This is a genomic window from Legionella antarctica, from assembly GCF_011764505.1.
Lineage (GTDB): Bacteria > Pseudomonadota > Gammaproteobacteria > Legionellales > Legionellaceae > Legionella > Legionella antarctica.
Map to the genome: position 1 here is coordinate 1,450,757 of NZ_AP022839.1, position 57,252 is coordinate 1,508,008.

Consider the following 57,252-nt stretch of genomic DNA (forward strand, 5'->3'; position numbering starts at 1 on the left):
GCAAAACCGCTATTGCTGAAGGATTGGCAAGGCGCATTGTTGATGGTGAAATTCCTGAAGCAATAAAAGGATGTGTTGTTTACTCACTTGATCTTGGTGCACTTTTGGCTGGAACCAAATATCGTGGGGATTTTGAAAAACGCCTCAAAGCGGTACTAAAACAACTGGGACAGCAAGAAGGTGCAGTTTTATTCATTGATGAAATCCATACTATAATCGGTGCAGGAGCTGCCTCTGGTGGTGTCATGGATGCCTCCAATTTGATTAAACCATTATTGGCAAATGGCGAATTGAAATGTATAGGTTCTACTACGTATCAAGAGTATCGTGGTATCTTTGAAAAAGACAGAGCTTTAGCAAGACGTTTTCAAAAGATAGATATTTCTGAACCAACTATTGATGAAACTTTTGAAATATTGAAGGGCTTAAAAGGCCGTTTGGAAGAGCATCATAGCGTCAAATTCTCAATTGCTTCTTTAAAAGCAGCTGCAGAATTATCTGCTAAATATATAAACGATAGATTTTTACCTGATAAAGCTATAGATGTAGTTGATGAAGCAGGAGCCTATCAGAATTTACTCACAGCCAACAAGCGCCGTAAAATAATTAGCGTGACCGAAATTGAAAGTGTTGTTGCGAAAATAGCACGTATTCCAATTAAGAAGGTTTCAGCTCGTGATAAAGATACATTAAAAAATCTGGAAAGAGATTTGAAATTATTGGTTTATGGACAAGATCAGGCAATTACTGCCTTGTCCTCCGCAATCAAATTAGGTCGCTCAGGCCTTAGAGAACCTCAAAAACCGGTGGGATGCTTTTTATTTGCAGGTCCTACAGGAGTTGGTAAAACTGAAGTTACCAGACAGTTAGCTAATGTACTCGGCATTGAGCTTTTACGTTTTGATATGTCCGAATATATGGAAAAACATACTGTTTCCCGTCTAATTGGTGCTCCTCCTGGCTATGTGGGTTATGATCAAGGGGGATTATTAACAGAAGCTGTGACTAAGAATCCTCACGCTGTTTTATTACTTGACGAAATAGAGAAAGCCCATCCAGATGTATTTAACCTCCTGTTGCAAATTATGGATCATGGGACCTTAACCGATACAAATGGTCGCCAGGCTGATTTTAGACACATAATCATGGTAATGACCAGTAATGCGGGAGCCAATGAGATTATTCGTAATTCTATAGGTTTCTCATTACAAGATAATTCTAACGATGGCCTCGATGTAATCAAAAAACAATTTAGTCCTGAATTTAGAAACAGGCTAGATGCCATTATTAATTTTGCTCCGTTAGATGCACAAACCATCGGTTTGGTGGTTGATAAGTTTATAATGGAGTTGGATGAGCAATTAAGTCATAAAGGCGTATCATTTACTGTCGATAAGTCAGCACGCGAATGGTTAATCGAGCATGGTTACGATAAGGCAATGGGCGCTCGTCCTATGGCAAGACTGATTCAGGAAAATGTTAAAAAACCACTTGCAGATGAGCTTTTGTTTGGAAAATTAATCCATGGTGGGCATGTTATATTAAAAGTTAAGGACGGTAAATTACATTTTGATAGTCATGATCATCGAGAGGGTGTATTTTAATTAACCATAACTTGTAGTCTATTCAAAAGATTGTGCCCCTGATAAAGCAAACGTTATTATGGGCACTTTTTTTCAATAAATCAGAAGTGTTCCATATTATGAATAATAATGAGTCAATCCTGTCGCTAAAGAATGCTTAAAGTTCCCTGGTTTTAATTACCCATAGGATTCATCGAAGATATAGATTCAAATGGGAATTGGCTAATTTCAAAATTAAGTTTTCCTTGAGATTTTTCCATTATATTATCAAAATCACCTTTTGCCATTTTTTTATTAATAATATAAATTTCTTGCAGAGATTGCTGTCCGACAGTAAGAACTTTAGATACTGCTGCTAGATTATTGCCTTGTCCTGCCTGGTCCAATACTGCCAGTTCTTCGTATATTTTTTTGGCCAGGTCTGACTTCTGGGGTGATACAAAAGGAGGAAGTGAAATGGGCATGACAGCACTTAGAATTCTATTAACCGTATCCCAAAATAGATTGCGCTTATAATAGGCATTAAATTCTTTGCCAATATCAGAAGCAATGCTTGTCTGGGAATAACCTGGAGCACTTAAGGTGTTAAGAGTTGTAATTAATTGCTGGAAAGTAGGGAGGTTTGATTTTACGTGGTCCGATTCGTCAGGTAAATTATGGATCAGGACAGAGTCATTCGCCTGGAAATTTACTAAATTTACTGCTGCGCTACTTATAACTGATCTGATTGCTTTTTGTTTTTGAAAATAATCAAAAGAATCATTATTTTTTATTTGCTGAAGTTCTTCTCGAACTTCAATCAAATAGTTTCTCTGTTCTTCATGCAGTTCTGGATTGTTATCAAAATGCTCTTCGAGAAGTTTATCAACTGTGTTAATAAACTCTTTTGGACCAACACTTAATTTTCTTAATTGCTGCGCCATATAACTCGTAGCACTTTCGCTATGACTCAAATGCTTGGATACAGAGTATATTGCCCCACGCAAGGTGATAATGGACTGTTCCTTGGAGTCCATATTTTCAGCTATTTTTAAAGCGTTTTGTAAATACTTGATTGCTACTCTGGTATTTATTGTATATTCTTTGCTATGGTGCAAATTAAAATTAATTATAGAAACTATTGAATGTTTTAAAAAAGTCAGTTCATCTTTTACTGTAACATCTCTAAGTGGCGTCTGAAAGGATGAGGCAACTCTCCGAGATGCTGGCAAGGGTTCCCCTTTTTTTATTGAGCAAAGTTCACAAAACTTTTTATAGAAAAAATCAGAAGAAACTTCTTCCAGAAGATCAAGCTGATCGTAAACCTTTTCTTGAGATGTTTTTAACGTATCATTATTTAAGAATCTATCGTAGAGAACAGGAAAAAGTTGTTGAAACAATTCCCCATGTTCCTGGTTAACAAATAGCTGATAATCCTGACTGTAATGTGCATGATTGTTTAAGACATCTCGTGTATTTAGTTGAGTTCCCTTAGAATAGAACCACCAGTTCTCTTGCATTCCACTGTATTCATGGAATCGCTGATATGGACCTAAGGCATGCGCCTCTTTATCCTCATAATGAGTCCAGCTATGCATGACTTTATAAGCGGGTAGTGGGGCTCCATCATTTAGACCTCCTGTTTCTTGTGCAAAATTATACAGATCATCATGTAACAAACGAGGGACATGATTGGTCTTTTCATCAAGAGTTAATAACATGGCTTTGCCATGCCAACCTGGATAAACTTTAATAGATACTTTGGTCGTGTGAGGACTGGCTAATACATAACGATTTCTATCCTGTGGATCAAAACCAGGTGTATATTCATGTAACATAAGAACTGATTCAAATCTTTGGACGTTCCTGGGAATAGTATAAGAGCTTGGATGATCCCGACGCCCTGGTCCAGGAACGTGATCAATAAGAAATAAATTTACTTTAACTTCTGGATACATGGTGTCTATTAAGTTAGCAAGTCTTACACAAGCATCTGCACCGCGACTAAAACCATGTAAATTAACAGTATCAGGCATTACACCGCCATTATTTTTTATCAATTTTTCCAGGTAGAGAATAGATTCAAATAATAAATCATCCATTCCGTCACCGGCTAAACATCCCGTGAGACGTTTCATCAGGTCATTTATATTTTGAGATGTTTTTGAACTTATCTTTATCTTTTTATTTTGGTCAGCATCATAAACATATTGACCTGGAGTGGGGTGTTTGTCGGATAAATGTTCTGGATTTGAGCCAACTCCATCAAATAGGCGGGCTGAGATGCCATTTTTTTTAGTGGCTCTATAAAAATTAGTTAGAGCATCCTGATAAGAGCTTCGATGACAATTTGTACCCAAGAAGAAAAAACTGACTATTTTATTTTTCATAAATAATCTCGCCAATCAATCAATTTATACATAAAGGTTACCAAAAGAGCATAAATGAACATTATGTCGATGTGGACTTAAAATGGACCATAGTGTTTGTATTTTAATTATAGAAGGAAAGTGAGTAAAAAAGGGAAATATGAAAAAGGTAATGGACCTCTTGCATATCCCCTAAAGCTCAAAATTAAAAATTCCAGGGGTTATGCAAGAGCTCTAATATAATGCCTTGCATTAACGAAGGAGAGTTACGAGTCAATAATAATCATACTGTCTTATTTTAGTACTATAATTAAATTATAATCACAATGCTTGGATAATCATGTCCTACGCAGCTATTACGAAACACCTAAAACAAGGACCTCGCCTAAAAAATGATGCAACAAAGGACTTGGAAGAAATTGTAAGGATCTTTCTAGATGCTGGCGAAGATGTTGTCTGTCGCTATAACAGTTATGGTGAACTTGAAGTTAAAACGGGTTTTAAAATTTTTAATTTAACACAAATCTTAATGCATCAACCTGATTTTGAGCATTTCGCATTCAGTAATAAAGAAATGAAGCATTATGAAACTTTCATTGTGAGTGCTAAAAATATCCCCTCTTTGAAAGGGCAATTTAAGATTCCAACTGAGCAAGAGTACATTGACACTGATCCAAAACAGAAATTTTCCCAACTTCAATATGCCGAAAAACTTGCAATTACTCTCTATAATATAGGCGCGGTTTTCTGGACACAAAAAAAGGTTTTTTAAGAGCTATTCTTCTTAATACAAAGAGGAGAATAAAATGTCTAAAAAGCGAGCTTATTATACGGCGGCCAAGAAGGCAAAAATAACGCTAGCTGCGATTGAGGGGAAACTCACACAAGCGCAAATTACCAGTGAATACGGTGTTCACGCAACGCAGGTAAAAACTTGGAAGCAATCGGCCATCAAAGCCATTAACGATTTATTCTCTGGGGCTAATGAAAAAGAAGCCAAGTCCCAAGAGCAGCTTGTTGAGGCATTATATCAAGAAATTGGTCGACTTCAAGCGCAGCTATCTTGGCTAAAAAAAAAGCATGAACTTTAGTCTGGATGAAAAGCGCGTCATGATTGATCCTCTTGCCGAGCTCACCATTCGTGAACAATGCTTGCTATTAGACTTGCCTGTTTCAAGTTATTATTATAGTGCCAAGCCCATTTCTGTCGAAGATGAAGCGCTTATGGCGCTACTTGATGAGCACTATCTGCAGTATCCATGTGAAGGTAAAATTAAGCGGGCAAGATGGCTGTCAAAAGAAGTAGGCTATCCTGTTGGTAAACGTCGAGTAAAAAAGTTGATGGAAATGATGGGGTTATCGACTGTTTACCCAAAGCCAAATACAAGCGTTCCCAATAAGGAGCATGAGGTGTTCCCTTATTTATTAAAAGAGGTGGATATCACCAAACCAAATCAGGTTTGGGCCGCAGATATCACCTACATCCGCATGAAAGGAAAGCATGTGTATTTAGTAGCTATTATGGACTGGTATAGTCGTTATGTGATTGGATGGGCTATTTCACCTACTATGGAGGCTGAATTTTGTATTGAGGCGCTTAGAAACGCTTTGCTGCATTCGCGTTGTGAGATCTTTAACACGGATCAGGGTTCTCAATTTACCTCAAAAGATTGGATAAATACGCTAAAATCTCACCACATTTCTATCAGCATGGATGGGCGAGGACGTTATTTAGATAATATATTTATCGAGCGATTGTGGCGTAGTGTTAAGCAAGAAAAAATCTACCGGTATGATTTTGATACAATTGAAGAGGTTGAGCTGTAATATAGGCGCGGTTTTCTGGACACAAAAAAAGGTTTTTTAAGAGCTATTCTTCTTAATACAAAGAGGAGAATAAAATGTCTAAAAAGCGAGCTTATTATACGGCGGCCAAGAAGGCAAAAATAACGCTAGCTGCGATTGAGGGGAAACTCACACAAGCGCAAATTACCAGTGAATACGGTGTTCACGCAACGCAGGTAAAAACTTGGAAGCAATCGGCCATCAAAGCCATTAACGATTTATTCTCTGGGGCTAATGAAAAAGAAGCCAAGTCCCAAGAGCAGCTTGTTGAGGCATTATATCAAGAAATTGGTCGACTTCAAGCGCAGCTATCTTGGCTAAAAAAAAAGCATGAACTTTAGTCTGGATGAAAAGCGCGTCATGATTGATCCTCTTGCCGAGCTCACCATTCGTGAACAATGCTTGCTATTAGACTTGCCTGTTTCAAGTTATTATTATAGTGCCAAGCCCATTTCTGTCGAAGATGAAGCGCTTATGGCGCTACTTGATGAGCACTATCTGCAGTATCCATGTGAAGGTAAAATTAAGCGGGCAAGATGGCTGTCAAAAGAAGTAGGCTATCCTGTTGGTAAACGTCGAGTAAAAAAGTTGATGGAAATGATGGGGTTATCGACTGTTTACCCAAAGCCAAATACAAGCGTTCCCAATAAGGAGCATGAGGTGTTCCCTTATTTATTAAAAGAGGTGGATATCACCAAACCAAATCAGGTTTGGGCCGCAGATATCACCTACATCCGCATGAAAGGAAAGCATGTGTATTTAGTAGCTATTATGGACTGGTATAGTCGTTATGTGATTGGATGGGCTATTTCACCTACTATGGAGGCTGAATTTTGTATTGAGGCGCTTAGAAACGCTTTGCTGCATTCGCGTTGTGAGATCTTTAACACGGATCAGGGTTCTCAATTTACCTCAAAAGATTGGATAAATACGCTAAAATCTCACCACATTTCTATCAGCATGGATGGGCGAGGACGTTATTTAGATAATATATTTATCGAGCGATTGTGGCGTAGTGTTAAGCAAGAAAAAATCTACCGGTATGATTTTGATACAATTGAAGAGGTTGAGCTGGCCTTAACGGAGTATTTTGAGTATTATAATAACCGAAGGCTTCACCAGTCCTTTAATTATTTAACGCCCGCAGAGGTGTATTATGGCCGGAAAAGACCATAAACCCTAAATGAGAGCGTCATGACTTACCCACAAGGCCCACAGGCCTATACGAGAAAGTGAAGCTCTCCTGACCTGTGGACTTGTGGATAAGTCATTCTGATAGAGTTGTGGTAAAATGACCTAAGACAATTCGTAGTAGCAATCACTATTCATACGGTATTGAGTAGGTTTAAATAGGTTAATTTGAGTGAATTTTTAACTATAAATGATGGATGAATAGCTCTTATTTTTCCTTAATTTTGTTCCAGACATGCGGACCCATATCATTCCATTAGTCACTGAGTATTTCAAGGATTTTGCTCAACCTGTATTAAAAGAGTTTTGTGGGGATCTAGGTACCAAAAATATCAAAGATCTTCAGCTCTGTATGCTTTTTAGTGTTTCAGGTAGGGAATCTGAGGTAAGTTTTAGCAATAACCCTGAAAAATATCGTGAGTATCGGCAAAATTGTGCACAGCAATTCGAACAATATGCCAAAGAAATAAAAATGAATTCCAATGACATCAAAAAATATTCTACCTTAATACTTAACATGGGAAATCCTGATTTCTTGAAAGAAAATAAGTCCCCAGAAATGGTTAATATGTTTCATATTATGAACTTCGCTCATAAATTAGATCTTATGCGTTGCTATCAATTCAATGCATACAACAAAGCTATTCAAAGAGCTCACGATCACCTAGTAGAGAAATCAGAAGAGCAGCAGCAAGGTTTAAACCATTTATTTAAAGTTGTTAGTACTCGAATTGCAGCGACTGGTGATAGACAGTTTTGTACTTTTGATGAAAGTCGTAAAATGATAGTACCGGTAAATCAAGGCTATGACAAAATTTTTCTCACAGCAAGCAGGGATCCAAGAGAATGTCTAAGTTTGTGTACGCGATCTGGTTTGGACAGAGCTGGGGTTGAAATCCCGAAAGATTTGGGGAGTAAGCAAGAAGTTGTCGACAAGAAAAAAGAAGAGTTTAAGCCAATACCCAAAATCAGCCCCGAGGAAATGGACTATTATCTCAAGGAAATTACAGAGTTTTTAGGCAAAGCCAAATCAGAGCAATTAGGTATTTCTAAGTTCGATAAGCTCCCAAGCGATTTATTAATTGTAAAAATTACTCGAAATGAAAATGAGTTCACAGTTTTAGCTGAGAGCGTCTATATGGATTTTGAAACAAATATCACTTTATCCATTGGCGAGATGAATCAAATCATTAGTAAAATGAACCCTGTGAAACTACCTTTTCCTTGTGATCAGAATACTGTGCTCAATTATATGAATGCTTATAAAGATACACTTGAAATTAAAGGACTCGCTGAGCTTGATTCATCCTATTCAATTAGTAAGCTTGAACGAACCAACAATTTGAATGAGTTTAGGGTAATTGCGGAAAGCAATTATGAAACGAGTAACCCTATTGAAATAGTGATTACTGGAGAAGAATTGCATGAGTTAGAACAGAAGGCAAATGAACCTAGGAACTTCGCGTCTTTAGTTTAGGTGCCCCTTTTTTCCAAAAGGGGATATAATCTTTTGGCTTTTCACCCGTAATGATATAGTGGCAGGAACCGCATAAACACTCACCCTTATATTGACTCATTGCATAATCTCTCTACAGTACAACATTATAAATTCCAGCAATCAAATTGAATCTCAAACCAAATCGTTTCCTTATATTTCGATAACAAGAGCTCTTACTGATACCGCAGCTACGTGAAATATGAAAGTATGTTCTATATTCGCGCAAGTACTCCAGGGTCATAAGCAGTCTATCTTCAATTGCCAATTTATTTGGTTTACCGCCTTGAGCTTTAAGAATAGACTCTGACTCTCTCAATATCCCTATCATCACATCAAAGGTTGTGCGTCTAATCCCTGTAAGTCCACGAAAATCATCGGAAGACTCTTCTTTGATTTGCTCAAAATTCATCGACATCCTTGCTAAAAATCAACCAATTTAATCAATTCCTGAGGTTGTACAAGAGCTCTAATATTTCTATGATCCAGTTGAAAATTGAACCTTGGATAAGCAGGACTTTTCTTAATTAAACTGGTTGTGTTCTCAATATTTTATTATGATTACCCGATATCACGGTATTGATACCAGTTTTAGGATTCAAAACAACATGTTTCGAATAAATCTCAGGCATGCCTGAATTATACAAAACACAGTTCTTTGTGGGGGGATCTGAATTGAGGCAGGCAAGGAGAATTACAGGAGAAGCTTTATTTCAAAAGACCCTTGTTGCCTGTTATTCATTGAAAAAGGAGTGTTGAAATTGAATAAGTTACAATTCTATCCAATTCTGGATATAATATTTGTTTTTCAAATGTTTTAAAGGGATTATGTTAACTGTAATTATCATTTCTAAAAATGAAGAAGCAAATATCAGACGATGTTTGCAATCGGTGCGTTTTGCTGATGAGATTATAGTTCTTGACTCGGGCAGCACTGATAATACGGTAGCTATTGCCAGGCAATTTACTGATAATGTTTTTATCACAGACTGGCCAGGTTATGGTGTTCAAAAGCAAAGGGCTCTGACAAAAGCCACTGGGGATTGGGTGCTTAATCTTGATGCTGATGAATTCGTAAGCAATGAGTTGCAGGAAGAGATTAAAGAGGCGATTGCTTCAAACTCTGCTGACGCATATCGTATAGCGATCCAGATGATTTTTTACAATCAACCATTAAAATACTCTGCAAGTCCAAAGCGGCATGTTCGTTTATTCAAGCGAAAAAATGCATTTTATAGCAAAGATATTATTCATGAGAAAATTTTGATACCCCCATCAGCGGTCGTTAGAAAATTAAAAAATGGCATTTTACATCACTCATATAGAGATGTAAGCCATGTGCTGTTTAAACTTAACAAATATTCTTCTTACAGCGCAAAAGTTCGGATTGAATCGAAAAAAAGTATAGGCTGGATAAGAATTTTTATCGGCACAGCCTGGATGTTTGGCAGGTGTTTTATATTACAACGGGGTTTTTTAGACGGAAGGCTTGGTTTATTATTCGCACTTTTTAGTGCCCAGGGTACCTTTTATCGAGGCATCAAACAGTTATATCGAGACGCTAATATCGATCGATTGCCCAAGTTATCTAAAGAGGATGAGAATATATTGTGAGAGTTCCATTAATTAAGGGTAAGGGTATTTTGTTAGCTCCAATATTCTTTTTGCTATTTATATTTTTTTTGCCAATTAGCCCCAGTATAAAGTCAATTTTTTTAGTATGCAGCATCGTAAGTATTCTATTTACCCCTCTATACAGTAAGCACCTTTTTTTTGCATTTAACACCTTGTGGGGGCGTGCGGCACTTGGCTTATTTATTTTTATCTTAATCGCTTGTTTTTGGAGTCAAGCACCCTACTCCATGCAATTGGTGGTAGTAGGTAAATACTTTAAGGTAATTTACCTACCCATTCTGGCGGTTGGATTTATTCATCCCGGGGTTCGCAACTTGAGCGTGAATGTTTACTTGGGGTCAATACTGCTTACCTGTATTATTTCTATTATAAAATCACGATTTTTTATAGCAGGAGATGCTGGTGCGGTATTTTATAACCATATTATCACGGGATTTATGGTGGCTTTTGGCTCTTATTTAGCGGGTTTATTTGCTTTTCAAAATAAGGGATGGCTCCGGATTTTTTATTTATCGCTGGTTGTGTTAACTAGCTACCAGGTTTTATTTATAAATACTGGAAGAACGGGATATATAGTCTATTTTATTTTAATGGTTTTATTGTTACTGCAAAAGATTTCATTTAAAAAATCAGTACCGGGTATTATGTTACTGTGTGGTATGATGCTGGCAGTTTATTATACTAGTCCCGTTTTGCAATTTAGAGTTAATGATTTGCTAGGTGATATTAAAATCATACATCAGAATAATAAAGAAAATACTTCTCTGGGATTTAGAGTTCAGTTTCATAAGTATGCGAAATCATTATTTACAACTCATCCTTTTATTGGCATAGGTACTGGGGGGTTTAAATACAGAATCTCTAAAGACAACCCTGTTCCTGGCTGGGGAACGAAGTTAACTGATCCCCATAGCCAATATTGGCTCACTCTTTCTGAACAGGGAGTAATAGGCTTATTGTTTTTATTATTTTTTTTAGGCTCTCTGTTTATTACATCATTCCAGCTGACCGAGACCAGACCCATACTTCTAGGTGTTCTGGCTGCTTTTTCTTCATCAGCTTTCGCAGATACAATTTTATGTTATTCAACTGCAGGTTTTATGCTTGTATTTATGAGTGCTTTATCATTGGGTGAGTTGATTGAGAAAAGAGTATTATTTGTTAAAGGAAAAGAGTTTTCATCATCAACTGCGTATTTTATCAGTGCAACTGATGTGGGATAAAGTAGGCCATAGATGGTAAAAGTGATGAATAGGGCCATTCCCCTTACCCAAATGTTCGTCTTTTGCCGCGCGTATTGCATGGAATAGATAATTTTTTGCCATAGCACAAGCGTTTATCATATCCATGTTTTGGGCCAGACAGGATGCTATTGCTGCAGAAAGGGTACAGCCTGTACCATGGGTGTTTTTTGAATCAATTCTGGGGCTTTTAAACCAGTGGGAAGTTCCGTCCAGACCCAATAACAAATCATTAGACTCGTTAGTTTTCAGATGCCCCCCTTTTAATAAAACATATTGAGGACCAAAATCAAGTAGTTTTTGAGCTACAAGGTTCATCTCATCCTCTGAAGCAGCATCTATGCCCGTAAAGGTATGAGCCTCAGGAATATTCGGTGTTATGACTGTAGCGAGTGGCATAAGCAATGAAATCAATGTTTCAACGGCTTCGGGAATGAGTAGGGGGTCGCCACTTTTAGCAAGAGTTACTGGATCAAGCACTAGAGGAATATTGACTGCTTTTTGCTTCAGGAAAGAGGAAATTAACTCAATAATTTCACTATTAAAGAGCATGCCAATTTTAATGCTGTCAGGCACCACATCATCAAAGATTGCATGAAGCTGGTCTTCGATAGCTTGCAGGGGAATACTGTAGCATTTCCTGACCCCACATGTATTTTGAACGGGCAGGGCAGTCAATACAGTCATTCCATAACACCCGAACGCTGAAAATGTTTTTAAATCAGCCTGGATTCCAGCCCCACCAGAACCATCGAAACCAGCAATAGACAGTGCTTTATATATCATTTATCAAGAACTCATCTGAGTGAATATTTCAGAAAAATAATTCCAGTCAGGAGAGAACAGATTATTTATAAATTCCTGCCTGAAAAAACCTGGGGCTTCAGATTTTTGGTGGGCTAATTGACCGCATAAACCAAAATAGGCAGTGGCATAAGTTGTAGCCTGAAAGAGGTTAGTGTTACAAGAAACAAAAGCGCTAATTACTGCAGTCATTGTGCATCCCATCCCTGTTATTAAGGGCATTAGGTTTGATCCAAAAGGGAGGGTGTGGCTCTGACTTCCATCAGTAATAAAATCTTTTGGACCACTGATAACTATAGTTTTAGCCAAATCCTTCGCTAGAACCATTCCACTAGCTATGGCATTTTCTACGCTATCCATGCTTTCCACCCCTTTTGTAGAACTATTAGTACCTGATAATGAAATGATTTCACTGGCATTGCCTCTGATTATATGCGTAAAAGGGAGTAGTTGATGCACAGCTGACGTTCTTAGCTTACTTGCTCCTGATCCAACAGGGTCAATAATTACCGGTTTCTGCAGCGAATTTGCAATTTTTGCGGCAAAGACTGCTCGTTCCATGAATTGTTTATTTAAAGTACCAATATTGATGTAAAGGGCATGACTGATATTCGTTAGCTCCTCAAGTTCATCAATGGATTCAGACATAATTGGAGCCGCCCCCAAGGCAAGCAGGCAGTTTGCCATAAAATCCATAGTGACATAGTTCGTCAAACATAATACTAAAGGTCTTTTTTCCCTCAGGATAAGTAACGAGGATTTAATCTGTTCTATCATGTTAAAAAGTCCTGTTATCAATAATTTTACGAAGCGTTAAAACCATTTCTTCAGGGTTTTCTGCTAGATGCAAGGCACCTATCACTGCTACCCCCTGAGCGCCTGCCTGCATAAGTTGGGGTAAATTACTCTGGGTTATTCCACCTATCCCTATCAGGGGATGTTTTGTTTGGTTACAAAGATGACATACTCCTTCAATACCCCAGATGGTTTTCAGATTTTTTTTATTTTGGGTTGGGAATACCGCACTCGCAGCCACATAGTCTAAGGCTAAATTATTAGCTTGCTTTAGTTCGTTTTCTGATTCTATAGATAAGCCAATGTATTTCTCGTTTCCGAGCCTGGTTCTGGCTATTTGGGGCGAATCATCTGATTGACCAAGGTGGACGCCATCAGCATGAACGTGTAGAGCGAGCTCAATATCATCGTTGATTACCAGGGGTACATTGTAAGGTTTTAAGAGTTGCTTAAGTTTCTGAGCAAATTGCAATTTGAATGACGGTTCAGCATTTTTTTCTCTTAACTGAACGCAGGTAACGCCAGAAGAAACACAGCACTTAATAAAGTCCAAGTATTCATTTAAGCTTGAGTTTTCTCTGTGTGTCACTAAAATTAATTTATAAAAATCATTACACATAATACCTCTGAGTACGCCTTTTACCAGGTTGCAATTCTTTCATGAGGATTTTTTAGTGAGCATTCTTCTGATAGCCAACCATCATTACATACTACCAGGCCAGAGGTATCATAAGCAGGTAATACACCTCCATGCCACAAACAGCATCCTTTTAAGAGTTGCAAATCCATTATGGCGTGACGTGTGCAGTAGCATGCAGAATAGAAACCATTATTACAGACAAGGCGCCCTGCAGAAGAGTCACAGTAATTTACTCCTCCCATTTGATTGCAGCAACCATCAGCAAAAACGGGTGAGACAAGCAAACTTATTGTACCTGTTAGAATAAGAGTTTTAAATGATAGCATCTTGATTTCTCTAAATGTTTATTAATTTTAGAATAGCATAGAGTTTGAAAAATTATTAGGGATTATATCATCAATTGTTGCATCGCTCCCGACGTATAAAGTTTATAGACATAGCTGGTGGCAAGACCTGCCAATAAACCAAAAAGATGTCCTTGCCAGGAAACTCCCTTTTCTCTGGGAAAAATCCCAAGAAATATACCTGCAAAATAATAGAGGCTGAGGAGACCAAGTATAATGGTTGTTAGTGTGCCGTTTTGATAAATATTACTGACCAGGAGGCCCCAATAACCTGTAATCAATGCGCTGGCACCAATATGCAATCCTGGTTTGGCAAAACACCAAATTGCGAATCCACTCAGCACGGTAATAATTAAAGTGACAACAAGATAGTATTTAAGGCCATCGATCAATATAAAGTTACTTAAAACAAGTAATGGAATTGAATTAAAAAAGATATGATTGAAATTGGCATGAAGCAGGGGGGCGCAGAAAACACCAGGTAAACCGCGAACACATCTGGGGATAATGCCCAGCAGTAGAATTTTGTTGTTTATAAAATAGCTAATAAAAAAAATGAACCAGGGAATAAAGAGAATCATTCCTAAAATATATAAATTATTTTGGGTTTGAGTAACAATTAAGTTAAGGCTCGTCATTAACTCATTAATCACAGTTTTACCGCCGATTGATTAATTGCTTTACCCGGATTTTTGCTTGGTGGGGGAGGTACAATGGCAATGCTGCGAATTGGTACGAATAGTAAAGGCTCCACTAAAGTTTGGTTGACTATCATTGTCCAATGTAAATGTGGTCCTGTTACCCTTCCGGTCATACCCACTAGCCCAAGTTGTTGTCCTTGAAGTATGGAGTCTCCAGGTTTAACCTCAATTTCGCTTAGGTGGGCATATAAGGAGAAGACACCCATCCCATGATCAATAATCACGGTGTTGCCAGTAAAGAAATAGTCTCCTGTTTCTACTACTTTTCCTCGATTGACAGCGAGAATTGGCTCGCCGTGTTTCGCCGCAATATCAAGTCCGGAGTGAGGGGCTCTCGGCTCGTTATTGTATACTCTTTTTAACCCAAATAAGCTACTTATTGGCCCACGTACAGGTGCAGTAAAGGGTTTTTGGAACGGATTGGTATCGGAGTAACCTGAAAATAACTCCGTTAATTTTTTTGTTTCTTTTTCGATACGCAGCTTATCTTCAGGTGGAGGTACTACTTTACTGACATCTTTAATGTTTAAAAATTGGGTTGTATAAAATTTCTCGCTAATATGAAAAGGTATGGTTGTTTTAACGGGTTTTGTTACCGTCAGATATTTAACTGGCTCTTTATTATCTAAAGGTACAGCTACCATGAGTAACCACTGATTTGGTTTTGTACCGGGTAATACGGGAATGCGCTTTCCTTCAAAATAGGCTTTTGGCTGCTGATTTATGTCGATTGGAATTATAGTTAATCCACCATTTACTGCGTGGTTTTCTGGTAGAGCTATAGCAAATGCACTACTTGATAAATAGAAAAAAAGAAAAATAGTTATATTAATTAGTTTATTCATGATGAATTAGTCCTTAATCCGGGTTATTTCACATGCTAGATTACCTTTTGCCAGCTGCACCTCTATAGTATCGCCAATTTGTACCTGTTGGGTAGTAAAGAGTACCTTGTGTTTTATTGTTGCTATTGCGTATCCTCTGTCCAGGGTAGCCAAAGGACTGACTGCATGCAACATGGATAAATTAGTGTTCAACTGGTATTTGAGATGGTTGATTTTAATTTGAATTTGTTGCGCTAAGTGTGCTGATATCTGCATGAGACGAATTTGAGTCTGCTCAATAAGGGTTCCAGGATTTTTAGCATGCAATTGAGTAGAAACAAGATGCAGTTGATTTTTTTTTCGGTTAATCATGTGTGCTAAATGAGTCATTAATCGCCGTTCCAGGTAATCAAGAGTTTGCCAATAAACCGCTACATTTTTTTTCGGTGATGATATTTTATCCATTAGATGATTTAGTTTTAATTGATGACCTTGGATGCTTCTGTTTACTGCCACCTTTAATCTTGATAAGGCGTTATCAAGAATATTGAATAACTCAATGCAGTCAGGGGTGACCGCCGCCGCGGCTGCTGTTGGTGTTTCTGCTCGATAATCTGCTACGAAATCTGCAATAGTAAAGTCGGTTTCATGTCCTACACCTGAAACTATAGGGATTAGGCTGGCCGCAATTTGTCGCGCCAACTGCTCATCATTAAATGCCCATAAATCCTCGAGGCTACCTCCGCCTCGAGCTAAAATCAGCACATCACATCGTAAGTCAGTATTAGCTGCTTGCAGGGCTTTGATTAATTGAAAGGATGCAGTTGAACCTTGAACATCACTAGGATAAATAAGGATTGTTGCCAAAGGGAATCGACGAACTAAAGTCGCTAATATATCACGAATAGCAGCACCATTAGTTGAGGTAATTACTCCTATTGTTTTCGGGATTGCAGGTAGCGGTTTTTTTCTGGATTGCAGAAATAAACCTTCTGCTGCAAGTTTATTTTTAAGTTCCTCAAACTGTTGATATAGTTTTCCCAGGCCTGATTCAGTTACTTGTTCTACAATTAATTGGTAATCTCCGCGGGCTTCATAAAGACTTAATTTACCACTAGCTACTAACTGCAGACCATCGGCCAGTTTCGTTGCAAGAGAACCAACATGACGGCTTTTAAAGAACACACAACGTATTTGTGCGTTACTGTCTTTTAGAGTAAAGTAAAAATGGCCTGAGAAAGGTTTACTTAGATTAGAAACTTCTCCTTCCACATGCACTGTACCAAGTTCATTTTCCAGGTGGTTTTTAACCTGCCTATTGAGTTGACTTACAGACATTACTGAAATTTGCGTGTGCATAAGTTGGAAAAATCCTGCAAATCAATGATTAGAATACAATAGTATCAGATTAAAAAAAAATTCAAAATCTATTGAAGGAGGGTATTTTATGATTTAAGTTGATGGGTTATCATCATTTTTGATAGATTCAATTACTAATAAGGACATCAATGAGACATGGGTTAGTATAATATAGGCGCGGTTTTCTGGACACAAAAAAAGGTTTTTTAAGAGCTATTCTTCTTAATACAAAGAGGAGAATAAAATGTCTAAAAAGCGAGCTTATTATACGGCGGCCAAGAAGGCAAAAATAACGCTAGCTGCGATTGAGGGGAAACTCACACAAGCGCAAATTACCAGTGAATACGGTGTTCACGCAACGCAGGTAAAAACTTGGAAGCAATCGGCCATCAAAGCCATTAACGATTTATTCTCTGGGGCTAATGAAAAAGAAGCCAAGTCCCAAGAGCAGCTTGTTGAGGCATTATATCAAGAAATTGGTCGACTTCAAGCGCAGCTATCTTGGCTAAAAAAAAAGCATGAACTTTAGTCTGGATGAAAAGCGCGTCATGATTGATCCTCTTGCCGAGCTCACCATTCGTGAACAATGCTTGCTATTAGACTTGCCTGTTTCAAGTTATTATTATAGTGCCAAGCCCATTTCTGTCGAAGATGAAGCGCTTATGGCGCTACTTGATGAGCACTATCTGCAGTATCCATGTGAAGGTAAAATTAAGCGGGCAAGATGGCTGTCAAAAGAAGTAGGCTATCCTGTTGGTAAACGTCGAGTAAAAAAGTTGATGGAAATGATGGGGTTATCGACTGTTTACCCAAAGCCAAATACAAGCGTTCCCAATAAGGAGCATGAGGTGTTCCCTTATTTATTAAAAGAGGTGGATATCACCAAACCAAATCAGGTTTGGGCCGCAGATATCACCTACATCCGCATGAAAGGAAAGCATGTGTATTTAGTAGCTATTATGGACTGGTATAGTCGTTATGTGATTGGATGGGCTATTTCACCTACTATGGAGGCTGAATTTTGTATTGAGGCGCTTAGAAACGCTTTGCTGCATTCGCGTTGTGAGATCTTTAACACGGATCAGGGTTCTCAATTTACCTCAAAAGATTGGATAAATACGCTAAAATCTCACCACATTTCTATCAGCATGGATGGGCGAGGACGTTATTTAGATAATATATTTATCGAGCGATTGTGGCGTAGTGTTAAGCAAGAAAAAATCTACCGGTATGATTTTGATACAATTGAAGAGGTTGAGCTGGCCTTAACGGAGTATTTTGAGTATTATAATAACCGAAGGCTTCACCAGTCCTTTAATTATTTAACGCCCGCAGAGGTGTATTATGGCCGGAAAAGACCATAAACCCTAAATGAGAGCGTCATGACTTACCCACAAGGCCCACAGGCCTATACGAGAAAGTGAAGCTCTCCTGACCTGTGGACTTGTGGATAAGTCATTCTGATAGAGTTGTGGTAAAATGACCTAAGACAATTCGTAGTAGCAATCACTATTCATACGGTATTGAGTAGGTTTAAATAGGTTAATTTGAGTGAATTTTTAACTATAAATGATGGATGAATAGCTCTTATTTTTCCTTAATTTTGTTCCAGACATGCGGACCCATATCAGTATTACTACTCTTGTTAACTTCCACTTGTACGGCGGCCGATACTTTATATGAAGCTGTTCAACATGGAATGATAGCTAATCCAGATGTTCTGTTAAATACGGCAAAGGGTTTGGCAGCAAAACACGGGATAGATAAAGCCAAGGGCGGCTATTATCCCACCGTTGATGTCAATGCAGGATTTGGTCGTGAAAATAGTCGTAACCCTACAACGGCAGCTATTGATGATACTCAAGTGGCCATCCTCAATCGCACTGAGTCGATGATTGAGTTAAAACAAAATTTGTTTTCCGGTGGTGGAATAGTTAATGAAGTAAAGCGAAATGAATATATAACTCAATCGCAACGATGGACCACCCAAGGAGTCGCAGAAGATTTAGCTTTGGAAATTACTAAGGATTATTTGGCAGTAATCATGCATGAACGCTTGTATGGTTATGCCGTGGCCAATCTTCAAGCACATCGGTCAGTTTTTAAAATGATAAGAGAAAGAGCAGACGCGGGAATTGCTCGTGAGGCGGAGGTGGATCAAGCAAATGCTCGACTTGCTTTAGCTGAGTCTAATAAAATTAGCGCTGAAGCTGATTTGCAAGAGTCACGGATTAATTATGCTAAAGTAGTTGGTAAATGGCCCCAGCACTTAACCTTGCCTCGTATTCCAACAAACAAATATTTACCCGGTAATTTACCAATGACCTTGGAAATAGGTATGGATAATCATCCCACAGTCAAAGCAAGCTATGCCGATGTAAAACAGGCAAAAGCTCAATATGAAGTAGCAAGAGCTGCTTATTATCCTAAAGTTGATGTGGTTTTGACTTCTGCCAAAAATAGAAATCTTCAAGGGCTGGTTGGGCCTAATGATAACCAATTAGCTATGCTGAGGATGAATTATAACGCGTTTCGCGGCGGTGCGGATCAGGCATTTGTAAGACAAACCGCCTATCAGGTACAACAAGCTTATGAAACAAAAAATCGTACCTTACTGCAATTAAAAGAGGCCATTCGTTTATCATGGAATGTGTATATTTCAGCGGGTCTTAGATTAACCCCCTTAAGAAAACACGTCAGTGCTTCTAAAAAAACACGCCTGGCCTATCAAGATGAGTTTCAAATAGGAAAAAGAACACTTCTTGATTTACTGGATTCGCAAAATGAATTGTATCAATCACAAATTCAGTTGGTTCGTGGAGAAAATGATGAGATGCTTTCTCGATTCAGAATTTTAAATGGAATGGGCAATTTATTATATTTCTTAAAATTGAAATTACCGGTAAATGTCGTCAACAATGATGTGTTCACTTCTGCCCAGACTAATATTCTACTGGATAAAAATATGGATCGCATCCCTTATCCGAATACTACTGATGATCCAATGGTATTGGCACGTCCGGTGCCTAATATGGAAACGACTCCTTTAACTGAGTCTATAATAAATAGAAATACTACGTATCCTTTACAGGTAACCCCCAAGGTTTGGTATGTGTCAGCAGGGACATTCCAGGAAAGAAAAAATGCTGTCGCTCTTGCTAATCATCTACTAGGGCTTGGTTTTCCGGCGTTTATTAGTCCTTGCAAGAGGCTGCTAACCGTCTTTGTTGGACCCTATGAGTATCGTGGGCATGCTGGTAATGGAATGGAACGATTGAAGGAACTCGCTCATGTTCAAGGGGTACTGGTTACATTCAAAAAACCTCCCAAAAAAGGTTAATATAAATTTAACTCTCGGCATTTATATAACAATTTGTCTGGTTTTTTTGTATTTCACCGTTTTTTCCATAAAAGCCTCACCTTCTATCAGCATAGAAAAAATCCAACAAATGGAGCAAAAATCACAAGGCCAAGCTCAAAAAAGATATCGAGCCTGGGCTAAATTAATTGAGGAACTTAGAAATAAACCGGTTAATGTGCAATTAGAAAAAGTTAATTCTTTTTTTAACCAATTTAGATATCAAACCAGTGAAGAATCACGAGGAGTTGCCGATTATTGGAAAACACCCCAAGAATTTATGCATGACGGCGGTGGAGATTGTAAGGACTATGTCATTATTAAATACTTTACTTTGATAAATCTTGGGGTACCGCGAGAAAAATTAAGACTCACTTATGCTATCTATGCTTTAAAGCAGGCTCATATGGTCTTGTCTTATTACCCCACTTCTGAGGCAGAACCTTTAATTTTAGACAATTTGAAAACTGAAATTCTCCAAGCATCGAGAAGACCTGATCTAAGACCGATATACAGCTTTAATGGCGAAGGTCTTTGGCTGCAAAAACAACGTAACCAGAGTACTCCCATAGGACAACCCAGTAGTTTAGGTAAGTGGGATGACTTAATGAAACGAATGCAACTACAAGGTGATAAACGATGACTCTAATAAAGAAAATGGCATTAGGTGTTTTAATCATGTTATTTTTGGTTTTTATTGGCACTTACTTGATAACTATGAATAATGCCCGGAACTTTTTTATTCAGCAGATTGAGAGTAATGCACAGGATACTGCGACATCTCTGGGTTTATCCTTATCTCAATCTTTTTTAAGTCATGACATACCAACAATGAACTCAATGGTGCAGGCTGTTTTTGATCGAGGTTACTTTTCTTCAATTGAGGTTAAGGACGTTAAAGGCAAGATTATTATTTCTAAAAAGCAACCGGACCAAGTAAGTAGTATTCCAGGCTGGTTTGTGAATTTGATCCGATGGCCTACGACTGATAAATCTTCTTTGGTTATGAATGGATGGATGCAAGCTGGGTTGGTATCGGTAACAACAGATTCAGGTTACGCATATTCTGCATTGTGGTCCAATGCTGTTGAAATGGTAAAGTGGTATTTTATTTTTGCTGTAGTTGCTTTAATTCTTATCTATGGTTTTATTCAGTTTTTATTAAGACCCTTAAACAGAGTAACTGCCCAGGCGCTGGCTATATCAGAACATGAGTTTCCCATTGAATCTAACATACCTAAGACTCCTGAACTAAAACAGGTGACATTGGCAATGAACCAAATGGTGACTAAAATTAAATCACTGTTTCAAACCCAACTTCAACAAACCGAAGCACTTAGAGTACAAGTTTATCAAGATGCACTCACAGGAATGAGTAATCGTCGTCATTTTTTACAGCAGCTATCGTCTATTTTAGAGAATGAAGATGAGTTTGTTCCCGGCTATGTTTTAATGATTGTTATTGATGGATTGGATGAATTAAATAAGCAGCAGGGGTATCAGCAAGGTGATAATCTGGTTTTAACTGTCTCACGTATTTGCAAGGAGTTCTGGCAACAGACCTCAGTAAGTACTATAGCAAGAATTAATGGCAGCACATTCGCCCTAATCAATAATGAGTTGGATTCTCTTATTTTCGAGAAAGCATGCAAAGACTTTGAATTGGTACTACGACAAGCGATTAGTAATATTGCTCTTTGTGATATTCACATAGGCGCAACCAATTATTTTGTTCATCAATCTGTATCAAATTTATTAACCATGGTTGATTTGTCGATTAAAAAAGCCCGGGAGAAAGGGGTTTTTTACTGTCAAATAGAGCAAGATACTTTTAAGTACCCTCGTTTATTTGATGGCGATGATATAAAAAAAGCATTAGCCCAGAAAACCATGAATTTATATGTTCAGGAGGTAACAAATGGTAAACGAAATATGCATAAAGAAGTGTTTGTGCGTATTCCTGACCCAAGTGGAGGAGAGCTAGGTGCTGGATATTTTATGCAACTGGCGGAAAAATTATCCCTGGCCTGTTTCATTGATCTATACGTACTTCACGAATTAACTTCCAGGAAAGTGGCCACGCAAGAATGTTTTGCCTTAAATATTTCCGAGAATACTTTGCAAAAAAAGGAGTACAGGGAAGAATATTTGAAACAGCTTAAAAATTTGCCTCAAGCGGTATTAAATAATTTGGCACTAGAGATCAACGAAGCAATCCTACTCTCTAATTTTTCCGAAGCGAAGCTGTTTGCCAGACAAGCCAATCAATTAGGAGTCACCATCGGGGTGGATAGAGTTGGAATTCATTTTTCCCCACTTCATTATTTAAGTGACTTACATATTGATTATATAAAATTGCATGGCAGTTTGGTGCAGGATATAGATGAGAATGAAAGCAAACAATTTTTTATTCATTATTTTAATGAGATGGCCAAGACTCTGGATATTCAAGTAGTGGCTACCCAAGTGGAACAACAAGCACAATGGGAAGCATTACAATTAGCTCATATACCTTGGGGGCAAGGGCGTTATTTAGGCATTGTGGAGCTATTAAGTTAGAACGTTAGTAATAAAAAATTCATTCTTACGGATAGCAGTGTATTGGAATAAAAAATAAGAATCAGTTATGATTATTGCCTTAAAATTTTTTAAAAAAATGAAATGAATTATCTTGAAAAACAACAAATATTTTTCTTCATATGCTGTATTACTTTGGGGTTGACAGGTTGTGTTGATCTATCTGGTGCTAAGTTAACTCCAGAAAAAAAAGTTGCCTATCATTCCAATAAGTCATTGAAGTCTTCCTCTCAAAAAAAGAAAACAAATAGATCTAAATCTCAAGGGGAAGTACATACCATGCTTGGTGGTTTAGGAATGTTTAGTGTGGGCATGAATACGGTCCGCGATGATATTGCAAAACAATACAAGAGCGTTTCAGCCTCCAGCAACATGTGGTATAACGCTGGTGACGTAACTAAAGCTATAACTCATTATTATTATACGCATAAAATTCATAGACCTATTATATTGATGGGGCACTCATTGGGTGCTAATGAACAAATAAAAGTGGCTCGTAACCTTAATGCGGCAGGAGTACCTGTTGAGCTACTGGTGACTGTAGATGCTGTGTCGCAAACTATTGTGCCACCAAATGTGAAGCATGTCCTCAATGTATATAAACCAGGTTATATTCCAATGTTTAGCGGGCTCAGACTGAAGGCTGTAGACCCCAATGCAACTCGGATTAAAAATATTAATGTTGATAATTTAAAGGAACTCAATGTCAATCACTTTACTATCGATAAAGACAAAGTCGTACAGGCAATGATACTAGACGAAGTTAAAAGGGTGATAATTGATGGCAATAGAAAGAGCGCTTAAACAGCTAAATCCTAAGATCTGTGTTATTGGCGCTGGCCCAAGTGGTCTTGCTGCGATTAAAAATCTGCAAGAACAAGGTTTAACCAGCATTACTGTTTTTGAAAAAAATAACGAAATAGGTGGTAATTGGGTTTTTGATGAACGCAATAACCATTCAAGTGTCTATGAAACAACCCACATCATTAGTTCGAAACGCTGGTCGGAGTTTGAAGATTTTCCCATGCCTCCGGATTATTCTGATTATCCATCACATTCCCAACTGTTAAATTATTTCAGAAACTACACACAACATTTTCAATTAGACAAATACATACGATTTAACAGTACTGTTTTAAAAGTTACCAGAAGTGATGAGCAACAATGGCATGTAGTATACAAGGATGAGCAAGGTACTCACAATGAGTGTTTTGACTACCTGTTAGTGGCAAATGGCCACCATTGGGATCCTGCTTTACCAAAATATCCTGGTGAGTTTAGCGGAGAAATACTTCATTCTCATCAGTATAAAAAAGCTTCAGTTTTTAAAAATAAACGGGTTCTTGTGGTTGGGGGAGGGAATTCTGCATGTGATGTTGCAGTGGAAATCTCAAGGATTGCGCCAAAAACGTGCATTAGTATGCGCCGAGGATATCATATTTTTCCGAAATTTATTTTTGGTAAACCTACCGACGAGGCCGTGGCAAAAATTCAATGGATGCCGTCTTGGTTAAGACAAAAATTCATTGCTTTAGTGATCCGCGGTTTACAAGGCCGATATCCCAAATATAATTTAATGAAGCCCGATTGTGGCCCTTTAGAAATACATCCGACAATTAATACTGAATTATTGTATTTTATTCGACATGGCAAGATTACCCCGCTTCCCGGTATAGAACGCTTTGACGGTAACAAAATACATTTCACTGATGGTACTCAGGAAGAGTTTGATACTGTCATTTTTGCAACAGGTTATCAAATTAGTTTTCCATTTTTTGATAAAGACATTCTGGATTTCAGCAATTCGACTAAAATTCCACTGTATCGCAAAATGATGCATGCAGATTTTGATACTCTTTATTTTATTGGATTATGCCAGCCTCAAGGATGTATTTGGCCATTAGCTGACTATCAATCTAAAATAGTGGCACGAATCATCACTGGTTCTCTTAAAAGACCAGAGCAACTGCATAAAAAAATTGAGCAGGAAATCAACAAACCCCATTATCGCTTTAAATCCAATATGCGTCATGCATTAGAAGTGGACTATCACATGTTCCGACGTGAATTATTGGATATGCTGGGCTAATATAGGCTGCCTCTGCTTTGACATGCCGGTAGCTTATTGGTCAGGGGAGGGGTATTCCCTTAAACTAGACTATTGATTTTTTGCGTTTTAATAACGAACTTATTAATTTCTCAACATTATTATGATGAGGGGTTTCTTGAAGGAGAATTGCTTTGGTGCGTTCTTCACAATAACCCTTAACTTCCTTATCAGGCATGATATAAAACCGTTTTTGTTCTACTTCCTGAACTATATGTTGAGCTACTTCCATGGCGGGTCTTGAGTGAGACATCAGCGAGCTTAATGACTCATGAAAAGCCGAGCTGTATTCAGCCGATTGTCCGGATAATAATGAAGTATCAGTAAATGATGGAAACGCTACTGAAAGGTCAACAGGTTTGTCCAGGCGCTGAAGATCAAAATAAAGCGATTCCGATAATGCAAGAACGGCATGTTTTGACATGGCGTAGGAAGCCATTTGTGAGCCGGAGCATAATGCATATAAACTTGCAATATTGATGATGTGAGAATTAAACTTTTGCTTGAACAATAGGGGAACAAATGCGCGAATCACATTAATCATACCGTATAGATTAACATCCATAACCTGGCTAATTTGTTCGGGTTTTAAGTCCCATACAGGAGCTAAATTTCCAATAATGCCAGCATTATTATATATCCAGTCTACTCGCCCCCATTTTTTAGCTATTAGCTGTGTTAATTGATTCACCTCATCAATTTTAGTTATATCGCAGACCGTATGAAAAACCTGATCAGGAAATTTGACCATCAACTGCTTGGCTTCATTGTTGAGTTTAGAGACGTCTTTATCTGTCATGACTACTATTATTCCCTTTTGCAGGTAAACAAGACTTAAAGCGAGTCCTATGCCACTTGCAGCACCGGTAATTACAGCTACTCTCATGCTTATGTCCTCATATTCAGATAAAACTCAATTAGCAGGTGATATTAACACCTTCCCTAAAAAATATTAAATAAACTCCATCTTCATTTCTTTACTCTTTAAGTCCCTTTATAGGTGTATTTGCTATACTTAACATACACCTCTAATTAAAAAGGAATTATTTTGAACAGCAGTGAGATACCCGAACCTAATGAGATTCCGGATGAACCTAATGAGTATCCATCTCGTCCTGAACCAATAGAACCGACATATCCTGGCACACCAGAGCCTGAGCCTAGTCAAGCCCCTGAACCTGATAATTTAAGTTAAACCTGATCATTAATCAGATTTTTTAGTGTTGCACCGATGTTATTCGATCTCATCAAGCTTTCTCCTATGAGAAAAGTATTGATGCCGTGAGCTTGCATGAGTTTTATATCTTGATGAGTGTTAATGCCACTTTCAGTTATAACAATCTTATCTTCAGGAATGTAGTGCTTTAAATCAATACTAAGTTGGATGTTTGTTTTAAAAGTATGAAGACTACGGTTATTAATTCCTATAAGGGGTGTGGGTAAGAGTAATGCTCTATCTAATTCTTCTCTGGTATGGCTTTCTACTAGAACAGCCATCTTTAGCTCTTGAGCCAGCTGACAGAAGTCAGATAATTGTATATCGTCTAACAAAGCAACAATAAGCAGAATACAATCCGCTCCTAAGGCTAAACTTTCATGAATTTGGTATGGATCCAGGACGAAGTCTTTACGAAGTACAGGAAGAGGGCAATGATTTTTTGCCAGGAGTATATTATCAGGATGTCCTTGAAAAAATTCGATATCTGTAAGTACAGACAAGCAACGTGCCCCATTTAGGGCGTAAGCTGTGGCAATTTGAGCTACATCAAAATGATCTCGGATTATTCCCTTGCTAGGAGAGGCTTTTTTTATTTCCGCAATAATTGCAGGATTTGAATTGGATTGAAGGGCTGTGATGAAGTCACGTTGTGTTATTGGAGGTTGCTTCAAAAGTGAATTTAAAGGTTTATCTTTTTTTGCTTGAGCAATTTCTTCCATCTTATGATGGGTAATTTTGTGTAATATACTATTCATGATTTGGGTCTTTAATCAAAGTTTGGGTTAAAAGACGGAGCTGATTAAAACACTGTGCTGCTTTGCCGCTGTCAATGGCGGTTTTCGCTTGTTCTAATGCTAAATCGAAAGTAAGCTCCTCATGGGCACAATAAATTGCCGCTGCTGAATTGAGCAGAACTATATCGCGTGCGGCTCCTGGATGTCCTGCAAGCACTTTATTGATTAATTCTAAACTTTGCTGGGGCGACTCGATAATGATTGAGTCTAAAGATTGATGTTTGAGGCCATATTCTTCAGGGAACAGCAGCCACTCTTTGAATATTCCTTTTCTGTATTCCACTATATTGGTAGGAGCAGCAATACTGATTTCATCCAGTCCGTCCTGGGAGTTCACTACCAAAACATGCTCGCTACCTAAATTTGCAAGTACGGTTGCTAAAGGTTTAAGCCAACTAGTTGAGAATACTCCTACTACTTGTTTTTTTACCTGGGCTGGATTGATCAAAGGCCCAAGTAGATTGAACAGAGTTTTAATTCCTAACTGTTGACGCGCTGTTCGGACCTGTTGCATCGCCGGGTGATAGTGTGGGGCGAATAAAAAAGCTAAATTACACTGCTTAATACAGGTTTGAATCTGCACATCGGAAAGCTTAAGCACAAATCCTGCCTGTTCTAATAAATCAGCGCTCCCACTGCTACTTGAGACTGAACGATTTCCATGTTTGGCAACTGCGAATCCGGTTGCTGCAACTACAAAACTACATGCGGTAGATACGTTGAAGGTGTTTTTACCATCACCACCGGTACCAACAATATCAATTAGGTTAGCACCTAATTCTACCGGGTGAGCTAATTGCCGCATGACTTTGGCCGCGGCAGTCAGTTCGTTGACTGTTTCACCTTTCATCCGCATTAAGGCTAAAAAAGTTGCAATTTGTAGATCATTTAATTGACCAGTCATGCAGGCATGAATCACCTCTTGCATTTGATCTGAGGTTAAGTCGTTTTTCGCAATGAGCTGTTCAAACAAGAGATTGGGTTTCATATTTTAAGAAATTCTCTAATAGTTGCAAACCATGTTGGCTTAGGATTGCTTCAGGATGAAATTGTAGACCAAAAAGTGGAAATTGACGATGTGAAATTGCCATTATTGTTTCTTTTGCCCATGCATCTATTGAAAAACATGTAGGCAAACTGGCTACATCAACAGCCAGAGAATGATATCGGGTTGCTTCAAATGCATTAGGAATATTATGAAACACTCCTTGGTAGTTATGAATTATTGTTGATGTTTTACCATGTAAAATTTCATAGGCTGGTATAATCTGACCTCCAAACGCTTTTGCCAGACATTGATGACCAAGACAGATGCCCAAGATAGGTATTTTTTTATAAAATTCACGAATAACAGCAAGAGAAATACCTGCTTCACTGGGGGATTTGGGACCTGGAGAGATTACAATATACTGAGGGGCAAGTTTTCTTATTTTATTCAGACTGATTTTGTCGTTTTTAAAAACATGGACCTCTTGGTTTAAACATTGAAAATACTGAACCAGGTTATAAGTAAATGAATCATAGTTATCAATAAGTAGCAGCATAACTTAGTAATTGAATCTTAAAGATACGATTAAACATGATGTTATTCTAACATAAGAGGTGGAGATATGTTCAAATTATAAAGCGTATTAAAATTCAAGGCTTGAATTTCCTAAGGGGGCATGAACGTTTTAAGCAGTTGATGTGTATTATTAAAACCTGGCCATATCAAGTTTTTCAAAATTAAAATTCACACCAAGTCCCTTTGCCATAAGATTAAAACATCATGAAAAAATTATTAGAGGAATACAAACCAGAGCATGTCCTGAATCTGTAGACCCTGGTTTAGAAATTTACTCTAAAATTAAAAACAGTAGGCCAGACGCAAAGTTACTGAATAAAGAAAAGGAAAGTAGGTGTCAGCAGGGTTAAGTTGGGACTCCCCATAACCTGCAGTATAGTGAGCTCCAAGTTCTCCCATCAAGTTCTCTGCGATATGGTAATTTAATCCAACTCCAAATGCAGGACTTAAACGCCAATCGTCAACAATCATATCTTCACGATGCAGATTAGCTGCTCCTGCACTGGAATATATTCTCATTTGGGTGTTCGGTATGATAAGCATTACTTTGGCCATCAAACTTAACACTTCGGTGTTAGTAGAAAATTTTGTCAGTCCGTCATAATTGAAACTAAATAAACTAAAGGGCTCAAATATGATATTGGCACTAGGATAATGGATGTAACTTGCTTCAAGTGCAAAGAAAGGGCTAATTTCATATCCGGCTAAAAGTCCCCAAACATGACCTCCTTCCTGAGCATTTATCGGAGTGGACATGCTGATAGCCAGATTTCGATTTACCTGACTGGGTACTAATCCTTGCCAGGTTGTTGAGCCAAAACCACCTAAGGCGCCTACATAAAATGGATGCTTAAATTGATTACTTATCTTGGCTTGACAAAAAATTGGCAAAAAAAATATTAGTGAAAACAGGTATAAGTTTGTTTTTTTATTAATCACAGTTAAATACTCTTTAAATTTTGGCCCTTCTTTTTTTGAAGAGCCAAATAAATACTCTAAATTTAGCTACAAGCCAGCTGGTTAGAACTACATAATCTACCGTGAGAATCTATACCTCCCAAACGATAACAATTCCAGTTATCCATACAGTCTTGAGTAGTGGTATAGCGCTGATATTCACAAGCCTTTTGTAAGGATCCAAATACACCTATTAGACGATTATAAAGTGCAGTCATATCTTGACACATGCCAGCAGGTAGACCTGAAGAAGTACAATAGCAGGTTGCTGCGGTCCTAAAGGAGGCACAAAAATTTACGTGATCAGTAGGTAAAGCACCGGGACAACTAAAAACGGACAGGCTAAATAAATACATACAGACACCAAAAATTCTTTTTATCATTTTTTCGATCCTTGTTAAACTTAAAAAAGAGAACAAAAACAATGTATCAGAAAATAAAACAGCCTGCAAAATACAAATAATGTAATATTGGAAACCGCATCAGATTTTTATTGGATTAACTTTACTTTCCAAGGCAATATACTAATAAGAACTGATCCAAAAAACCATTCTCTAAGTTAAAAATTTTTGGTTAAATAATGATTTTTTTCGTAAATTTTGTTAATTAAGTTTTCCTGAGGAGGAGGGAGTGATGCAGAAGCAATGATTTCACTCACTTCTTTTGCAATTAATTCACGGTATTCGGGCCTCAAATTTGCTGAAATCACCATGTAATGAGAATTATCGTTTTCATCCTTTACAAAACAAACGTCAAAAATATTATCTATTTTTAATAAATCATAGTGATGATTATTAACAGGTACTTTAATATAGGCGCGGTTTTCTGGACACAAAAAAAGGTTTTTTAAGAGCTATTCTTCTTAATACAAAGAGGAGAATAAAATGTCTAAAAAGCGAGCTTATTATACGGCGGCCAAGAAGGCAAAAATAACGCTAGCTGCGATTGAGGGGAAACTCACACAAGCGCAAATTACCAGTGAATACGGTGTTCACGCAACGCAGGTAAAAACTTGGAAGCAATCGGCCATCAAAGCCATTAACGATTTATTCTCTGGGGCTAATGAAAAAGAAGCCAAGTCCCAAGAGCAGCTTGTTGAGGCATTATATCAAGAAATTGGTCGACTTCAAGCGCAGCTATCTTGGCTAAAAAAAAAGCATGAACTTTAGTCTGGATGAAAAGCGCGTCATGATTGATCCTCTTGCCGAGCTCACCATTCGTGAACAATGCTTGCTATTAGACTTGCCTGTTTCAAGTTATTATTATAGTGCCAAGCCCATTTCTGTCGAAGATGAAGCGCTTATGGCGCTACTTGATGAGCACTATCTGCAGTATCCATGTGAAGGTAAAATTAAGCGGGCAAGATGGCTGTCAAAAGAAGTAGGCTATCCTGTTGGTAAACGTCGAGTAAAAAAGTTGATGGAAATGATGGGGTTATCGACTGTTTACCCAAAGCCAAATACAAGCGTTCCCAATAAGGAGCATGAGGTGTTCCCTTATTTATTAAAAGAGGTGGATATCACCAAACCAAATCAGGTTTGGGCCGCAGATATCACCTACATCCGCATGAAAGGAAAGCATGTGTATTTAGTAGCTATTATGGACTGGTATAGTCGTTATGTGATTGGATGGGCTATTTCACCTACTATGGAGGCTGAATTTTGTATTGAGGCGCTTAGAAACGCTTTGCTGCATTCGCGTTGTGAGATCTTTAACACGGATCAGGGTTCTCAATTTACCTCAAAAGATTGGATAAATACGCTAAAATCTCACCACATTTCTATCAGCATGGATGGGCGAGGACGTTATTTAGATAATATATTTATCGAGCGATTGTGGCGTAGTGTTAAGCAAGAAAAAATCTACCGGTATGATTTTGATACAATTGAAGAGGTTGAGCTGGCCTTAACGGAGTATTTTGAGTATTATAATAACCGAAGGCTTCACCAGTCCTTTAATTATTTAACGCCCGCAGAGGTGTATTATGGCCGGAAAAGACCATAAACCCTAAATGAGAGCGTCATGACTTACCCACAAGGCCCACAGGCCTATACGAGAAAGTGAAGCTCTCCTGACCTGTGGACTTGTGGATAAGTCATTCTGATAGAGTTGTGGTAAAATGACCTAAGACAATTCGTAGTAGCAATCACTATTCATACGGTATTGAGTAGGTTTAAATAGGTTAATTTGAGTGAATTTTTAACTATAAATGATGGATGAATAGCTCTTATTTTTCCTTAATTTTGTTCCAGACATGCGGACCCATATCACTTCATCTAATCCAAATAAATCAAATTGACTCTTATTTTTTTCAGAAATAAAATTCCTACTGACGTTGATATTAATAAGAAAATTATTCTTACGTTTAAACGAAGTCAGGCGCTGAATACAGAGCTTAAAAATTTTTCGATTTATTTCTGGAATTGAGAATACTGTTGCATAAATTGAAGTGAACACATTAATTAAAAAACTTCTAATTATTTTTCTTTTTGGCTGAAAGGTGCCAATTACAGAAAGTTTCACGAGGTCCGGACATTGCTGATAGGGGCTTGTATCAATTGTAGACTGGTGTAACTGGTTAGATATTGTTTCTAAAGTGGATTGTTGTCTATCTAATGCAACTTTGACTGGCTCAAGCCTGAGAAAGCATCCAATTGTTTCATCATATAACTCATTATTTCGTGTTGATTTTACTATATTAATATAAACAAAAGGAGGTTGAAGGTCCTCTTTTTGGGCACAGCGTTGCAAGGCTAATATAATTGCTGCACATAAGCCATCGCTCAGGCTTACATGTGTGTTTGCACAAAATTGTTTAAATGTATTTAACTCGGATTCTGCTATTTTGGTATAAGTTGAATAGGATATATTTTTTGAGTCCATGTTTCTTACTACATTAACAGCGGGAAACACGAATAAACCAGCATTTTTTAAGTACTTATCCCAAAAAGCCATGTCTCGATCTAAATTTTTTTGGAAATAGCTTTGTTCGTTGAAAATATAATCTTTATAAGGTTTTTCGATGCTAACTACTTCAGTATCTGGTTGGTTTTTATAGATCAGATAAAATTGAGATAAATCAGATAACAAAATTTCAGGCGAGAAATCATCACAAACAATATGTGGCATACTGATTTGTAATTCAATCCGATTATTTTTTAAATAAAATAATTTAGCCATTAGTAATGGAGAATCTTTTGGCCAAGGAAAATAATTGATCAGTTGATTCATTGAATCTTCAAGTTTTTTCTCTGCTTCAGGTTCTGTTAATAATGCCACATTGATCTGCTTAACTTTAAACGAAATATTTTTTTGCAGCAACTGAATTGGACGCAGCTTCAAAATACGATAAAATAATAGTTCCTGTTTTTTTAAAACAGCGTGAAAAGCGGATTCCAGGGCGGTTATATCCAGCCCGCCTTTTAACCGTTTTCTAATCGTTATATTTAGTTTTTTTGCTTTAGATTCAAAGGTATCTGATATCCATAACAGGAGCTGAAAATCGCTAAGAGGAATATCCGTTACATTGGTGATCGGGTTGTTTTTTTGCCAGGATCTCTTTCTTTTTTGAGTTTTTAAAATTATCAAGCTTAGCTTACCAATGCTGGTGGCATAATAAAAATCACGTAAAGTAATATCTGTTTCCTGTAAACGATTTATTTTAGAGACAATGCGAGCAGCTGATAATGAATGCCCACCTAATTCAAAAAAGTTGTCGTCTAATCCTATTGTTTGGATCCCTAATTCTGCCGACCAGATTTCAGCAAGAGATTGCTCAACATCAGTTATAGGCTTTCGATACGATTGGCTGGCAATCAGTCGTGGAGCTGGGAGTAATAAGGTATTCAATTTGCCATTAGATGTCAGTGGGAACGATTTAATACTGATAAATGCAACTGGAAGCATATATTCTGGAAGGTATTTCTTTAGATATTTGCGTAATTGCAGAACATCCGGAATGTCATTTGTTTGTTTAGGAATATAGTATGCTATCAAAGAGTTTTCATTTAACGAATTTTTCTGAGCAAGAACTTTCGCAGCCTCAATGGCTTCATGCTTTGCCAGGCATCCTTCAATTTCCCCAGGTTCTATTCTGTATCCTCGTATTTTGATCTGAGAGTCGATCCTTCCAAAATACTCGAGTACTCCATCCCTTCTGAGTCGGCAGAGATCGCCTGTTTTATATAAACGTGCATGTTGTTCTTTGCTAAAAAAATCGTGAATAAATTGTTTTTTGGTCAAATCAGGTTTATTCAAATATCCCCGTGCCAGACACATACCCCCTATATGTAACTCACCTATTTCCTCTGCAGGTAATGGATTATTGTTGGCATCAAGAATGAGGCAATGGATGTTATACCCTGCTTTACCAATAGGTACATTTACCCCCAATTCAGAAGTATTTGAATTACAAATTTTATATTGTGAAATACCAACGGTTGTTTCAGTTGGACCATACTCATTATGTAAGATATGGTTGGGGTAAAGTTTAAGCCAGGATTTACAATCCGCAGCAGATAAGTTTTCTCCTCCTAAAAGAATTGTTTTCAAATAAGGAAGAGTAGTGAATTTATTTTTTACTTCTTGTAATAATATCTTAAAATAACTGGGGGTTAATTTAATGAAATTAACCCTGGATCGCTTAAGATACTCAAGATAATGTCGCACATTTTTTTTAACTTCATCATCACACATTATAATAGTCAAGCCCAACATGAGTGGTGCAATTGAAATGGTTATTGCCATATCAAAAGTGTGATTAGAGGAGAAATCAAGGCGTTGTTTGGGACGAACATCTGAGAAGTCAGCAAGCCAGTGGCAATAATTAACAACTGATTTATGTTCGATCAATACCCCTTTGGGCATTCCAGTTGAGCCAGAAGTATAAATCACATAGGCTAGTTGTTCTGGTTTTATCGGAAGCTCAGGATTTTCGTTTTTTTGATTACAAATTTTAGGCCAGCACTGATCCAGTAAAACCAATTTTCCTTGATATTGAATAAATTTCTCTTGCAAACAGGATTTTGTTATCAGAATGGGGGTATTACTGTCTTTGAGAATATATAATAAGCGCTCCTCAGGGTGATAGGAATCTAGTGGTAGGTATGCAGCTCCTGCTTTTAAAATAGCTAGAATTGTAATGAGGCATTCAAAAGAACGCTCCATACAAAAGGCAACAGGCGTGTCAGGTAGAATGTTCATTGTCAGTAAATAATGAGCAAGTTGATTTGCTTTTCTATTCAATTCATCATAGGTTAGCGATTGTTTACCAAATAGTGCAGCAATATGTTCCGGCCTTTGTCTCGTATGCTCTTCAAAAAATGTATGTATCGTATCTTGAATTTCCACACTACCCTCCGCTCCTTTATTCTTAATTTTTAAAGCTTCGTGTCGTTATTTACTAATCGAACTAGAAATTTTTAATGGGAACGTAATGCAGCAGCTTGTATTTCTTGCATATAAGAGTATGGACATAAATTCTTGATAATTCCAATTTAAGACTAGAGGATTGTGAGTGAATGACAGGTAAATTAAAATTTAGGTAAAATTTTATCTAACCATTTGGGTAAGTACCAATTCCAACTCTCTAAAAGCGACATTGTTGCTGGAACTAAAAGGGTACGGATTAGGAATGCATCCACAAAAATAGCGACAGCAATACCAAGACCAAAAGCTTTCACCATCAACACATCTGCCACTAGAAATGAGCCGCAAAGTACAATCACAATAATTGCAGCACTGGTAATAATACGACTGCTTTTTTCAATACCAAAAATAATACTGTTCCTGTTATCACCACTCAGCTCATATGATTCTTTAATCCTTGAGAGTAAAAAAACCTCATAATCCATGGAAAAACCAAACAAAGCACAAAAAATTATCACTAGTAAACTTATATCGAGTAAGCCTTGTGGCTGAAAATTGAACAAATTAGACAAGTAGCCGTCTTGAAAAACCAAAACCAGCGCACCGTAACAGGCGCAGAGACTTAGTAAATTCATTAAAATTGCTTTAAATGGTAAAAATAAGGACCGTAATAACAGAAGCAGAATAAGGTAGCTAAAGACCATTATCCATAAAATTGCATACGGAAGAATTTCATAAATACGTTCTAATACCTCCTTATTACTTACTGGTTTACCTGTTATCTGCATACTTAACCCTGGGCTCATTTTTATTTTATGCAAATCAGTTATCAACTGATCTGTTTGGGCTGAGTGCATGGGATATTTACTGACAACTGATAGGACTGTTACCTGTTTATGGGTTGTTGTAGATAATAGTTTTTTAATAGTAGCTTTGTTCAGACTTTGTTGGGTGTGATACAAAGTGTAATATTGTTTTTTCGTTAAATCAGGATTAGTGGTAACTATACTGTCTACTTTCTTAATTAGCGGATTTTTTTTCAAATTTTGGGTTAAATTATATAAATCATATAGGTTCTTTCTAGATAAAATAGGCCCTTTTTTTGATTTTACTACCAATAAGATGGGAGTAAGTTCATTAATATTGAATTTCTCAGAATAAGTATCATAAAACTCTCTACCTTCCGAATTTTCGGGAAAAATCTTATAGTCGGAAACTCCAAATGTTGCGGATAAAAATGGATATCCCAGCAGTAACAAAAAAATAAGAACAGATAAAAAGAACAGAAGAGGGCGATTGACTACTTTTTCAGCGATCCAATGCCAGGAACCCGCGCGATTATTTTTATCCTTTCCAAGAGATCTTATGGATAATAAATTAATTTTTTTATCCAGAACGCAAAGAATTGACGGAAGCAATATAATCGCTATTAACATGGCAACAAACACAGCAATTAACCCCCCGACTGCAACAGAAAATAGAATATTGATTGGAAATAAAAATAAAGCGCTAAGGCTTACAAAAACAGCCAAGCCACTAAAGAAAATGGCTTTTCCAGCGTGTTCTTGTGTTATGGCTATTGCTTCGATAGTATTTAATCCATTATCCAGTTCATCGCGAAAACGGCTTATTATAAATAAGGAATAATCCAGGCTCAGACAAAGACCTAACAATAGGGCAATATTTAGAGTAAAAATTGACAGGGTAAATAAATGGCCCAGCATAAAAAGCGCAGTAAGGATTATTAAAGCGCAACCCCCGCCCAGAACAATAGGGAGGAAGGCTGCGATTACAGATCCAAAAACTAAAAGCATAGTTATTATTGCTACTGGAGCTGCGATAATATCTGCTTTGAAAAGATCAGTCTGTGTTTGTTTCGTCACGCTTTCTATAAAAAATTGTTCCCCCCCGGTCTGAACGGTCATGTTTGATGGAGTTTTTATAGACGCTTTAAATTGCTCAAATAGTTTATCTGGGATTGGTTTATTGGTTTTAATAATAACAACTACATAAGCCGTATGCTTGTCTTTGGATATTTGTTTTTTCTTGTCTGGAAAGATGATTTCATGTTTAAGCGGAAAGTTTTTTAGTTCAGTTAATGATCGCTTTATTTTTTTTAGAAAGAGAGGATTTTTTGCTAAAAGTTTGGGACTATGATAAATAATCAGAAACTTATTCTTATTATCATAACCTAACTCTTTGTCAATGTATTCTTCAGCAGTAGCGCTGGATGAGTTTTCATCAATAAAACCAGTTGTTTTAAATGGGGTAATGATGTGGGGTAAGAATGGAATGCACGATACAATAATAAGCACCCATATTATTATAACAGGCCAACGCATCTTATAGATAAATTTTCCGAATCGGTAAAATTTAAAATTTTGCATTCTTATAGTGTTCCTTCACAATATTAAAACGAAGTTAGAAAGATCTCTATTTAAACATATTAGCCTAATTTTGAATTGTCGTATGGTTTTTAATTATTCATTCTGGGTTAGAGACAGGCTGGAATGAGATTATATGTTTAAATTTAAATCAGATAAGCTCAAAGAAGGCATTAAATTTATAGTGCATGATCAATAGCAGGTGATCCGAAATTTGCTATTGAACATGGCTCTAATTTAATCCCATAGATATATGAGCATCGATAGTTTGTTCTACGTTTTTGGGGGGATTATAGAAAAAAAGCTGTTGTGTTTTTTTAAAATTCAGTGCTTTTTCAATATTAGAACATACCTGTAGCACTTTATCTTGATTTTTAGCCTCCTCTAAATGCCCGAGGAGCTGGGAAAAATCTTTCTCAAAATTAATAAATGCAGAAGTTTGGCTCCGAGCTGCCTTGATAGCATCTAAGTAAGCCTGGTTCATAAACCGTATTTTGTACTCTATTTGCGGCAAAAGGTTGGCTGCTTCGGTCTGATCATTGTCAACCAGTGCATTTTTATAGGCGTAGATTAGTCTATAGCTTGATGCAAAAGTAACCGACATGGAAACTTCTGTAAACTGATCAACTAACTCATTCAGTTCTTTTATATAACGCTCAAGATTAAAAAAATTTCCTGAGAACTCCTTAAATAATTTTAGATGTTGTGCTGTTTGTGCTAATAATTCTTCTGCTGGCGCTAAATTATTATCTTTTAATAAATCTTTAATATGAGCAAAATCGTTATTAAATTCGTTAATGATACTTTCGATCATGGATATACAACTAGAATAAAAAAAGGCCTTAATATAGCATTTTATGGATTAAAATAACAGATGAAATTCAATCTATACTCCTCTAAGCAGAGCATTATTAACCCCATAGCGCAGTCTGTTAAGAATTCTTGCAACTGATTGTGAAGCGTAAATAAATTTTAACCGAAATAAATTACTATAAAGTAAAATCCTCACCCAAATAGACTGCTCTGACTTGTTTATTGGCCAGAATGAGTTCAGGAGTTCCTTCGCATAGAATTTTTCCCTGACTGACTATATAGGCTCGTTCACAGATATCCAAGGTTTCACGAACATTATGATCTGTGATTAAAACACCAATGTTTTTACTACATAAGTGTTGAATGATTCTTTTTATATCAATTACTGAAATAGGATCTACACCGGCAAAAGGCTCATCAAGCAAAATAAAGGAGGGCTCTATAGCTAATGCCCTTGCAATTTCAACGCGTCTTCTTTCACCTCCGGATAAGGCCATACCCATGCTTTTTGTAAGATGACTAATATGAAATTCCTGGAGTAAAAGATCCAGTTTTTCTTCTCGAGCCTGTTCATTTAAATCCTGTCTTAGTTCGAGAATAGCCATTATATTATCTGCTACACTGAGTTTGCGAAAGACTGAAGCTTCTTGAGGAAGGTAACTAATGCCTAATCTTGCTCTTTGATGCATTGCATCCTGGGTAATGTCTTTATTATTAAGAATAATTTGTCCTTTATCACAAGATTGTAGGCCTACAATCATGTAAAAACAGGTGGTTTTACCAGCTCCATTTGGCCCTAATAAACCAACACATTCCCCTCTTTTGATATTAATACTAATTCCATTTACTACTGCCCGTTCTTTGAATGATTTTTTTAAATTCCGGGCTTCTAATGTGCTCATGATGGCTTTTTCTCAGGATAGAGAATAATAGTCGTTCTTGTTTGCCCATCACTTTCTGATATCACATGCTGCTTAAGAGTATCATATGATATTTTAGCTGCGGATAAGGAGTTCGCCCCCTGTTCAACATGTGCATTGCCAATCAATTCTATTAAGTGTCGTAAAGGGTAATAGCGTATGGTATCTGCATAAGCATGGAAAGGGGGTTTATTGGGATCAGTTTGCTCCCAATAGTGGGCTTGCTTGCCTTCAGTGCCATTAGCTATAGCTAAAGTTAATTGATTTTTGATATTGCCTTGAGTGATGGCGCTGCTGGCGTGAAGGTTTGTTGTTCCTTGGGTAAACTCTACATGACCTGTGTAAGTACCTTTATGGTCTAATTGGTTTAAATCTGCTGAGTCTGATACGACATGTATCACTTGTTTTTTATCAGAGGGGAGGGCAATTCCAACCGTTGTAATCATCGTAAAAAACAAAAAGAAGCAGTACTTAACCTTTGTTTGGGGCATAAGTTCCTCTAGCTTGATGGAGTAACTCTACTCGTTTCTCATCCAGGTATGCATTCATTCCAGTTGATTCTACTATATTACCAGGTTGCTCAAAAGTTACAAAAAGATCAGTTGTTGCTTTTTTTAGTTTAGGAAAATAAGCTACTTCTTCGGTCCTTAACGTGCTCTCTTGGGTTTTATTACCGGGATTTTGATGGACAACAACGTGTTTAATAAAATTAATCCGCTCCCCACCGTTAAAAGATTTTGCTTTCATTGAGCGAATTTCCCAAGAAGGTTGATCCTTTTGGACAATGATAATATGAGGGGATTTGAGCAGATGGATATCTTCTTTGGGAATATGTTGCATTAGTGGCGTGGTCAGCAGGTTTGTTAACAAACCATCGCTATTGAATTGACGCACGGTTAACTGAGAAATGGTTGTATCGATGGTAGAGGATAATGTCTCACTATCTAACCTGGAGGCTGTTTCCAAATTCACATAATACCACCCGGAGGCAGCGAGAATAGCTAGGGTTAAAAACAACCAAATTGATTGCTTTGCCGTATTCATTGTATCAGATAGCCTTTCAAGGCTACATCCGCTTTATCTTGTGCATCCAGAATTAAGTCGCATAGTTCACGGACTGCTCCACGACCACCAATCTGTTCTGTTTGCCAATCAGCAAACTCCTTAACCTGACGCACACCGTTCGCTACTGTAACTCCAAATCCCACTTGTTGAATAATGGGTAAGTCGGGTAAGTCATCACCTATATAAGCAAATTGTTCATCCAGAAAACCCAAGGTTTTTTTTAGTTGTTGGTATGCATCTCGTTTATCAACCTGACCTTTGTAATAATGAGTAATACCTAATTGCTTCATTCGATGATCAATTACCGCATTACGTGCTGTGGTAATCACAGCCACCTCAATGCCCGCTGCCATTAGTAGTTTTAAGCCCATGCCATCTTGCACATGAAAAGCCTTTAATTCATTACCCTGGTTATCAATGTAAAGCAGTCCATCAGTGAGCACTCCATCCACGTCACAGATAAGGCATTTAATTTTTTTTGCTTTTTCTAATAATTCATTCATTGATATTCTCTAGTTAAAAAACGCCAGCTCTTAATAAGTCGTGTAGGTGGAGCACCGCGTGTGGCCTGTTATTGTCATCGATTACTACTAATGATGTAATGCTGTGTTTTTGCATGACAGCCAAAGCCTCTGCAGCAAGCATCCCTTGGTGAATGGTTTGTGCATTCCGCGTCATTACTTCTTTAATTTGTGTCGTATTGATGTCAAATTGGCTCGTTAAGGTACGGCGTACATCGCCATCGGTATAAACACCGAGCAAATATCCCTGATTATCGATAACGCAGGTCATTCCAAGTTTTTTATCCGTGACTTCAATTAAAGCTTCACTAATCGTTGCATTTTGATTCGACAATGGAAGTTGGCTTCCTTTATGACATAAGTCATCGATACGAAGCAGGAGTTTTTTGCCCAGAGTGCCTCCTGGGTGTGATAAAGCAAAATCTTCAGCGCTAAAACCTCTGGCTTGCAGGAGTGCTATAGCAAGGGCATCTCCCATCACTAGAGAAACAGTAGTACTCGTTGTTGGCGCAAGACCAAGAGGACAAGCTTCTTGTTGAATACTGACGTCTAAATTAACATCAGCGGTTTTAGCCAATGTAGATTCAACATTACCTGTCAGCGCGATAAGTGGGACTTCCAACCGTTTTAGCAAGGGTAGCAGGGTAACAATTTCATGAGTATTTCCAGAGTGCGAAATGGCAACTACAGTGTCCTGGCGTGTGATCATGCCCAGATCACCATGACTTGCCTCTCCGGGATGCATAAAAAAAGCAGGGCTTCCTGTGCTGGAAAAGGTCGCAGCTAATTTATTGGCAATATGACCGGACTTACCCATACCAGTCACCACAATTCGGCCTTTACAGGCCAATAATAATTCGCAAGCTTTTTCAAATCGCTCATCGATTCGTTGCGTTAATTCAAAGACAGCTTGTGCTTCAGTTTCAATCACTGCTAGACCAAGTGTGCAAAAATTCATGGTTGGTTTAATCTGTTTTTGCGTATTTTTCATTCTAACATAATGTTTTTGATTGATGTAACCTTATTTTTTTATGATCCAAATTTTTTTTTTATTCAAATGCAATTAAAAAACCGCATTTTTTTGCGAAGCAGTATATACTTCTATATTCTGAGCTAAAGTGGAAATGAGAGCATGCCTGAAAATTGGGTCGAAATTAAAAATCTGATCTTTACAAGAGGGGACCGCTACATTTTTAATGATATTGATATGGTGGTGAAACAAGGTAAGATTACCGCCATCATGGGACCTAGTGGTTCTGGAAAAACGACTTTACTAAGATTAATTGGCGCTCAATTATCGCCTGATTCCGGTCAAATAAATGTGTTAGGTGAGAATGTACACCATTTATCTCGCAAAGCTCTCTATGAGGCGAGACGTAATATGGGTTTACTTTTTCAGAGTAGTGCATTATTTACCGATCTTTCGGTATTTGAGAACGTTGCTTTCCCGTTGAAAGAACATACCCAATTAAATCCCTCGATGTTACGTGATATAGTCTTAATGAAGCTTGAGGCGGTTGGTTTGCGTGGTGCGGCACATTTGATGCCCGATGAGCTCTCTGGTGGAATGTCCCGTCGGGTAGCGTTAGCACGAACTATAGCACTTGATCCGCAGCTTATGATGTATGATGAGCCGTTTACCGGACAAGATCCAATTTCTATGGGCGTTTTGGTTCGTCTGATAAAGCGCTTGAATGAGTTGTTACACACCACAACTATTATCGTGTCACACGATGTTGAAGAAACATGCTCTATTGCAGATTATATTTATTTAATTGCTGGTGGAAAAATTATAGGACAAGGAACTCCTGTTGAATTGATTGAATCCTCGGAACCTCAGGTGAAGCAATTTATGCATGGGGAAGCAGATGGAGTAGTGCCCTTTCATTACCCAGCAAGACCCTATACGGAGGACTTGTTAGATGCTTGAGACAATCGCACGTCTTGGTAATCGTGGTGCATCTATTTTGCAACGCATCGGTAGTTCAGGATTATTCTTATTTACCATGCTGTTTAGACGGCCTGATATTCCCAGATTATGGCCGTTATTACGTCATCAACTTTACTTTGTTGGTGTGTTATCCTGCTTAATTATAGTTGTTTCCGCATTATTCATTGGTATGGTAGTTGGTCTACAAGGTTATAATACCTTGCAAAAATTTGGTGCGGCCAGTCAGTTAGGGCAATTATTGGCTTTAAGTATTGCGAGAGAATTAGGTCCAGTTGTTAGCGCTCTGTTGTTTGCGGGGCGTGCTGGTTCTGCTCTAACAGCAGAAATAGGTTTGATGAAAGCAACAGAGCAATTGTCCAGTATGGACATGATGGGAGTCGACCCTTTGGGGAGAGTAATATATCCCCGCTTTATAGCAGGCTTTATTTCTCTACCAGTTCTGGCGTTGATTTTTTCAGCTGTAGCTATTTATGGCGGGTATTTTATAGGAGTACATTGGCTAGGTGTCGATGATGGAAGTTTTTGGTCTAATATGCAGGCAGCAGTTAATTTTCGTATCGATATATTAAGTGGAATTATCAAGAGTATAGTTTTTGCTTTTGTAGCAACCTGGATTGCGGTATTCCAGGGTTTTGAGTGTGTGCCTACAGCGGAGGGCATTAGTCAGGCGACGACTAAGACTGTAGTGTATTCATCGCTGGCTGTTTTAGGGCTCGATTTTATGTTGACTGCAATGATGATTGGAGATTGGTAAATGAATAAGCAACGTTACGTAGATTTAAGTGTGGGCATATTCATGTTGCTAGGCCTATTGGCTTTATTCGTAATGGTAATGAAGGTCAGTAACATTTCTGATTTCATGTCCCATAAAGGCTATCAAGTGACAGCAGATTTTACTGATATAGGTGGATTAAAAGTGCGTGCGCCCGTCACAATAGCTGGAGTTCGGATTGGTGAAGTGAGTCGTATTGAATTACAACCAGGGGAGCTTAATGCAAAGGTTACGATGAACTTAAGAAGCGATAAAAAGATTCCTTATGAGGATGCCTCTGCACGAATTTTGACCGAAGGCTTGCTCGGTTCGAATTATATCAGTATCGTGCCTGGTTTTGAAGATGAAGACAGTAAAGATCATCCCTACTTACGTGAAGGTGATACGATTACAAAAACTCAAGAGGCTATTATTCTTGAGAATCTTATCGGTCAATTATTATTTAATATTAAAAAATAGGTGAACCATGAAGGTATTTAAAACAATTTTACTAGTTGCCTGTATGTCTTTATCACAAACTATGACGGCTCAAACATCTCCCGTACCTATGCTAGAACGGGCTGCCAATGCAATTATTGCAACACTCAAGGCAAACAAGAGCAATTTAAAGAGAAACCCCGGTATTATTTACAGCGCTGTAGAAACTCATCTCTTGCCCAATGTTGATGTCGCAGGAATGTCTCGCTCTGTTTTAGGAAGACAAGCATGGAATAAGGCAACGCCTTCTGAAAGAGATCAATTTTCCAAAGCCTTCACGCGCTTGGTTATTCGTACTTATTCTAGTCCTCTGGCTCAGTACTCTGATGAAACGATACAATTTTTGCCCTTAAGAGGCGCTCCAGATGGTCGATTTATGCGGGTAAACAGTGTCATTGTTCGTTCAGAAGGGCAAAATATTCCACTAAGTTACAGCTTGGTTTCCAAAAATGGCCATTGGAAAATATACGATATAAGTGTTGAGGGTGTGAGTTTACTCCAAAGTTTCAGATCGCAATTTGCACAGGCATTGCAGAATTCAAGCATTAATGAAGTGATTAAGCAAATGCAACAAAAGCAAAATAAAAAGGCTGCATGATTGTGGAATTAATTAAATTTAAACCAGGACCTGTCCTTACTTTCAAATCGGTGATCTCGGTGAGAGCGAAGCTTTACGCAGCTCTTATGGATGATAAAAGCGACAGGTTTTGTCTCGACTTGAGTGATGTGATGCATTGTGATAGCGCGGGCTTGGCTCTGCTTATTGAGGCCAGCAAGCTATGTAAGCAAAATAACAAGATTCTTCAAGTGATCGGAGTATCACCTGAGACTCAATCCCTGGCTGAATTTTGTGGGGTAAAGAGTATCCTAGAACCAGTTTGAAGATAAAGCCTGAGAAGTAAATCCCATCCGCAAGAAAAATGAGCCTGGTTACAAGCAGGTTTGTGCCCATGATATAAATTAATATCGCATACTCTTTTGGAATGGAAGTACTACCTTCCCACTTTATTTTGCTGTACCAATTATAAAAAATTGTATTTATTTCAATTAGTGAGCTAACTTTATGTTAAGTAATGAAGAAATTGAACAAAGATTTAAAAATCTTGATCGTGTGCATTATGTAAATGTTGAAGGTGATGGTTATCAATATCAATTAACCATAGTCACTGACATCTTTCTGGATAAATCAAAAGTTGCAAGGCAGCAATGGGTTTATGCACAACTAAAAGATTATATTACCACCGGAATGCTTCATGCCTTAAGTATGAAGACATGGACAAAAGAGGAATGGGAGAAAGAACGTGGATAAATTATTGATCAACGGTGGTAAAGCATTAAACGGTGAAGTGGTTATTTCAGGTGCAAAAAATGCGGCCTTACCCATTATGGCTGCAAGCTTGCTTGCTAGTGACCATGTAACAATTTCAAATGTTCCTCATCTGAAAGATATCACCACCATGATGGAGCTTTTAGGCCAACTGGGTGCTCATTTAATCGTTGATGAAAAAATGAATGTTCAGGTTGATGCCAGTAAAGTCAATGAGTTCGTGGCACCCTATGATTTAGTTAAAACCATGCGTGCATCAATTCTGGTATTGGGGCCTATGCTCGCTCGTTTTGGTAAAGCAGATGTCTCTCTACCTGGCGGTTGTGCTATTGGGACGCGGCCTGTTGATTTGCATTTAAAAGCGTTAAAAGCAATGGGCGCTGATATAACTGTTAAGAATGGCTATATCAATGCGCGTTGCAAAAAGGGGCGCTTACAAGGCAAACGCTTAATGTTTGATACAGTGACTGTTACTGGTACGGAAAATATACTGATGGCGGCCGTGCTTGCGGTTGGCACTACTGTCATTAAAAATGCAGCCAGGGAGCCTGAAGTCGTGGATCTGGCCAATTTCTTGATTCAAATGGGCGCAAAAATTTCTGGGGCAGGAACTTCAACTATTGAAGTTGAAGGGGTTGAAGCTCTTGCAGGTGGAACATACTCTGTGATGCCAGACCGAATTGAAGCGGGAACTTATCTTGCTGCAGGAGCCCTGACTCGTGGTCATGTTACAGTGAAGAGGGTACGACCTGATAATTTGTTATCCCAACTATGTAAATTTGAAGAAGCAGGAGCAGAATTAACTATTGGAGAGGATTGGGTCAGTTTGAATATGAATGGTAAACGTCCCCAGGCGGTTAATATTTCCACAGCACCCTATCCTGCATTTGCAACGGATATGCAAGCTCAATTTATGGCCATGAATTCTGTAGCTGAGGGATCTTCTACAATAGTTGAAACAATCTTTGAAAATCGGTTTATGCACGTACAAGAATTACAACGTATGGGAGCCCAAATTCAACTTAATGGTAATACTGCTATTATTAACGGGGTTGAAAAATTAACGGGAGCTCCTGTGATGGCAACAGATTTACGTGCCTCTGCAGGTTTGATTTTAGCAGGTTTGATTGCTGAGGGCGAAACAGCTGTTGAGCGAATTTACCATGTGGATAGGGGCTATGAACGGATAGAGGAAAAATTATCGCTGTTGGGAGCGGATATCAAGCGGGTGTCGGAAAGGTGATAACACGTAACGAGTTATCTCTTCATTTACACGAGTTTTTGAATTGTGCACAGTACAACGATTATGCACCAAACGGCCTTCAAATTGAGGGTCAGGAAAAAATAAAGCGTATTTGTACTGCAGTGACCGCCTCTGAAGAGATCATCTCTAAGGCAGTTGCCTGGAAGGCAGAGGCGCTTTTAGTACATCATGGCTATTTTTGGCGAGGTGAGGACCCAATTATCATAGGGATGAAGCGCCAAAGAATTGCTAAGTTATTAAGTCATAATATTAATTTATTCGCTTATCATTTACCATTGGATTGTCATCCCGAGCTTGGAAACAATGCCTGTTTGGCTAAATTATTGTTATTAGAATCAATCCAAATGCATAAAGCAGGAAACACCGAAAATCTTCTTTGGTCCGGTAAGCTAGCTCATCCAATGAGTAATCCGATGTTTACGCAGTTTTTAGAAAAAATTCTCGGACGTAAACCTTTGTATATAGCAGGAAGTAATAATATAATTAAATCTATAGCCTGGTGTAGCGGAGCAGCGCAGGATTTTATTGAAGATGCACATAGACTAGGTGTTGATGCTTATCTTAGCGGGGAAATTTCAGAGCGTACATATTATCAGGCTAAGGAATTAGGAATTAGCTATTATTCTTGTGGACATCATGCAACTGAGCGATATGGAATTCAGTCCTTAGGTAAATATCTCTCGAGCTATTTTAAATTAGAGCATTTGTTTCTAGATAGTAATAACCCTGTTTAGTTACTCGCTAATCCCCTGTTATTTCTTATGATAAAAGTAAAAACCAGATCAATAAGACCTCTTTTTATTCTTTGTCGAGATTTATAAAGCTTCCTGCTGAATCGCTATTGTGCCTGTTGGTCCTCTTGAGATAACATGTATTAATTGCTGCTAACGGATTGTTATAATGATCAATTTTCGAAACTTACTGATCTTTATATTTTTTCTCTTCACCTTTAATGGTGAGCTAAATGCTTCTGATAAGTATAACAAAGCATATAGAAATTTCTGGCATCCTGTCTTTCATGGCCAGCGATTGGATTATTGCACTTTTGACGGTAAAGAATGTGGTAATGCAGTAGCCAATCGTTATTGTCACATGTTGGGTTATGATTACTCCAGTCAAAATGTAATTGCTTACAACGTAGGTTTAACCAATTACCTGGACAGTCGAGCACAATGTACTGGTTGGCGTTGTAACGGCTTTATGACAATAGGTTGCGCAACCGGATTGTCACATGGTCCACCTAAGCCTTATCATTATAGGGAAAAAAGATTTGCAGTTCCTCGTTATAATGATTATCGAGTAGATTGGTGTTATGACCAGAATCATGGCTGTGGTCTAACAGCCGCTAATTCTTTTTGCAGCCGAATGGGTTTTATGCAAGCTAAACATTTTGTTAAAGAAACCGAGGTAAGTGCAACCAAATCGATAGGCAGTCAGCAATTGTGTTTTGGTAATCATTGTAATGCCTTTAAAATGATAGTTTGTTATCGATAATTTTTAAGGAATTAGATTTTAATTTCAGTGTTTCATGATCAAACAGTATATTTAAAAAATAAGATAGATAATTTTTGGTGATCTATTTTATGGCGGTTACGTTAATTTAACGTCATGGATTTGACAGTTGTTTGAAAAGTGTCCGATACTTTAATACAAACAACTCAACCTTAAGGAAGGGTTTATGAGTAGCAATGAGCGAATTTTTATCATTGACGATAACAAAGATCGTTGCGAAAAATTACGTACCATATTTGATTTTATTGGTCAATCTATAGAAGTAACTAAATTCGCTACATGGCAAGTCATTACTAATTCTAATCCAAGCGTCATTATCTTAGGCGCACACTCTTCCTTTGATAAAACATTAGATGAGTTGGACTCATTAGTGAAGCAATTCTCTAAAGTTCCTATTCTAGTAATTGATGAACAGTTAAATACTGCTCAATGTGCAGACCGCAACGTGATAGCCTGTTTGTCTTTTCCTTTTAGTTACGCTCAAATGCTTGAATCGCTACATCGATGCCAAATTGCAAAAGAAGCAGTAAAATTTATTACAGCAAGCACCCATAAAACTCCATTGTTCCGAAGTTTGGTTGGCAATAGTGATAGTGTGCGAAAGGTACGTAAATTAATAGAGCAGGTAGCTGATACTGAAGCCAGTGTTTTAATTTTAGGTGAGTCGGGTACAGGTAAAGAGGTCGTAGCTCGAAATATTCATGCCCTTTCATCAAGAGCACATAAGCCATTTGTACCCATTAACTGTGGTGCTATTCCTGGTGAGTTATTAGAAAGCGAATTATTTGGTCACGAAAAAGGGGCGTTTACGGGGGCTATTACTTCCAGACAAGGGCGCTTCGAGTTGGCTAATGAGGGGACCCTTTTTCTTGATGAAATCGGAGATATGCCCCTGGCAATGCAAGTTAAGCTGCTTAGAGTGTTACAAGAGCGTTGTTTTGAAAGAGTAGGCTCGAATAGAAGCATTGATGTTAATGTAAGAATTATTGCAGCTACACATAGAAATTTAGAAGTGGCAATAAAAGAGGGTAAATTTAGAGAGGATTTATTTTATAGACTTAATGTATTCCCTATTGAAATGCCGCCTTTAAGAAAAAGAAGTTGTGACATATCACTTTTGTTTAATGAACTAATCTCTCGAATTGAAGGTGAAAATAGACCAATTGTGAGATTAATGCCCGATGCAATGGATGCATTAAGCCAGTACAGTTGGCCGGGAAATGTGAGAGAGTTAGCTAATTTGGTTGAAAGATTATCTATTCTTTATCCAAATGGGATTGTTTGTAAAGAAGACTTACCCCATCGATTTCAAGGTGAATACAAACCTGCTTATCTTGAGGTATACCCATCAGGCATGGAAAGAGAAACTTTATTGCAAATCATTAGTCAGGATCAAGTGGCTAATACTGACGGTATTGATTTGAAAGAGCATTTGGTAAAAACAGAACTAGCATTAATAAGCCAGGCTTTGGAGGAGTCTGATTGGGTAGTGGCTCATGCTGCGAGTTATCTTAATATGAGAAGGACAACTTTAGTTGAGAAAATGCGAAAGTATGGCTTAACTCGGCCTGAACGAATCGAGCGCTAAAACATGATGATACAAGCTGAATTCAGTATTTATATGGGCGCTTTGATAGTCCTTAAAGTTTACTCTATATAGCTGATTTCACTGCAAGTGGAAAATAATAATGGGATCAATCCCCCAAAAAAAACAGCATACTACTCCATTACCAACCCTCTTTATCGCCATAATTTTGGTGGGTATTGGGTCGGGGTTTTTTGCGATGCTTTTAGGCTTGTTGCTCCATTATGTACAACACATTGCTTACGGATACAGTCTCAATGAAATTATCAGCAGTGAAAGTTTTCTAGCAGGAGTTCTAGCCTCATCTCCTGAGCGAAGAGTTATAGTGCTAATGTCGTGCGGTCTAATCGCCGGACTAGGCTGGTGGGCTTTGTATCGTTTTGGCAAACCTTTAGTAAGCATCACTGATGCCGTATTATTGCAAAAGAAAATGCCTGTTGGTACAACGATCATTCATGCATTATTACAAATCGTAACCATCGGATTAGGTTCACCCTTAGGTCGTGAAGTAGCACCCAGAGAAGTGGGGCAATATTTTCCTTTTGGCTGGCTTCGAAATTAAGACTGAGTATTGATGAAGCAACAAAATTACTTGCTTGTGGCGCTGGAGCTGGTTTGGCGGCGGTTTATAATGTCCCCTTGGGAGGGATGTTGTACATTATGGAGGTATTACTTTGTACATTTAACTGGTCAGTGCTTATTCCAGCACTTACTACTTGCGCTATTGCAGTAGTAATTTCCTGGATAGGTCTTGGCAATGCCCCCCTTTATAATATTCCTGATTTAAATATTAGTTATTCCTTAGTTATTTGGTCTATTTTAGCAGGTCCAGTTTTTGGTTATGTAGCTTATTGGTTTATTTGGGTGGCAAATAAAGCACGCTTGCACTCTCATCATAATTGGCATATGCTTTTGGTATGCTTTATTAATTTTACCCTAATCGGTTTTTTGGCCATCTATTTTCCTGCCCTTTTAGGAAACGGTAAAAGTCCTGCAGAAATGGAGTTTGATGATTTAGATTATTTTGTGGGTGTTGAGCTAAGCCTGATTTTGCTGGTATTACGCATGCTAATTTGTTGGTCAAGTCTGGGATCTGGAGCTCAGGGAGGATTATTGACGCCGTCACTTGCAAATGGAGCGTTGTTGGCTGTTGTTCTCGGTGGGCTTTGGAATTTATTATGGCCAGGAACGTCATTTAGTGCTTTTGCTATTATTGGATCAGTAGCCTTTGTGGCCGCTGCTCAAAAAATGCCTATCACCGCCATTGTTCTGATTTTCGAGCTAACTCGAATTAAATTTAATTTTTTAATTCCAATAATGTTTGCTGTTTCAGGTTCTGTTGGTATATCAACGTTATGTATGAAAATATGTTCACAAAAAAAATAAAATGCGAGCAAAAAAAGAACCTTTAGTTGTAAAAAAAATCGACTTTTAATAAACTGTTAAGCTTTTCATGTTCTAATATCTCCTCACGTTTTGAGGAGATAATATGCCCACTTATACAGTAAATTCCCCTGTCATAGTTTTTAATCAGGAGGAATATGGAAAGCGCTTATTATTCCAGAAAGCCGAAACTAATCCACGCAATGCATTAGGAAAAAACGGAGTTACTTTGCAGCCGTGGCCAAGCTCCCTCTTTTATAAAATAATTAAAATTCGAGCACCCCAGATAGATGAACATGGTCAGCATGAAGCTCGAGAGTTCACTCTTAATCGTAATAGTTTAATTAAATATATTGGTGTTGATGCAAGCGTTGATAACTCTGATGAAGAACTTATTAAAAAATTAAACGATAAACTCTGGCATTCTGAATTAAATCAACCGGGGCTCGATGATAAAAATAAGCAAATCGAGGCTGGTGAACATTTACGTCATGCTGGACAGCATAATAAGCGAGTTATTAACCATTGGTCTGATCCTATAGTTGATCTTTTTAAGGGGGCTTTCTTTAGTTGGTTTTATCAAATTACTCTGCAAAGTATCAATCTTATTAAGCTGCGTTTTTTCTTTTTTGGAAAAGAAAAGGATCTCTTCGAAACCGGTGAAATTTTAGCAAAAAAACGGTTTCACGAGGCGTATGCTGATGTTCCAGCTTATAGTAATCATTTAACAACTTTTAATGGCATGGTAGTTACTGATACTGTTTTTCATGAGATTCCACTAACCACTAAAGCAAATTACATTAAAATACAAGAGCACGATTCAGATACTCATTTTTATGGCACATACCCGGAAAATAGTAAAACGGATACATCCACGGGAACAACTGGTAAGCCTACAGCTTGGGTCCGTGGAGAGGGGGAATTAGAAACAGTTAAAAAATCGTTAGCATTAGCAGCAAAAATTCAATTTGGCACCAGAAGACTCAGTTATATTAATGCCTTTGCTATGGGACCTTGGGCTACAGGATTGACTACCTATGAATTAATGCGTCAAACTGGCTCTGTCTTTGCAACGGGTCCTGATAAAGAAAAAATACTTGATGAAATGTTGCGAATTGCCAAGTATGAAAAACATCAGCTCGACTTGGCTGTAGACAAATTACAACACAGGAACCCTCAAATCCAAGAGGGAGAGAAGAAAATTATCAACGACGTTATCCATAAATGTTTAAACGCTCTATTAAAAAACCGTGATCTGTCGCTTGTTGATGCTCTGGATGCTCAAATTACCCAACTAACAAACCAGCAGCAAGTGATTATCAAACGTTACCAAGATAAAATTAAGGCGGTTGTTGAACGTCTGAATAAAGAAAAGACTCAAATCATTATCGCCGGTTATCCCCCTTTTCTTCAGGATCTAACTACCTATGTAAAAGAACAGGGCTATGCCTTGGCTGATTTTTCTCCGATTGCTGTTGTAGGGGGCCAGGCCATTTCAGAAGCGATGCGTGACCTTCTGGTAAAAAATGGCTTCAATCAACTATATTCCTCCTATGGTGCATCTGATTTAGATATTAACCTGGGTGTTGAGACTGAATATGAAATCATGGTACGCAAGGCTATTGAAAAAAACCCAGGACTTGCTCGTGAACTGTATGGGGCCAATAAGGGCCTACCCATGATTTTTCATTACGATACCTGGAATTACCACGTAGAGTGCCTGGATAAGGATAACGAGCAACCTGATAACACAGACTCATTAGTTTTTACAGCTACCCGTGATGATCGATCTTCACCTCGAATCCGGTATGATTTAGGAGATAAGGGTAGAGTCTATGCATCCAGCGATGTTCAGGCTTTATTAGCGAAATATGGTATATTCCAAAAGCCAAAAACAAATCTGCCTCTCCTGTTTGTTTGGGGACGTGATTCCACCGTTGTTTTCAATGGTGCCAATTTGGCCTTTACGGAATTAGAGCGTGCGGTAACTGATATCGATACATACGGTAATATATTGAAGAAGGCTTTTTATAAATATCAGGATACTGAAACAGGTGCTGAAAAATTGGAAATTTGGTTAGAACTCAATGATGGTGTTGAAATACCTGAGAACATAACAGAATATGCTCAGAACTTGATTTCTAAACTTGCGATGTTAAATCAGGATTTCCGTTATCAATTAGAAAGTCTTGATGAAGGTACTATATTGCCTATGGTTCGTTTTTTCAAACGTCATCAGAGCCAGATCAGTGAAGCAGGTGGTCTGATATGGGTCCGCATGTCTGGAACAAAATTAAGGAAAAATAAGAGCTATTCATCCATCATTTATAGTTAAAAATTCACTCAAATTAACCTATTTAAACCTACTCAATACCGTATGAATAGTGATTGCTACTACGAATTGTCTTAGGTCATTTTACCACAACTCTATCAGAATGACTTATCCACAAGTCCACAGGTCAGGAGAGCTTCACTTTCTCGTATAGGCCTGTGGGCCTTGTGGGTAAGTCATGACGCTCTCATTTAGGGTTTATGGTCTTTTCCGGCCATAATACACCTCTGCGGGCGTTAAATAATTAAAGGACTGGTGAAGCCTTCGGTTATTATAATACTCAAAATACTCCGTTAAGGCCAGCTCAACCTCTTCAATTGTATCAAAATCATACCGGTAGATTTTTTCTTGCTTAACACTACGCCACAATCGCTCGATAAATATATTATCTAAATAACGTCCTCGCCCATCCATGCTGATAGAAATGTGGTGAGATTTTAGCGTATTTATCCAATCTTTTGAGGTAAATTGAGAACCCTGATCCGTGTTAAAGATCTCACAACGCGAATGCAGCAAAGCGTTTCTAAGCGCCTCAATACAAAATTCAGCCTCCATAGTAGGTGAAATAGCCCATCCAATCACATAACGACTATACCAGTCCATAATAGCTACTAAATACACATGCTTTCCTTTCATGCGGATGTAGGTGATATCTGCGGCCCAAACCTGATTTGGTTTGGTGATATCCACCTCTTTTAATAAATAAGGGAACACCTCATGCTCCTTATTGGGAACGCTTGTATTTGGCTTTGGGTAAACAGTCGATAACCCCATCATTTCCATCAACTTTTTTACTCGACGTTTACCAACAGGATAGCCTACTTCTTTTGACAGCCATCTTGCCCGCTTAATTTTACCTTCACATGGATACTGCAGATAGTGCTCATCAAGTAGCGCCATAAGCGCTTCATCTTCGACAGAAATGGGCTTGGCACTATAATAATAACTTGAAACAGGCAAGTCTAATAGCAAGCATTGTTCACGAATGGTGAGCTCGGCAAGAGGATCAATCATGACGCGCTTTTCATCCAGACTAAAGTTCATGCTTTTTTTTTAGCCAAGATAGCTGCGCTTGAAGTCGACCAATTTCTTGATATAATGCCTCAACAAGCTGCTCTTGGGACTTGGCTTCTTTTTCATTAGCCCCAGAGAATAAATCGTTAATGGCTTTGATGGCCGATTGCTTCCAAGTTTTTACCTGCGTTGCGTGAACACCGTATTCACTGGTAATTTGCGCTTGTGTGAGTTTCCCCTCAATCGCAGCTAGCGTTATTTTTGCCTTCTTGGCCGCCGTATAATAAGCTCGCTTTTTAGACATTTTATTCTCCTCTTTGTATTAAGAAGAATAGCTCTTAAAAAACCTTTTTTTGTGTCCAGAAAACCGCGCCTATATTACTATTCAGGCGCGCACCTCCTTTGTAATTTAGTCTACTTGTTTTCACCTGAATCTTTATGAAGCTCTTCCTTCACCTGTTCTTCTGCTGGGGTATCAGTGGGCTCTTCGGTTATGACTGGTGTTTCCACCACAGGAGGTGTTTTAGGGGGAGCACTATCAGGGGTTACTTTTGTTTTAGCAGCAGGAGTTGAGACTGAAGCTTCGGACTTTTTATTTACTTCTTCTGCTTTTTCCTTAACTTCTGACTCGGCTCTTTTTTGTTTGTAGTCATGAATTATTTCTTCTACGCTCGTTTTAATTCCTTTATATAATTTGCTGGTCATTGAAGTTAGTTCTTTGAAATCAGGCAGTTTGGATTTGAAATCGCTCATAATCTATTCCTTTGAAAAAATGTAATTAATATAATTATATATCGTTATTTAGTTTTTTGGGATGATGATTTATTTGACGCCATCCCAAAGACATGCCAGCTAAGCCCATGGATGCATCAAACGCATGGCAGGTTTAATTAGTTTATTGACTAAAGACGTTTTAGGCTGAATCGTTAATTTGAACGCTTTATAGTTTGTCATTTTTCCTATCAGATATTCATCGCTGGTGGATAATTTATCAACCAGGCGAAGGTCAAAGGCATCTTTTGCAAGCCAATGTTCTCCTGTAGATACTTTTTCCATATCCAGTTGACTGCGATTAGTTAGGACATAATCCCTGAAAGCTGCGTGTATTTTTTCCAAATCTTCCTGGAATTTTTTTCTTCCTTTATCTGTATTCTCAGCAAATAAGGTTAAAGTTCGTTTGTATTCCCCTGCGGTTAATAATTCAATATCGATATTATTTTTTTTCAGCCAACGGTGAAAGTTAGGAATCAGGGCAACAACACCGATAGAACCAATAATTGCAAAGGGGGCTGCAATAATATTATTTGCTACGCATGCCATTAAATAACCCCCACTGGCCGCTACTTTATCAATACTGACAGTTAAGGGGATATTTTTGTCGCGAATCCGTTGTAATTGTGCCGCTGCCAAGCCATAACCATTAACAGCTCCACCAGGGCTATCCAGCCTGACTAGAACTTCGTCCTCAGGTTTGGCAATACTGAGAATAGCAGAAATCTCATCCCTTAGCTGTTCCACCTGGGATGCTTTAATATCGCCGTTAAAATCCACGACATAAAGAGTAGGTTTATTGTCTTTATTTTTCTTCTTTTTCTTTTTCTCAGCCTTGGTTCCCAGAACTTCCTTCCGCATCATAGAACTCAGATGTTCGTATTGCTCATTAAGTGATGAGATTTCCAATTTTGGTTTGGGTTTACGACTAATTGAAAAAATTCCGGCAATCAGAAGCAGGACTGCAATCACAAGTGTTAACGTTTTTAATAAGAACAACCCATATTGACTTAAAAATTCCATTATTACCCTTTGTAAAAAAAATAAAACAGATTATGGCGCTCATAGAGTGACTTCGCAAGACAAACCACAACAATGGATCTAAAAAACTTGTTTTGTCGTTTGTTTCTGGTTAGTCTCCTCTTTTAAAGTGAATTATCTGTTTTATGATTGATGTTATTGAACTTGATTTTGATTACCAGGAACAACCGTTATTAAAAAAGGTTTCTTTTCATCTGCCTGCAGGTGGATTAATGCATTTGCGTGGAGCAAATGGCGCTGGAAAAACCACCTTGCTTAAATTGATTGCTGGATTATACCATCCTGCTCAGGGACAAATACTTTTTGATGGACAAAACATAGAGAACAATCGTGCAGCCTATCAGCGTCAGTTATGTTTTATCGGACATAAAACAGGTATAAATCCTTACTTGAGTCTAAAAGAAAATTGTTTTTTTGACCTACATTATGAGGTTTTTGATAACACTATCGAGGAGTTGGCTTCGATTTTTAAACTTGAAAATCATCTAGATTGCCCCTGTGGATTACTTTCAGCTGGACAAAGGAGACAAGTTGGATTACTACGACTTTGGATGTCCAGTTCCAAATTATGGCTATTAGACGAACCCTTGGTTGCCTTGGATGATTTCTCTCTGTCAATCATCTTGGAAAAGATGGAACATCATAGAAAACTAGGGGGCGCTGTATTACTTACTTCTCATCAAAATTTATCTTTAAGTAAGTCTGATTATCAGGAGTTTTTTTTGTGATTTCCGGGTTTTCATTATTTGTAAAGCAGTTTAAACGAGAGCTACTTATCCAAGTACGCCAAATTAGATATTTAGTTAATTCATGTTTATTTTTTCTTATGTTGTTATTTATTTTCCCCTTGACTCTCAGACCAGAAATCATACTCATGAGGACTATAGCACCAGGATTAATCTGGATGTCTATGTTGTTATCCACATTACTATCGGCTGAGAGATTGTTTCAGCAAGATTATGATCATGGGGTGATTGAACAGTGGTTAGTATCAGGACAATCATTAAATCTCATTGTGAGTGCCAAAGTATTTGCTCATTGGGTTTTTAATCTAGTACCAATATTAGTTCTTTGTCCTTTAATTGCTGTTTTATTTTCTTTTACTCTGCAGGAGATGTGGGTATTAGGAGTCAGTTTATTGTGTGGCACTCCAGCATTATTTTTTTTGTGTGCGTTAGCAGCTGCGTTTGGCGTTGGGGTAAGCCAGAGAGGTGCCTTGATGGCCTTGATTCTGCTACCCTTGACCTTGCCTTTACTGATATTTGGTAGTGGTACTTTAAACATTGCAATGCAAGGTTTACCCATTAGTGGTTATTTGGCTTTATTATTGGCAATGTCCGTCATGGCGGTTGGTTTTTTGCCCGAGGCAATT

General features: G+C 37.9%; 62 protein-coding genes (2 of these 62 only partly in view). 34 read left to right on the forward strand and 28 right to left on the reverse strand.

Features of this window, described 5'->3' with window-relative positions; all coding sequences use genetic code 11:
- Nucleotides 1–1,604 carry the 3' portion of an ATP-dependent Clp protease ATP-binding subunit ClpA gene (gene clpA / locus HRS36_RS06930; protein WP_173236732.1) on the forward strand. The gene continues 664 nt to the left of window position 1, outside the view, so the window shows 1,604 of its 2,268 coding nt (coding positions 665–2,268); its start codon lies beyond the left edge, outside the window; its stop codon occupies nucleotides 1,602–1,604.
- Between the two features lie 152 nt (nucleotides 1,605–1,756).
- On the opposite strand, the gene HRS36_RS06935 is transcribed toward clpA, so the two are convergent.
- Nucleotides 1,757–3,952, reverse strand: a complete 2,196-nt coding sequence (locus tag HRS36_RS06935) for a DUF5621 domain-containing protein (RefSeq protein ID WP_173236733.1) — start codon at nucleotides 3,950–3,952, stop codon at nucleotides 1,757–1,759.
- A gap of 319 nt (nucleotides 3,953–4,271) precedes the next feature.
- Here HRS36_RS06935 and HRS36_RS06940 point away from each other — a divergent pair, with 319 nt between their 5' ends.
- From HRS36_RS06940 to HRS36_RS06965, 6 genes are all read left to right on the forward strand, one after another.
- A complete protein-coding gene (locus HRS36_RS06940; protein WP_173236734.1) occupies nucleotides 4,272–4,703 on the forward strand; it encodes a hypothetical protein in 432 nt (143 codons plus the stop codon).
- A gap of 34 nt (nucleotides 4,704–4,737) precedes the next feature.
- Nucleotides 4,738–5,022: a transposase gene (locus HRS36_RS06945; RefSeq protein ID WP_173235475.1), complete on the forward strand. Its 285-nt coding sequence runs from the start codon at nucleotides 4,738–4,740 to the stop codon at nucleotides 5,020–5,022.
- The gene (locus HRS36_RS06950; protein ID WP_173236735.1) at nucleotides 5,012–5,758 is read left to right on the forward strand and encodes an IS3 family transposase; all 747 of its coding nucleotides are present in this window, start codon (nucleotides 5,012–5,014) and stop codon (nucleotides 5,756–5,758) included. Before HRS36_RS06945 ends, HRS36_RS06950 begins: the two co-directional genes overlap by 11 nt.
- A gap of 74 nt (nucleotides 5,759–5,832) precedes the next feature.
- Nucleotides 5,833–6,117: a transposase gene (locus HRS36_RS06955; RefSeq protein ID WP_173235475.1), complete on the forward strand. Its 285-nt coding sequence runs from the start codon at nucleotides 5,833–5,835 to the stop codon at nucleotides 6,115–6,117.
- Complete coding sequence (locus HRS36_RS06960) at nucleotides 6,107–6,952, forward strand: IS3 family transposase (RefSeq protein WP_173235473.1); 846 nt, start codon at nucleotides 6,107–6,109, stop codon at nucleotides 6,950–6,952. The genes HRS36_RS06955 and HRS36_RS06960 overlap by 11 nt, the downstream gene beginning before the upstream one ends.
- Nucleotides 6,953–7,202: 250 nt before the next feature.
- Nucleotides 7,203–8,444, forward strand: a complete 1,242-nt coding sequence (locus tag HRS36_RS06965; RefSeq protein WP_226905598.1) for a SidE phosphodiesterase domain-containing protein — start codon at nucleotides 7,203–7,205, stop codon at nucleotides 8,442–8,444.
- Nucleotides 8,445–8,556: 112 nt separating this feature from the next.
- Here the strand turns inward: HRS36_RS06965 and HRS36_RS06970 are convergent, their stop codons facing one another.
- Complete coding sequence (locus tag HRS36_RS06970; RefSeq protein ID WP_173236737.1) at nucleotides 8,557–8,874, reverse strand: helix-turn-helix domain-containing protein; 318 nt, start codon at nucleotides 8,872–8,874, stop codon at nucleotides 8,557–8,559.
- Nucleotides 8,875–9,290: 416 nt separating this feature from the next.
- On the opposite strand from HRS36_RS06970, the gene HRS36_RS06975 reads away from it, so the two are divergent.
- Entirely contained in the window at nucleotides 9,291–10,076 is a 786-nt protein-coding gene (locus HRS36_RS06975) for a glycosyltransferase family 2 protein (protein ID WP_173236738.1), read from the forward strand.
- A 248-nt stretch (nucleotides 10,077–10,324) separates the two neighbouring features.
- Entirely contained in the window at nucleotides 10,325–11,320 is a 996-nt protein-coding gene (locus HRS36_RS06980) for an O-antigen ligase family protein (RefSeq protein WP_226905599.1), read from the forward strand.
- Here HRS36_RS06980 and thiD read toward each other — a convergent pair.
- From thiD to xseA, 7 genes are all read right to left on the reverse strand, one after another.
- Complete coding sequence (gene thiD, locus HRS36_RS06985) at nucleotides 11,282–12,124, reverse strand: bifunctional hydroxymethylpyrimidine kinase/phosphomethylpyrimidine kinase (protein WP_173236740.1); 843 nt, start codon at nucleotides 12,122–12,124, stop codon at nucleotides 11,282–11,284. The genes HRS36_RS06980 and thiD overlap by 39 nt on opposite strands.
- A 3-nt stretch (nucleotides 12,125–12,127) precedes the next feature.
- Nucleotides 12,128–12,919, reverse strand: coding sequence for a hydroxyethylthiazole kinase (gene thiM / locus HRS36_RS06990; protein ID WP_173236741.1), 792 nt, complete (start codon nucleotides 12,917–12,919; stop codon nucleotides 12,128–12,130).
- Between the two features lies 1 nt (nucleotide 12,920).
- Nucleotides 12,921–13,556: a thiamine phosphate synthase gene (gene thiE, locus HRS36_RS06995; protein ID WP_173236742.1), complete on the reverse strand. Its 636-nt coding sequence runs from the start codon at nucleotides 13,554–13,556 to the stop codon at nucleotides 12,921–12,923.
- 20 nt (nucleotides 13,557–13,576) lie between these two features.
- Complete coding sequence (locus HRS36_RS18955; protein WP_338033740.1) at nucleotides 13,577–13,903, reverse strand: neurogenic locus notch; 327 nt, start codon at nucleotides 13,901–13,903, stop codon at nucleotides 13,577–13,579.
- A gap of 62 nt (nucleotides 13,904–13,965) precedes the next feature.
- Entirely contained in the window at nucleotides 13,966–14,574 is a 609-nt protein-coding gene (locus tag HRS36_RS07000) for a rhomboid family intramembrane serine protease (RefSeq protein WP_173236743.1), read from the reverse strand.
- Nucleotides 14,571–15,467, reverse strand: coding sequence for a M23 family metallopeptidase (locus tag HRS36_RS07005; protein ID WP_173236744.1), 897 nt, complete (start codon nucleotides 15,465–15,467; stop codon nucleotides 14,571–14,573). Before HRS36_RS07005 ends, HRS36_RS07000 begins: the two co-directional genes overlap by 4 nt.
- A 6-nt stretch (nucleotides 15,468–15,473) precedes the next feature.
- On the reverse strand, nucleotides 15,474–16,805 hold the full coding sequence (gene xseA / locus HRS36_RS07010; RefSeq protein WP_173236745.1) for an exodeoxyribonuclease VII large subunit: 1,332 nt from the start codon (nucleotides 16,803–16,805) through the stop codon (nucleotides 15,474–15,476).
- A 244-nt stretch (nucleotides 16,806–17,049) separates the two neighbouring features.
- Between xseA and HRS36_RS07015 the strand changes: the two genes are divergently transcribed.
- The 7 genes from HRS36_RS07015 to HRS36_RS07045 all read left to right on the forward strand — a co-directional run bounded on the left by HRS36_RS07015 (nucleotide 17,050) and on the right by HRS36_RS07045 (nucleotide 24,829).
- The gene (locus HRS36_RS07015; protein WP_173235475.1) at nucleotides 17,050–17,334 is read left to right on the forward strand and encodes a transposase; all 285 of its coding nucleotides are present in this window, start codon (nucleotides 17,050–17,052) and stop codon (nucleotides 17,332–17,334) included.
- Entirely contained in the window at nucleotides 17,324–18,169 is an 846-nt protein-coding gene (locus HRS36_RS07020) for an IS3 family transposase (protein WP_173235473.1), read from the forward strand. Before HRS36_RS07015 ends, HRS36_RS07020 begins: the two co-directional genes overlap by 11 nt.
- A 212-nt stretch (nucleotides 18,170–18,381) precedes the next feature.
- The gene (locus HRS36_RS07025; protein ID WP_173236746.1) at nucleotides 18,382–20,145 is read left to right on the forward strand and encodes a TolC family outer membrane protein; all 1,764 of its coding nucleotides are present in this window, start codon (nucleotides 18,382–18,384) and stop codon (nucleotides 20,143–20,145) included.
- Between the two features lie 109 nt (nucleotides 20,146–20,254).
- Complete coding sequence (locus tag HRS36_RS07030; protein WP_226905600.1) at nucleotides 20,255–20,806, forward strand: transglutaminase-like cysteine peptidase; 552 nt, start codon at nucleotides 20,255–20,257, stop codon at nucleotides 20,804–20,806.
- A complete protein-coding gene (locus HRS36_RS07035; protein ID WP_173236748.1) occupies nucleotides 20,803–22,722 on the forward strand; it encodes a bifunctional diguanylate cyclase/phosphodiesterase in 1,920 nt (639 codons plus the stop codon). Before HRS36_RS07030 ends, HRS36_RS07035 begins: the two co-directional genes overlap by 4 nt.
- A gap of 102 nt (nucleotides 22,723–22,824) precedes the next feature.
- Nucleotides 22,825–23,544, forward strand: coding sequence for a hypothetical protein (locus tag HRS36_RS07040; protein WP_173236749.1), 720 nt, complete (start codon nucleotides 22,825–22,827; stop codon nucleotides 23,542–23,544).
- Nucleotides 23,522–24,829 (forward strand): flavin-containing monooxygenase, encoded by a 1,308-nt coding sequence (locus HRS36_RS07045; protein ID WP_173236750.1) that lies wholly within the window; start codon nucleotides 23,522–23,524, stop codon nucleotides 24,827–24,829. Before HRS36_RS07040 ends, HRS36_RS07045 begins: the two co-directional genes overlap by 23 nt.
- Nucleotides 24,830–24,893: 64 nt before the next feature.
- On the opposite strand, the gene HRS36_RS07050 is transcribed toward HRS36_RS07045, so the two are convergent.
- The gene (locus tag HRS36_RS07050; RefSeq protein WP_173236751.1) at nucleotides 24,894–25,733 is read right to left on the reverse strand and encodes an SDR family NAD(P)-dependent oxidoreductase; all 840 of its coding nucleotides are present in this window, start codon (nucleotides 25,731–25,733) and stop codon (nucleotides 24,894–24,896) included.
- A 162-nt stretch (nucleotides 25,734–25,895) separates the two neighbouring features.
- Between HRS36_RS07050 and HRS36_RS07055 the strand changes: the two genes are divergently transcribed.
- Complete coding sequence (locus HRS36_RS07055; protein ID WP_173236752.1) at nucleotides 25,896–26,042, forward strand: hypothetical protein; 147 nt, start codon at nucleotides 25,896–25,898, stop codon at nucleotides 26,040–26,042.
- Here HRS36_RS07055 and trpC read toward each other — a convergent pair.
- From trpC to HRS36_RS07085, 6 genes are all read right to left on the reverse strand, one after another.
- On the reverse strand, nucleotides 26,039–26,821 hold the full coding sequence (gene trpC / locus HRS36_RS07060) for an indole-3-glycerol phosphate synthase TrpC (protein ID WP_173236753.1): 783 nt from the start codon (nucleotides 26,819–26,821) through the stop codon (nucleotides 26,039–26,041). The two genes, HRS36_RS07055 and trpC, sit on opposite strands and share 4 nt — an antisense overlap.
- The gene (gene trpD, locus HRS36_RS07065) at nucleotides 26,814–27,848 is read right to left on the reverse strand and encodes an anthranilate phosphoribosyltransferase (protein ID WP_173236754.1); all 1,035 of its coding nucleotides are present in this window, start codon (nucleotides 27,846–27,848) and stop codon (nucleotides 26,814–26,816) included. The genes trpC and trpD overlap by 8 nt, the downstream gene beginning before the upstream one ends.
- The gene (locus tag HRS36_RS07070) at nucleotides 27,826–28,404 is read right to left on the reverse strand and encodes an anthranilate synthase component II (RefSeq protein WP_173236755.1); all 579 of its coding nucleotides are present in this window, start codon (nucleotides 28,402–28,404) and stop codon (nucleotides 27,826–27,828) included. Before HRS36_RS07070 ends, trpD begins: the two co-directional genes overlap by 23 nt.
- A gap of 302 nt (nucleotides 28,405–28,706) precedes the next feature.
- Nucleotides 28,707–29,363, reverse strand: coding sequence for an outer membrane beta-barrel protein (locus tag HRS36_RS07075; protein WP_173236756.1), 657 nt, complete (start codon nucleotides 29,361–29,363; stop codon nucleotides 28,707–28,709).
- A 62-nt stretch (nucleotides 29,364–29,425) separates the two neighbouring features.
- On the reverse strand, nucleotides 29,426–29,764 hold the full coding sequence (locus HRS36_RS07080; protein WP_173236757.1) for a hypothetical protein: 339 nt from the start codon (nucleotides 29,762–29,764) through the stop codon (nucleotides 29,426–29,428).
- Between the two features lie 176 nt (nucleotides 29,765–29,940).
- Complete coding sequence (locus tag HRS36_RS07085) at nucleotides 29,941–30,216, reverse strand: hypothetical protein (RefSeq protein WP_173236758.1); 276 nt, start codon at nucleotides 30,214–30,216, stop codon at nucleotides 29,941–29,943.
- A 49-nt stretch (nucleotides 30,217–30,265) separates the two neighbouring features.
- On the opposite strand from HRS36_RS07085, the gene HRS36_RS07090 reads away from it, so the two are divergent.
- Together HRS36_RS07090 and HRS36_RS07095 are read left to right on the forward strand one after the other, a co-directional pair.
- Entirely contained in the window at nucleotides 30,266–30,550 is a 285-nt protein-coding gene (locus HRS36_RS07090; protein WP_173235475.1) for a transposase, read from the forward strand.
- On the forward strand, nucleotides 30,540–31,385 hold the full coding sequence (locus HRS36_RS07095; RefSeq protein WP_173235473.1) for an IS3 family transposase: 846 nt from the start codon (nucleotides 30,540–30,542) through the stop codon (nucleotides 31,383–31,385). The genes HRS36_RS07090 and HRS36_RS07095 overlap by 11 nt, the downstream gene beginning before the upstream one ends.
- A 195-nt stretch (nucleotides 31,386–31,580) precedes the next feature.
- Here the strand turns inward: HRS36_RS07095 and HRS36_RS07100 are convergent, their stop codons facing one another.
- The 8 genes from HRS36_RS07100 to HRS36_RS07135 form a co-directional block, all read right to left on the reverse strand.
- Nucleotides 31,581–34,730, reverse strand: a complete 3,150-nt coding sequence (locus tag HRS36_RS07100) for an amino acid adenylation domain-containing protein (protein WP_226905601.1) — start codon at nucleotides 34,728–34,730, stop codon at nucleotides 31,581–31,583.
- Between the two features lie 182 nt (nucleotides 34,731–34,912).
- Nucleotides 34,913–37,135: an MMPL family transporter gene (locus HRS36_RS07105; RefSeq protein WP_173236759.1), complete on the reverse strand. Its 2,223-nt coding sequence runs from the start codon at nucleotides 37,133–37,135 to the stop codon at nucleotides 34,913–34,915.
- Nucleotides 37,136–37,364: 229 nt separating this feature from the next.
- Nucleotides 37,365–37,946: a hypothetical protein gene (locus tag HRS36_RS07110; protein ID WP_173236760.1), complete on the reverse strand. Its 582-nt coding sequence runs from the start codon at nucleotides 37,944–37,946 to the stop codon at nucleotides 37,365–37,367.
- 175 nt (nucleotides 37,947–38,121) lie between these two features.
- Complete coding sequence (gene lptB / locus HRS36_RS07115; protein ID WP_173236761.1) at nucleotides 38,122–38,847, reverse strand: LPS export ABC transporter ATP-binding protein; 726 nt, start codon at nucleotides 38,845–38,847, stop codon at nucleotides 38,122–38,124.
- Nucleotides 38,844–39,356, reverse strand: coding sequence for a lipopolysaccharide transport periplasmic protein LptA (gene lptA, locus HRS36_RS07120; protein WP_173236762.1), 513 nt, complete (start codon nucleotides 39,354–39,356; stop codon nucleotides 38,844–38,846). The genes lptB and lptA overlap by 4 nt, the downstream gene beginning before the upstream one ends.
- Nucleotides 39,337–39,909: an LPS export ABC transporter periplasmic protein LptC gene (gene lptC / locus HRS36_RS07125; RefSeq protein ID WP_173236763.1), complete on the reverse strand. Its 573-nt coding sequence runs from the start codon at nucleotides 39,907–39,909 to the stop codon at nucleotides 39,337–39,339. Before lptC ends, lptA begins: the two co-directional genes overlap by 20 nt.
- The gene (kdsC, locus tag HRS36_RS07130) at nucleotides 39,906–40,433 is read right to left on the reverse strand and encodes a 3-deoxy-manno-octulosonate-8-phosphatase KdsC (RefSeq protein WP_173236764.1); all 528 of its coding nucleotides are present in this window, start codon (nucleotides 40,431–40,433) and stop codon (nucleotides 39,906–39,908) included. The genes lptC and kdsC overlap by 4 nt, the downstream gene beginning before the upstream one ends.
- A 13-nt stretch (nucleotides 40,434–40,446) precedes the next feature.
- Entirely contained in the window at nucleotides 40,447–41,409 is a 963-nt protein-coding gene (locus HRS36_RS07135; RefSeq protein WP_173236765.1) for a KpsF/GutQ family sugar-phosphate isomerase, read from the reverse strand.
- A 174-nt stretch (nucleotides 41,410–41,583) separates the two neighbouring features.
- On the opposite strand from HRS36_RS07135, the gene HRS36_RS07140 reads away from it, so the two are divergent.
- From HRS36_RS07140 to HRS36_RS07195, 13 genes are all read left to right on the forward strand, one after another.
- Nucleotides 41,584–42,381: an ATP-binding cassette domain-containing protein gene (locus tag HRS36_RS07140; protein WP_173236766.1), complete on the forward strand. Its 798-nt coding sequence runs from the start codon at nucleotides 41,584–41,586 to the stop codon at nucleotides 42,379–42,381.
- Nucleotides 42,374–43,156 (forward strand): lipid asymmetry maintenance ABC transporter permease subunit MlaE, encoded by a 783-nt coding sequence (gene mlaE, locus HRS36_RS07145; RefSeq protein WP_173236767.1) that lies wholly within the window; start codon nucleotides 42,374–42,376, stop codon nucleotides 43,154–43,156. The genes HRS36_RS07140 and mlaE overlap by 8 nt, the downstream gene beginning before the upstream one ends.
- A complete protein-coding gene (gene mlaD / locus HRS36_RS07150; RefSeq protein WP_173236768.1) occupies nucleotides 43,157–43,633 on the forward strand; it encodes an outer membrane lipid asymmetry maintenance protein MlaD in 477 nt (158 codons plus the stop codon).
- Nucleotides 43,634–43,640: 7 nt separating this feature from the next.
- Nucleotides 43,641–44,249: an MlaC/ttg2D family ABC transporter substrate-binding protein gene (locus HRS36_RS07155; protein WP_173236769.1), complete on the forward strand. Its 609-nt coding sequence runs from the start codon at nucleotides 43,641–43,643 to the stop codon at nucleotides 44,247–44,249.
- Nucleotides 44,250–44,251: 2 nt separating this feature from the next.
- Nucleotides 44,252–44,533, forward strand: a complete 282-nt coding sequence (locus tag HRS36_RS07160; protein WP_173238486.1) for an STAS domain-containing protein — start codon at nucleotides 44,252–44,254, stop codon at nucleotides 44,531–44,533.
- A gap of 181 nt (nucleotides 44,534–44,714) precedes the next feature.
- Nucleotides 44,715–44,960: a BolA family protein gene (locus HRS36_RS07165; protein ID WP_173236770.1), complete on the forward strand. Its 246-nt coding sequence runs from the start codon at nucleotides 44,715–44,717 to the stop codon at nucleotides 44,958–44,960.
- Complete coding sequence (gene murA / locus HRS36_RS07170) at nucleotides 44,953–46,221, forward strand: UDP-N-acetylglucosamine 1-carboxyvinyltransferase (RefSeq protein WP_173236771.1); 1,269 nt, start codon at nucleotides 44,953–44,955, stop codon at nucleotides 46,219–46,221. The genes HRS36_RS07165 and murA overlap by 8 nt, the downstream gene beginning before the upstream one ends.
- Complete coding sequence (locus HRS36_RS07175; RefSeq protein WP_173236772.1) at nucleotides 46,218–46,976, forward strand: Nif3-like dinuclear metal center hexameric protein; 759 nt, start codon at nucleotides 46,218–46,220, stop codon at nucleotides 46,974–46,976. Before murA ends, HRS36_RS07175 begins: the two co-directional genes overlap by 4 nt.
- Nucleotides 46,977–47,142: 166 nt before the next feature.
- Nucleotides 47,143–47,736: a hypothetical protein gene (locus tag HRS36_RS07180; protein ID WP_173236773.1), complete on the forward strand. Its 594-nt coding sequence runs from the start codon at nucleotides 47,143–47,145 to the stop codon at nucleotides 47,734–47,736.
- A gap of 184 nt (nucleotides 47,737–47,920) precedes the next feature.
- Nucleotides 47,921–49,342 (forward strand): sigma-54 dependent transcriptional regulator, encoded by a 1,422-nt coding sequence (locus HRS36_RS07185; protein WP_173236774.1) that lies wholly within the window; start codon nucleotides 47,921–47,923, stop codon nucleotides 49,340–49,342.
- Between the two features lie 100 nt (nucleotides 49,343–49,442).
- On the forward strand, nucleotides 49,443–49,901 hold the full coding sequence (locus HRS36_RS19040; RefSeq protein WP_226905602.1) for a voltage-gated chloride channel family protein: 459 nt from the start codon (nucleotides 49,443–49,445) through the stop codon (nucleotides 49,899–49,901).
- Nucleotides 49,902–49,909: 8 nt separating this feature from the next.
- On the forward strand, nucleotides 49,910–50,725 hold the full coding sequence (locus HRS36_RS19045) for a chloride channel protein (protein WP_267313962.1): 816 nt from the start codon (nucleotides 49,910–49,912) through the stop codon (nucleotides 50,723–50,725).
- Between the two features lie 103 nt (nucleotides 50,726–50,828).
- On the forward strand, nucleotides 50,829–53,057 hold the full coding sequence (locus tag HRS36_RS07195) for a phenylacetate--CoA ligase family protein (RefSeq protein ID WP_173236775.1): 2,229 nt from the start codon (nucleotides 50,829–50,831) through the stop codon (nucleotides 53,055–53,057).
- A gap of 195 nt (nucleotides 53,058–53,252) precedes the next feature.
- Here HRS36_RS07195 and HRS36_RS07200 read toward each other — a convergent pair whose 3' ends face one another.
- The 4 genes from HRS36_RS07200 to sohB form a co-directional block, all read right to left on the reverse strand.
- Nucleotides 53,253–54,098, reverse strand: a complete 846-nt coding sequence (locus HRS36_RS07200) for an IS3 family transposase (protein WP_173235473.1) — start codon at nucleotides 54,096–54,098, stop codon at nucleotides 53,253–53,255.
- Nucleotides 54,088–54,372: a transposase gene (locus HRS36_RS07205; RefSeq protein ID WP_173235475.1), complete on the reverse strand. Its 285-nt coding sequence runs from the start codon at nucleotides 54,370–54,372 to the stop codon at nucleotides 54,088–54,090. The genes HRS36_RS07200 and HRS36_RS07205 overlap by 11 nt, the downstream gene beginning before the upstream one ends.
- 110 nt (nucleotides 54,373–54,482) lie before the next feature.
- On the reverse strand, nucleotides 54,483–54,821 hold the full coding sequence (locus tag HRS36_RS07210; protein ID WP_226905603.1) for a hypothetical protein: 339 nt from the start codon (nucleotides 54,819–54,821) through the stop codon (nucleotides 54,483–54,485).
- A gap of 99 nt (nucleotides 54,822–54,920) precedes the next feature.
- Nucleotides 54,921–55,862, reverse strand: a complete 942-nt coding sequence (gene sohB / locus HRS36_RS07215; RefSeq protein WP_173236776.1) for a protease SohB — start codon at nucleotides 55,860–55,862, stop codon at nucleotides 54,921–54,923.
- 143 nt (nucleotides 55,863–56,005) lie between these two features.
- Between sohB and ccmA the strand changes: the two genes are divergently transcribed.
- Together ccmA and ccmB are read left to right on the forward strand one after the other, a co-directional pair.
- On the forward strand, nucleotides 56,006–56,608 hold the full coding sequence (gene ccmA, locus HRS36_RS07220) for a heme ABC exporter ATP-binding protein CcmA (protein WP_173236777.1): 603 nt from the start codon (nucleotides 56,006–56,008) through the stop codon (nucleotides 56,606–56,608).
- A protein-coding gene (ccmB, locus tag HRS36_RS07225; protein WP_173236778.1) for a heme exporter protein CcmB crosses the window boundary here: on the forward strand, nucleotides 56,605–57,252 show its 5' portion. The gene runs 33 nt beyond the window's last position; 648 of the gene's 681 nt are visible here — the first part of the coding sequence; the start codon lies at nucleotides 56,605–56,607; its stop codon lies off the right edge, out of view. The genes ccmA and ccmB overlap by 4 nt, the downstream gene beginning before the upstream one ends.

Excerpts from the sequence above, each read along its gene's own strand:
- HRS36_RS06935 (WP_173236733.1), bottom strand. The coding sequence starts at position 3,952 with ATGAAAAATAAAATAGTCAGTTTTTTCTTCTTGGGTACAAATTGTCAT.
- HRS36_RS06940 (WP_173236734.1), top strand. The coding sequence starts at position 4,272 with ATGTCCTACGCAGCTATTACGAAACACCTAAAACAAGGACCTCGCCTA.
- HRS36_RS06945 (WP_173235475.1), top strand. The coding sequence starts at position 4,738 with ATGTCTAAAAAGCGAGCTTATTATACGGCGGCCAAGAAGGCAAAAATA.
- HRS36_RS06950 (WP_173236735.1), top strand. The coding sequence starts at position 5,012 with ATGAACTTTAGTCTGGATGAAAAGCGCGTCATGATTGATCCTCTTGCC.
- HRS36_RS06955 (WP_173235475.1), top strand. The coding sequence starts at position 5,833 with ATGTCTAAAAAGCGAGCTTATTATACGGCGGCCAAGAAGGCAAAAATA.
- HRS36_RS06960 (WP_173235473.1), top strand. The coding sequence starts at position 6,107 with ATGAACTTTAGTCTGGATGAAAAGCGCGTCATGATTGATCCTCTTGCC.
- HRS36_RS06965 (WP_226905598.1), top strand. The coding sequence starts at position 7,203 with ATGCGGACCCATATCATTCCATTAGTCACTGAGTATTTCAAGGATTTT.
- HRS36_RS06970 (WP_173236737.1), bottom strand. The coding sequence starts at position 8,874 with ATGAATTTTGAGCAAATCAAAGAAGAGTCTTCCGATGATTTTCGTGGA.
- HRS36_RS06975 (WP_173236738.1), top strand. The coding sequence starts at position 9,291 with ATGTTAACTGTAATTATCATTTCTAAAAATGAAGAAGCAAATATCAGA.
- HRS36_RS06980 (WP_226905599.1), top strand. The coding sequence starts at position 10,325 with ATGCAATTGGTGGTAGTAGGTAAATACTTTAAGGTAATTTACCTACCC.
- thiD (WP_173236740.1), bottom strand. The coding sequence starts at position 12,124 with ATGATATATAAAGCACTGTCTATTGCTGGTTTCGATGGTTCTGGTGGG.
- thiM (WP_173236741.1), bottom strand. The coding sequence starts at position 12,919 with ATGATAGAACAGATTAAATCCTCGTTACTTATCCTGAGGGAAAAAAGA.
- thiE (WP_173236742.1), bottom strand. The coding sequence starts at position 13,556 with ATGTGTAATGATTTTTATAAATTAATTTTAGTGACACACAGAGAAAAC.
- HRS36_RS18955 (WP_338033740.1), bottom strand. The coding sequence starts at position 13,903 with ATGCTATCATTTAAAACTCTTATTCTAACAGGTACAATAAGTTTGCTT.
- HRS36_RS07005 (WP_173236744.1), bottom strand. The coding sequence starts at position 15,467 with ATGAATAAACTAATTAATATAACTATTTTTCTTTTTTTCTATTTATCA.
- xseA (WP_173236745.1), bottom strand. The coding sequence starts at position 16,805 with ATGCACACGCAAATTTCAGTAATGTCTGTAAGTCAACTCAATAGGCAG.
- HRS36_RS07015 (WP_173235475.1), top strand. The coding sequence starts at position 17,050 with ATGTCTAAAAAGCGAGCTTATTATACGGCGGCCAAGAAGGCAAAAATA.
- HRS36_RS07020 (WP_173235473.1), top strand. The coding sequence starts at position 17,324 with ATGAACTTTAGTCTGGATGAAAAGCGCGTCATGATTGATCCTCTTGCC.
- HRS36_RS07025 (WP_173236746.1), top strand. The coding sequence starts at position 18,382 with ATGAATAGCTCTTATTTTTCCTTAATTTTGTTCCAGACATGCGGACCC.
- HRS36_RS07030 (WP_226905600.1), top strand. The coding sequence starts at position 20,255 with ATGGAGCAAAAATCACAAGGCCAAGCTCAAAAAAGATATCGAGCCTGG.
- HRS36_RS07035 (WP_173236748.1), top strand. The coding sequence starts at position 20,803 with ATGACTCTAATAAAGAAAATGGCATTAGGTGTTTTAATCATGTTATTT.
- HRS36_RS07040 (WP_173236749.1), top strand. The coding sequence starts at position 22,825 with ATGAATTATCTTGAAAAACAACAAATATTTTTCTTCATATGCTGTATT.
- HRS36_RS07045 (WP_173236750.1), top strand. The coding sequence starts at position 23,522 with ATGGCAATAGAAAGAGCGCTTAAACAGCTAAATCCTAAGATCTGTGTT.
- HRS36_RS07050 (WP_173236751.1), bottom strand. The coding sequence starts at position 25,733 with ATGAGAGTAGCTGTAATTACCGGTGCTGCAAGTGGCATAGGACTCGCT.
- trpC (WP_173236753.1), bottom strand. The coding sequence starts at position 26,821 with ATGAATAGTATATTACACAAAATTACCCATCATAAGATGGAAGAAATT.
- trpD (WP_173236754.1), bottom strand. The coding sequence starts at position 27,848 with ATGAAACCCAATCTCTTGTTTGAACAGCTCATTGCGAAAAACGACTTA.
- HRS36_RS07070 (WP_173236755.1), bottom strand. The coding sequence starts at position 28,404 with ATGCTGCTACTTATTGATAACTATGATTCATTTACTTATAACCTGGTT.
- HRS36_RS07080 (WP_173236757.1), bottom strand. The coding sequence starts at position 29,764 with ATGATAAAAAGAATTTTTGGTGTCTGTATGTATTTATTTAGCCTGTCC.
- HRS36_RS07090 (WP_173235475.1), top strand. The coding sequence starts at position 30,266 with ATGTCTAAAAAGCGAGCTTATTATACGGCGGCCAAGAAGGCAAAAATA.
- HRS36_RS07095 (WP_173235473.1), top strand. The coding sequence starts at position 30,540 with ATGAACTTTAGTCTGGATGAAAAGCGCGTCATGATTGATCCTCTTGCC.
- HRS36_RS07105 (WP_173236759.1), bottom strand. The coding sequence starts at position 37,135 with ATGCAAAATTTTAAATTTTACCGATTCGGAAAATTTATCTATAAGATG.
- HRS36_RS07110 (WP_173236760.1), bottom strand. The coding sequence starts at position 37,946 with ATGATCGAAAGTATCATTAACGAATTTAATAACGATTTTGCTCATATT.
- lptB (WP_173236761.1), bottom strand. The coding sequence starts at position 38,847 with ATGAGCACATTAGAAGCCCGGAATTTAAAAAAATCATTCAAAGAACGG.
- lptA (WP_173236762.1), bottom strand. The coding sequence starts at position 39,356 with ATGCCCCAAACAAAGGTTAAGTACTGCTTCTTTTTGTTTTTTACGATG.
- lptC (WP_173236763.1), bottom strand. The coding sequence starts at position 39,909 with ATGAATACGGCAAAGCAATCAATTTGGTTGTTTTTAACCCTAGCTATT.
- kdsC (WP_173236764.1), bottom strand. The coding sequence starts at position 40,433 with ATGAATGAATTATTAGAAAAAGCAAAAAAAATTAAATGCCTTATCTGT.
- HRS36_RS07135 (WP_173236765.1), bottom strand. The coding sequence starts at position 41,409 with ATGAATTTTTGCACACTTGGTCTAGCAGTGATTGAAACTGAAGCACAA.
- HRS36_RS07140 (WP_173236766.1), top strand. The coding sequence starts at position 41,584 with ATGCCTGAAAATTGGGTCGAAATTAAAAATCTGATCTTTACAAGAGGG.
- mlaE (WP_173236767.1), top strand. The coding sequence starts at position 42,374 with ATGCTTGAGACAATCGCACGTCTTGGTAATCGTGGTGCATCTATTTTG.
- mlaD (WP_173236768.1), top strand. The coding sequence starts at position 43,157 with ATGAATAAGCAACGTTACGTAGATTTAAGTGTGGGCATATTCATGTTG.
- HRS36_RS07155 (WP_173236769.1), top strand. The coding sequence starts at position 43,641 with ATGAAGGTATTTAAAACAATTTTACTAGTTGCCTGTATGTCTTTATCA.
- HRS36_RS07165 (WP_173236770.1), top strand. The coding sequence starts at position 44,715 with ATGTTAAGTAATGAAGAAATTGAACAAAGATTTAAAAATCTTGATCGT.
- HRS36_RS07180 (WP_173236773.1), top strand. The coding sequence starts at position 47,143 with ATGATCAATTTTCGAAACTTACTGATCTTTATATTTTTTCTCTTCACC.
- HRS36_RS07185 (WP_173236774.1), top strand. The coding sequence starts at position 47,921 with ATGAGTAGCAATGAGCGAATTTTTATCATTGACGATAACAAAGATCGT.
- HRS36_RS19040 (WP_226905602.1), top strand. The coding sequence starts at position 49,443 with ATGGGATCAATCCCCCAAAAAAAACAGCATACTACTCCATTACCAACC.
- HRS36_RS07195 (WP_173236775.1), top strand. The coding sequence starts at position 50,829 with ATGCCCACTTATACAGTAAATTCCCCTGTCATAGTTTTTAATCAGGAG.
- HRS36_RS07200 (WP_173235473.1), bottom strand. The coding sequence starts at position 54,098 with ATGAACTTTAGTCTGGATGAAAAGCGCGTCATGATTGATCCTCTTGCC.
- HRS36_RS07205 (WP_173235475.1), bottom strand. The coding sequence starts at position 54,372 with ATGTCTAAAAAGCGAGCTTATTATACGGCGGCCAAGAAGGCAAAAATA.
- HRS36_RS07210 (WP_226905603.1), bottom strand. The coding sequence starts at position 54,821 with ATGAGCGATTTCAAATCCAAACTGCCTGATTTCAAAGAACTAACTTCA.
- sohB (WP_173236776.1), bottom strand. The coding sequence starts at position 55,862 with ATGGAATTTTTAAGTCAATATGGGTTGTTCTTATTAAAAACGTTAACA.
- ccmA (WP_173236777.1), top strand. The coding sequence starts at position 56,006 with ATGATTGATGTTATTGAACTTGATTTTGATTACCAGGAACAACCGTTA.